Here is a 56,120-nt window from a genome sequence, read left to right on the forward strand (position 1 = left end):
GACATCAGCAGCGCCAGAATGCGCGCCGCTTCCTTCTTCGCCGGACCGCCTGCCTGCGATTTTTGCAGGGTGCTGGTGAAGGCGTAGAGCTTCGCGATTGCAGCGTTGAAACCGAACGAGTCGATGTTCGAGGTGATTTCCTGAATGGCCTTGTGAGCGGCCTTCAGCAGATCCTCGTCACCATTGCCTGCGGCATCGTCCATCTCTGCGATCTCTGCGCAGATGCGGTAAACGCGGGCGAGGTGCTTTGCAGCAGCCTCGGCACCCGAAGCGGTCCATTCGACGTCACGCTCCGGCGGGGAATCGGACAGGACGAACCAACGCGCGGTATCGGCACCGAACGAAGAGATGATGTTCAGCGGATCGACGACGTTGTTCTTCGACTTCGACATCTTGGCCGAGGGGATGATTTCAACTCTATAAGGAGTATCACCGTCTTCCCGATACTGGTCATAAATCTGATGGTAGTTGCTAACGCTGCGACCTGAGGCGAGCATGCGCTCTTTCAATACCGCAATATGCTGATCGGCTAAGCTTGAAATAGTGATAACTTCTTCGGGGTAGTGATAAACGGGACGACCGTTCTCGGGGTTGGTCGTCTGGTAAATCGCATGAGTCACCATGCCCTGCGTGAACAGCGCATTGAACGGCTCGCGTGCGGTGTCAGGCAGGTGGCCGGTCGCGTTCATCGCACGGGCGAAGAAACGCGAGTACAGCAGGTGCAGAATCGCGTGCTCAATGCCGCCGATGTATTGATCGACGTTCATCCAATAGTCAGCGTCTGCCTCAACGGTCGGCGTGTCGGCGCGCGGCGCGGTGAAGCGGGCGTAGTACCACGACGAGTCCACGAAAGTGTCCATCGTGTCGGTCTCGCGCTTCGCCGGAGCACCACAGGACGGGCAGGCGCAATCGCGCCACGTCGGGTGACGGTCGAGCGGGTTGCCGGGTACGTCGAAGGTAACATCGTCGGGCAAGCGGACCGGCAGGTTCTCTTTCTTTTCAGGAACGACACCACAGTCGGCGCAATGCACGACGGGGATCGGACAACCCCAATAGCGCTGACGCGACAGGCCCCAGTCGCGCAGGCGGAACTTGGTAACACCTTTGCCCCAGCCTTCGGCCTCGGCCTTGTCGATGGCGGTGTTCACGCCCTCGTCGCCGGTCTGCACTTCGGCACCCGCGAAGCCGCGAATATAGCGGACCTTTTCCGACTTCATCGGGACGAAAGCTTCGGTCAGAGTTTCCTCTTCGGTGCCCTCGGCGATGAAGACCGGCTTGATCGGCAGGTCGTATTTCGTCGCGAAATCGAAGTCGCGCTGGTCGTGGGCAGGGCAGCCGAAGATGGCGCCGGTGCCGTAGTCCATGAGGATGAAGTTCGCGATCCAGACGGGCAGTTCCCAGTTCGGATCAAGCGGGTGCTTCACGCGCAGGCCAGTGTCGAAGCCAAGCTTTTCAGCTTTTTCCAAAGCCTCTTCGGTGGTGCCACCCTTGCGGCACTGGGCAACGAACTCGGCGATTTCGGGGTTCGATGCTTCGAGGTCTTTGGCAATCGGGTGGTCGGGCGAAATGCCGACAAACGATGCGCCCATCAGCGTGTCGGGGCGGGTGGTGTAGACGGTGATCGGCTCGCCTTCGTCGGTGCGTTCGAAGCCGAACTCCAGACCACGCGATTTACCGATCCAGTTCGCCTGCATCAGTTTGACCTTGGCAGGCCAGTTATCCAGGCTGTCGATCGAATCCAGCAGATCTTCGGCCATATCGGAGATTTTGAAGAACCACTGCACCAGTTCCTTGCGCTCGACGAGCGCGCCGGAGCGCCAACCGCGGCCGTCTTCGACCTGCTCGTTGGCCAGCACGGTCATATCGACGGGGTCCCAGTTCACCACGGCGTTCTTGCGGTAGACCAGTTCCTTGTCGAGCATGTCGATGAACAGCGCCTGCTGTTGGGCATAGTATTCGGGATCGCAGGTCGCGAATTCACGGCTCCAGTCGATCGAAAGACCCAGCGGCTTCATCTGGCCGCGCATGTCGGCGATGTTCTTGTAGGTCCAGTCCTTGGGGTGACCGCCCGACGCCATTGCGGCGTTTTCCGCAGGCATACCGAAGGCGTCCCAGCCCATCGGGTGCAGCACGTTGTGGCCGGTCGACATTTTGTAACGCGCGACCACGTCGCCCATGGTGTAGTTACGGACGTGACCCATGTGGATACGGCCTGACGGATACGGGAACATCTCTAGTACGTAGTACTTCGGCTTCGATTCATCGCGCTTTGCGGTGAAGACGCCGGCCTCTTCCCAGGCGGCTTGCCATTTCTGTTCGATATCTGCGGCGGTGTAGCTGGACATAGTCTGGTCCTTTGGGACATGGAAACGCCGGGCATTGGGCCCGGCGCGGTACTTACTCGGTTTTATCGGCGGATTCTATAGGCCGCGGTCTTGAATGCGGATCTGGCGCGCACGGGCGAAAATCGCATCTTCAATGGTGCGTTGGGTCGCGGCGCTGACCGGGCCGGAAGTCGTTTGCAGCGAAAGGCTCAGCGAGCGGGCATCAAGCGCGGGATCGGACACATGGACCGTGGCGCGGTAGGCGCGGCTACCACCCGGAGGGGTGCCGTAGCCGAACACGATAACGCCCGTGAACGGATCGACGCTTTCAATAGGCAGGAACGACAGCACGTCGAGCGATGCGGCCCAGAGGTAGCGGTTGACTGCAACGCTTTCGGCACCGCGTGTGCGAGTGGCCTGAACCGTCGCGACTTCTGCCGAGCGTCCGCCAAAGAGGCCCGAAAACGGATTGCTGCCAATGCTCGAGCAAGCGGTGAGGCCAAGAGCCAGCGCGCTGAGTGTGCCGAAGCGGATCGTGCGAGAAATAACCGACAAAATTGCCCCCGTGACTTTGCCCATTCGGGTCGAGTTGCCTGAAATGTGTAACCAAGGGAAACACACCTCACAAGGCTTTTGGCGTCATGGGGGTATGCCAAAAAAGAAGAGCGGCCCCGAAGGACCGCTCCCTTTTAGTCTAGATCGCGTTCAGATTAGAACGAGAACGAAACTTCAACGGTGGTGCCGAGCTGGTAGTCGCCAGCGCCAACTTCGTCGTCTGCGTTGCCGGTGGTGCCAGCGTCAGCGTAGGAAACGAGCAGGGTAGCGTCGCCACCGAGGTCGTACTGGCCAGCGACGTAGTATTCGTCGTCCTGGTTGTCTTCCATGTACGCACCAGCGTAAACCATCAGACCGTTTGCGAGGTCGTACGAACCGTCGATCGAGGTCTTAGCAACGCCCTGGTCGTCCTGGTAGTCAACGGTGAGCGAAACCGGGCCGTTTGCGTAAGCAGCTTTGACACCGTAGTTGTCGTCGCCAACCGATTCCGAAACGTAGTAAGCGGTCAGCTTAACCGGGCCTACCGGGTAGGTGACTTTGAGACCGGTCGAGTCCGAGTTTTCGTCTTCTGCGTAAGCGAGAACGAAGTCAGCGCCAGCCATCGAGGTCGAAACCGACAGACCCATGATTTCGTCGTCGTTGAAGTCGCCAGCTTCGGCAACATCAGCAGCTTCTTCGTAAGCAGCTACAACGGTGAACTGGCCGAGAGCAGCTTTAGCAGCAACCGACAGCTGGTCCAGGTCTTGGGTAGCCGAAGCGATGGTGTACGAAACCGAAACGTCAACGTCGCCGAAGGTCATGTCGCCACGGAGAACAGCGTCGTTAGCACCGTCGAATGCATCCGAGGTGAAGCCGTCCGACTCCATGTCGCCAGCCGAAACCCAGAGGCTGTCAGCAGCGGTACCGGTGTCACCGTAGTACAGGCCAGCCATGTCCGAGGTCAGCGACAGAACGTAGCCGCCCGAGGTCAGGTCTTGGCCGGTGTTGTTGTCAGCAACGTCGTAGTCGAACGAAGCAGCAGCAGTCAGGCCGTTGTCCAGTTCCTGCGACAGGGTAACTGCAACGTTTGCGTCCCAGTAGAAACCGTCGTTGTCGTCGCCGCCAGCGGCAGCGTTGACTTCGTCGTTGTAGCCCAGAGTAGCCGAGCCGGTGTAGTTAACTTCTGCAGCAGCGACGCCAGCGAAGGCGACGATCGAAGCCGAAGCGAGAAGAATCTTTTTCATGGTTTTCCCTCGTGTTTGCATTCCCGAGAATGCCATTGATTAGGCATTGACGTTCTTCTGCTCTCAAAGCCCTTTTGGCTCAAGTAATTTGAAAGTCGTTAATTCGCCTTCGGATGAATTGATGCAAGGATGACACACACATTTCAGGCGCTATGGAGTGGATGACTTGTGCCCGCGCAGGCCCTAAATGTGATCAAAACCCAATGAAGATAGGCAAAATGGAGCATCCGATGGGGCTGGAAGATATCAAGTTGCGGATCGCGGCGTCGGAAAAGGAAAGTGGTCGCGCGGCGGGCGCCGTGACGCTGATTGCGGTCTCCAAGGTCCAGCCCAACGACCGCGTCGAGGCTGTTCTGAATCAAGGACAGCGCGTGTTCGGAGAGAACAAGGTGCAGGAAGCACAGGGAAAATGGCCCGACTTCCGTTCAAAGTTCGACGGCGTCGAGCTGCACCTCATCGGGCCGCTTCAGAGCAACAAGGTGCGTGCCGCAATGGGAATCGCCGATGCGATCCATTCGGTAGATCGTCCCAAGTTGGCCGAGGCCATTGCCCGTATTGCGGAAGAGGAAGGTCACTGTCCCAAACTCTTCGTGCAGGTTAATACGGGCGAGGAGCCGCAGAAAGCCGGCGTTCTGCCTGCCGAGGTCGACGGGTTTGTTGCGCGCTGTCGGGAGCTGTCGCTGCCCGTCGTCGGTCTGATGTGTATTCCGCCCGCTGACGAGGATCCGTCCACCCATTTCGCGATGCTTCGCGAGTTTGCCGAGCGCAACGGTCTTGAGGGGCTGTCGATGGGTATGAGCAGCGATTTCGAGAAAGCGATAGCGTTCGGGGCGACCCACGTTCGCGTCGGCTCGGCGATCTTTGGTGAGCGTGACTATAGTAAGTAGTGGGGGCTCTGCCCCCGCGGCTTCGCCGCTCCCCCGGGATATTTTTTGCACAAAGGCAGTCAGCGGACGATCAGTCGGGTGCCGGGGCTGATGCGAGAGCTGATGTCGTAGAGGTCTGCCCGTTTCAGGGCGACGCAGCCGGCTGTTGGAAAGACCGGACGGCGCCATTGGTGGATAAAGATGGCCGAGCCTTTGCCGGGTTGGGCATTTGGCCAGTTCCAATCAGTCAGTAGAATCAGATCGTATACTGGTGCCGAACGGCGGAGCGGTTCGTGGCTGTATTTGTATGGTGCTTTGACGAAGTGATTATAGTCGGGTGCGTCCGGATCGTCTGACCAGAGGTCACCGAGGCCGATAGGCTCCACCCAAGCGTTTGGTTTTGCGATGCGGTCGGGGCGATAGAGCATTCCTACGATACTGTGCGTCCCGCGGGGTGTGGCCATGTCGCCTTCGCGTTTGTCCGAGGTCAGGCCGCCGCGGCCGATCGTGCAGGGATATTTGCGCCCCTGAAACCAGAGGCCCGTCGGCGTGAGCGTGAGGTCGTTGTACTTCACAGTAGGTGGCCGGATTTGCTGGCTTTGGTGGCGAGGTAGTGGTGGTTGTGCCTGTTTTCGCCAACTTTGAGCGGCACGCGCTCGGTGACGGCGATGCCGTGGTCCTGCATCCGTGCGACCTTGTTCGGATTATTGGTCAGCAGGCGCACTGATCTGAAGCCCATCTTGCGCAGGATCTCGGCACCGATGCGGAAGTCGCGTTCGTCGTCTTCGAAACCGAGGCGGTGGTTGGCCTCGACCGTATCGAAGCCCTGATCCTGAAGCGAATAGGCGCGCATCTTGTTGGCGAGGCCGATGCCGCGGCCTTCTTGGTTAAGGTACAGTAGCACGCCAGCGCCGTTCGCGCCCATCTGGCCGAGCGCAGCGCGAAGTTGCGGGCCGCAGTCACACTTGAGGCTGCCGAGTACGTCGCCGGTAAAGCAGGCGGAATGGAGACGAGCCAGGACAGGCTCGTCGCGGGATGGATTGCCGATCTCAACGGCGTAGTGCTCTTCGCCGCCGTCTTCGGGGCGGAAGATATGCAGGCGGCCGGCCTCTGATGCCTCGATGGGTACGCGGGCAAAGATAACGGGGTCGATTGGCGACAGCTCGGTCGTCAATGCGGCGTATTCGGGGACGATGGTCAGACCGTTTTCCACCGCAAAGGATGAAGCGTCCGCGACGGGGGCGACCAGAACGGACGGCAGAAGTCGCGCGGACTTGGCAAGTGCAATACCCGCACGGTGGGGCAGGGCGTCGCCTTCGCGCAGACCGTAGAGCGGACCTTTCATCGGCATTGTCAGGTCATCGGCAGGGTCGGCAATCGCACGGACCCAGCGCACATCGGCATCGGCAGGTAGCGGGACGCGGGCCAGATCGCCGTCATAGGCGGCAATCTTTAATGTAGCAGCGCGGCGCGCGGTGATGGCGAGTGCCAGATCTCCCAGAGACCGGACGGCGGCCAGACGGTCCTGATCCAGTGTCTCGACGGCGAGGATCACGTAGCCGCCCTGCAATACCACGGGCACGCCCATCCGCAGATCTGCGCGGGCGCGGGCGATGCGTTCAGTGGTGTTGGGGCCGAAAGTCATGTCGCTCACCTTAGTATCGAGCCGCATAGGTAGGTCATTGTTGCAGGAATTGAAATATTCAGGATGGAACCGACACGTCCGCGTGAGAGTTTTGTAGCAAAGGTTGTCGATCACACGTGACTCTCACATCTCATCGACAAGAAGTGAAGGAGGCCGATAATGGCACAATTGAAACGCATTCTTCTGGTTGATGATGACGACGACCTGCGCGAAGCGCTGGGTGAACAGCTCGTCATGACCGAAGACTTTGACGTTTTCGAAGCCAGCTCCGGTGCCGATGCGATGGGCCGTGTCCGTGAAGGACTCTACGACCTCGTTATTCTTGATGTCGGTCTGCCCGACACGGACGGCCGCGAGCTGTGCAAACTGATGCGCAAGCAGGGCGTCAAATGCCCGATCCTGATGCTCACCGGCCATGATACCGATAGCGACACCATTCTTGGTCTGGACGCTGGTGCAAATGACTACATCACCAAGCCGTTCAAGTTCCCTGTCCTGCTGGCCCGTCTGCGTGCCCAGCTCCGCACCCACGAGCAGTCGGAAGACGCTGTATTCCAACTTGGGCCGTACACGTTCCAACCGGCACAGAAATTGCTCGTGACTACTGACGACAAGAAAGTCCGCCTGACCGAGAAAGAGACGAACATCCTCAAGTTCCTCTACCGCTCGTCGGATGGTGTGGTTCCGCGCGACGTGCTGCTGCACGAGGTTTGGGGCTACAATGCAGGAGTGACGACCCACACGCTGGAGACTCACATTTACCGCCTGCGCCAGAAGATCGAGCCCGATCCGTCAAATGCGCGCATTCTTGTCACAGAAAGTGGCGGATATCGACTCGTCGCCTAATAAGTGTAAACTTTATTAGTGATCTGTCGTAATATGCGAAAGAGTTCCCCTGGTGGCGGGGTTAAGCCACTCCTCCCTGTTGGACTTGCCCCCGCCCACTTGCGGGGGCTTTTTTTGTCAGAGCCCGAAAGTCATATCGGCGCAAACGGCCTCTGGCAGGTCCATCGTCTCATAAGTTTCCGCAATGTTTGCAAAGAGTTTCGCTGCTGCGGGCAGATCGTCGATAACCGGCGCCATGATGTCATCGAACGTCTGGAAGCTGCCGTCGAGAATGCGGTCTGCCATTTCGCTCGACTTGGCGAGCCCGTCTTCACCTTCCTCCGCTGTGGCGACGAAAGTGAGAGCAAGGCCCATTACACTGGCGGCTCTCGAGTAGGGTGCAGCCACTTCACGCGCAATTTTAAAGTCTTCTTCGCTCATCTCGAAGGTCGGACCATAGCGTCTTGAGAGGTTCAGCATGTCGGAAAGGGCGCGATAATAATCGAGGGCGCTGTAGAATTCATCGTTTCCTCCGGACCGCTCGATTTCCGACATTTGCGTCAGTTCGCATCCGTTGAGGCTACGCGAGGCAACATCCGCATTCAGGACCAGCGCGATGCTCCGCATGAGATTTTCGTAAGACAACGGAACGATATCGTCGGCGTTTCGGTCGATCGCTTTCATGAGCGGCGCGAAATAGAGCGCTTCGTCATAGTTCAGGTAGTTGTCGGCCATAGGAAAATCCGAAACCTTGTCTTCCCGCAGAACCTCATGGCTCACGATGCGGGTGCCGTTGGTTTGCATCACAAGCCCGTCCCACACCGGATCGCACATCCCCGTATCGGCGCACATCTGGGCATCGGGTTGGTAGAGCGCGATAAACGTGGCTTTGATCGTATTCCCGTCGACATCGAGGTGCACGTAGCGCGGCGTGGCGACCTCGGGATTGAAGATCTGTGGCCCCACCGCGTAGCTGCCGCCCTCAAGCGCCGATGCGGGCATGGCGAATGCTGAGAGCAGAGCGGCAGCAACGAGCGTCTTCATAACAGACAGGGCCTTTTGGAAGCGGGTTCATCTTGCTAGGACTGCCGGACCAAACCGGAGCAGCACCATGACTTTCAGCCTTGCCACTTGGAATATCAACTCGGTTCGTCTTCGCGAAGCGCTCGTCTCGCGTCTTATGACCGAAGAACTGCCGGACGTTCTTTGTCTGCAAGAATGCAAAAGTCCGGTCGAGAAAATTCCGTTCGATACCTTCAAGGCGCTTGGCTACGAGTACATGGTTGCGCGCGGGCAGAAGGGCTACAACGGCGTGGCGATCCTGTCGAAAATCCCGATGGAGGAAGCCGACAGTCAGGATTTTGCGACGCTCGGTCATGCCCGCCATATCGCAGGCAAGCTGGAAAACGGCGTGACGGTTCACAATTTCTACGTCCCTGCGGGCGGTGACGAACCGGACCGTGAAAAGAACGAGAAGTTTGGCCAGAAGCTCGATTACCTGACCGAGATGCGCGACCATTTCCACGCGCAAAAGCCCGAGAAGGCGATACTCGTCGGTGACCTCAACATCGCCCCGCGCGAGGATGACGTATGGGATCACAAGAAACTTCTGAAGATTGTCAGCCACACGCCGATCGAGGTCGAGCATCTCGCGCAGGTTCAGGATGCCGCGAACTGGGTCGATATCACCCGTCAGGACATCCCCGAAGGTCTGCTGTATTCGTGGTGGTCATATCGCGCGAAGGATTGGGATGCCGCTGACAAAGGCCGCCGTCTGGACCACATCTGGGCGACCCCCGATATTTCGAATGCCGCCCACAGCAGCCGCGTTCTTCGCGCGGCCCGCGGCTGGGAACAGCCGAGCGACCACGCGCCTGTCTTCGCGACGTTCGACCTTTAAAGGTCTGCCACGGCCTTCGCGACGGCCTTGCCCAAGGTGACATGGGCGTCCGCTTCGAAGTGGACGCCGTCTACCTCGCTCACCTCGATATGCTGGCCTGCATCCATAAACGCCGCGCCCCAGTGCGCTGACAGGTCGGCGTAGAGCGCGGGCAGTTCCGCACCCTTCTTATCCCCGCCATAGAACACGTCCTTGATCGCGCCCTGCACTTTGACAGGCGGCGGGCAGATGATGAGCACTTTGAAACCGCCGTGCTTCTCCTGCATTTCCAGCGACATCGCGATGCCAAGCAGTGCCGCGATACCGCCGGTGATCGCTTCGGGCGTTGCTCCGAACATCGCCTTGGTGTCGTTCGTACCAAGCATAATCGTCAGCACGTCGATGGGTTTGTGCGAATCCAGCGCGATCCGCAGGCCAAGCGTCCCGTCCATGTGCGCGCCCATCAGGGGGTCGGCGAAAATAGTTGTACGGCCGGGGAGCCCTTCTTCGATCAGCGTCCAGTCATCCCCCAACTTTTCCTGCATCACGGTCGGCCAGCGGGTGCCGGCGGGATGGCGCAAATGCTCGATGCGGTTGGTCATCGGCGGAGTGCCGTGCGTGTTGCTGTCGCCATAGGTCAGGATAACGGGCATGAATTTTTCCGATGCTCAAAAGGATTGTGTCAGCTTGACGCAAAGCCCTGTCCCTTGTCCATCGGCAGTCATCACCGCATATAAGGGGCAACACTTATTCAGGAGGGCAAAATGCTCGAACTTGGTGCAAACACCGCCCCGCAAGGTGATCTGATCAAAGAAGGTTCGGACGCCACCTTTATCGAAGACGTAGTCGAAGCGTCGAAAACCGTTCCCGTCATCGTCGATTTCTGGGCTCCGTGGTGCGGCCCGTGCAAGACGCTCGGTCCTGCGCTGGAAAAGGCCGTGAACGCTGCGAAGGGCGCGGTGAAGATGGTGAAGATCGACGTCGACCAGCATCAGGGCTATGCGGGCCAGCTGCGCGTCCAGTCGATCCCTACCGTTTACGCGTTCTGGCAGGGCCAACCGGTTGACGGTTTCCAAGGTGCCGTTCCCGGCAGCCAGATCGACGAGTTCGTGAAAAAGCTCGCCGCGATGGGCGGCGGTGCTGACGAGGGCCTCGAAGCGGCTGTCGAAGAAGCATACAGCGTGCTCGAAGAAGGCGATATCGAAAGCGCCACTGAAATCTTCCAAGCCGTACTGGGCGAGGAACCTGAAAATGCCAAAGCCTACGCGGGTCTGGTCAGCTGCTACATCGCCGCTGAAAAGCTGGACGAGGCCGAAGCCGTGCTGAACGGCGCGCCGGAGTCGATTTCACAGTCGGCTGAACTCGACGCGGTGCGTGCTCAGATCGCACTCGCCCGTCAGGCTGAAAACGCTGGCCCCGTGGCCGAATTGACCGCTGCTGTGGAGGCGAACCCTGCCGATCATCAAGCGCGTTTCGATCTGGCCAACGCACTTGCTGCGCATGGTCAGACCCAGGAGGCCGTCGACCAGCTTCTGGAGATTTTCCGCCGTGATCGCGAGTGGAATGAGGGTGCGGCCAAAACCCAGCTGTTCCAGATTTTCGACGCGCTCAAGCCGAATGATCCGGTCGTGCTGAGCGGTCGCCGGAAACTTTCGTCGATGATATTTGCCTGAGGGCAGGGCGGCGCTAACTCAATCCCATGCAACGACCTTCCGAACTCTCGCAGACAATTCCGGTCTTTCCGCTTCCGGGAGCTCTCCTGCTCCCGCGGGCGAAATTACCGCTGCACATCTTTGAACCGCGTTACCTCCAGATGGTCGATGACGTCCTGAAAACGCAGGACCGTCTGATCGGTATGGTTCAGCCCAACGGTGATCGCGGCCTTCACAGCATCGGCTGTGCAGGTCGTCTGACCGGATTTTCGGAAACGGAGGATGGTCGGTACATGATTACCCTGACCGGCATCTCCCGCTTCCGCATGAAGGACGAGGTCGAGGGCTTCACCCCCTACAAGCGGTTCAACGTGAGTTGGGATGGCTTTGAGGGCGATCTGGGACATCCAGAACATGACGCCGGCCTTGATCGCGAAAAGCTCATGGATCTGCTTGGCCGTTATCTGTCGGCCAATGATCTGTCGACCGATTGGGAAGGCATCCGCGAGGCGGAAGACGAGATGTTGATCAACTCGCTTTCCATGCTATGCCCGTTCGAGCCTGAGGACCGTCAGGCGCTTCTGGAAGCACCCGATCTGGTGACGCGTCGCGAAACGCTGGTCACCCTGATCGAATTCGCCCTGCGGGGCGGCGGAGACGAGAGACTACAATGACCGACGTCGCATTCGACCCCAAAATGCTTGAAGCACTAATGTGCCCTGTCACCCAGACCCGCCTGTCCTATGACGCGGCAAAGCAGGAACTGGTTTCGGAAGTCGGCAAGCTGGCGTTCCCCATCCGGAACGGCATTCCGGTCATGCTCGTGGACGAAGCACGCCAGCTTTGATCTTTATTCCGACGGTGGCCCTGCTTCGACCGGACCTTGCGGTTTACGGAGCAGGAACACGATCGGGATGACAGCGAGCGTCAGCAGCAACATCAGGAAGAAGTTGTCGAGGTAGGCGATCATCGCCGCCTGCTGCGTGACAAGGCCATCGGCAATCGTCATGAACGTCGGCTGGTGATTCAGCAGCAATGGCATCGCGTCGCGGACCTGCGGTGACTGCGCGGTGATCTGGGTCGCCAGCGACTCGTGGTTGACCACCATCATCCGCGACAGGACTGCCGTCACAATAGAGATGCCCGCACCCGAACCGACGTTGCGGATCAGGCTGAACATCGACGTCGCATCGCCTCGCAAATTCTGCGGCAAGGTGGCGAAGGCTAGCGTCGACAGCGGAACAAAGACGAACCCGAGGCCAAAGCCCTGAATGACGCCCGTCCAGATGATCGGATGCGAGTCCATCTGAAGGTCGAAACCCGTCATCAGATGCAGCGACCACGCGGTCAGCAGCACACCGAACATCACCAAGGCGCGCGGGTCGAATTTGGACACCAAACGCCCGACGACGATCATCGACAGCATGGTCCCGACGCCGCGAGGCGCCATCACGAGGCCCGTCTCGATCACCGGATACCCCATCAACCGCTGAAGCAGCGGCGGAAGCAGGGCGAGGCCGGAGAACATGGTCAGACCGACGACAAAGATAAACAGTGATCCCATCGCGAAGTTGCGGTCGTTAAAGATGCGCAGGTTCACGAACGGATCGTCAGAACCGAGGCTGTGGATCACGAACGCCCAGATGCCGGAGACGGTCAGTGCTGCGTAGATCCAGATCTCGGTCGACTCGAACCAGTCCACGCTCTCGCCACGGTCGAGCATCATCTGAAGCGCGCCGATACCAATCGCGAGCAGCGCAAAGCCCATGAAGTCAAAGCGCCGCTCGCGAGTCTCCTCTTGGGGTAGGAATGCAAGCACCCCGAAGAGAGCGATAATGCCGACGGGCAGGTTGATCAGGAACACGTAGCGCCAGTTGAAGACCTCGGTCAGATAGCCGCCAAGGGTCGGGCCGACGATGGGGCCGACCATGATGCCTGCGCCATAAATCGCCATTGCCTGCCCGATCCGCTCGCGCGGGTTGATGTCTAGCAGCAGCGACTGCGCCATCGGAATGAGCATCGCGCCGCAGACGCCCTGCATCATGCGGAAGACGACCATCTCGGGCAGGCTGCTCGCCAGACCGCACAGCAGCGAAAACAGGGTGAAGCCCGCAATCGCGCCGACCATCACGCGGCGGCGGCCAAGGCGGTCTGCCGTCCAGCCCGTGAGCGGAGTCGCGATAGCCGAGGCGACGATGTAGGAGGTCAGGACCCAAGTGATCTCGGACTGGGTTGCGCCGAGGCTCGCCGCCATGTGCGGCAAAGCCACGTTCGCAATCGTCGTGTCGAGCACCTGCATGATGGTCGCCACCATGATGGAAGCGGTCAGCCAACCAGGCGCCGGAACGACGAACGCCGGTTTGGAAAAGCTCATAGCATTTCGTCCAGACGCGATGCGCCGGTGTCGACCGAAACATGCGCGCTCATACCGTCACGCAGCAGGCCATCGGGGGCGTCGTCAAGCTTGATACGGACAGCGAGACGCTGCACGACCTTCACCCAGTTGCCCGTCGCGTTCTGTGCGGGGATCAGCGAGAACTGCGAGCCGGTGGCCGAGTTGAAGCTCTCGACCGTGCCGTGCAGTTTGAGGTCGGGATAGGCGTCGATTTCGACCTCGACCTCTTGGCCGATTTCGATGCCGTCGAGCTGTGTTTCCTTGAAGTTCGCCTGAATCCACGTGTCCGAGGAATTCACGAGCGTCGCGGCTTGCGTTCCCGCACCGAGGAACTGACCGACATTCAGGCTTTCGATCTGCGAAACTGTACCCGAGCTCGGAGCGACGACTTCGGTATGTGCGAGGTTGCGCTGCGCTGCATCACGGCTTGCCAGAGCTGCGCGGACCGAAGGCATATCATCGGTTTCGGTCTCGGGATTGCCGCTGAGAGCTGCTGCTGCGGCCTCAAGCTGGCGCTGGGCGACGTTGACGTTGTTGCGGGCCGAACGCTCTGCAACAGTCGTTTGGTCAAGCTGCGCCGCCGTGCCGACCCCGCGGTCGGTGAGCTGTTGCTGACGTTCCAGCTCACGTTCTTGGACGTTCAGAATGCCCTGCGCCGCCTCCAGTTGGGCTGCCGCAGTGGCGTGGCTGGCGCGAAGCTGCGCCACTTGCAGACGGGCGGCCGAGAGCGATGCTTCGGCCTGATCCAGCGCGATTTCATATGGGACCGGATCGATGCGGAACAGCACATCGCCCGCTTGGACGATCTGGTTCTCGTCGATGTCGACCTCGATCACACGGCCGCTCTGATCTGCGGACACAGAAATCATCGGCTGGTGGATATAGGCGTTGTCGGTAGTGATGTAGCGCCCGCCGGTCGCCCAGTAGTACCCTGCGCCCACGAGGATGAGGGCGGGGACGGCCATCATCAGTGCGCGGCGGCGACCTTTGCCGGCCTTTTTCGGGGTCGGTGTAGTAGCGTCCGCAGCTTCGATCTTGTTGGTTTCTGCGTTCATTTTCTGTCCTGTCGTTAGAGCTTGCCGCCCAGATTTTGAATAATGCGGGTCAATGCCCGCTCCATCACGGCAAGGTCTTCTGCGGAGACACCTTCGAATACTTCTTCGAAGACACCTTCGCTAATCGCTTTCATTAATTCTGATTTGGTTTTGCCTGCTTCGGTGAGTTCGAGCACCTTTGCGCGGCTGTCGTCGGGATCGTTGGTCCGGCTGATCAAACCCGCCGTTTCCATTCGGTCGGCCAGATCGCTGATGGTCATCGGCGAAGCTTGAAGTGCTGCACAGAGTTCCACCTGACGGATCGGGCCGAACCGTTTGAGCATCCCCAAAGCCCGCCACTGGTTCATGGTCAGATTCTGCGGACGCGCTTCTTTCTCGAAGCGGCGCTTCATGAGCGTGTAGGCCTCGTGGAGGATAATCGGGAGAGGTTTCATGAGATCTGCCAGTTAACTACGAACCCTGATAATATAGGTCCGTATAATTGCAACGGCGAAATATGTTTCTGCATGTGCATTGATGCAGAAAGAGGTGCAATTTTCGGCAGGGGAGGGGGCGCTGCCCCCGCGGCTTTGCCGCTCCCCCGGGATATTTTTATCAGAATGAAGGGTCAGTCGCGCATGAGGCTGGGGAGGTCGCCGGTGAGGCCGGCGGCTTCGCGGACGAAGTTGCGGCGCAGGCCGGGGACTGCGTTGACCATGCCCATGCCGAAGTCTCGGACCGAACGGAGAACCGGATTGTCGTTCGAGAACAACTTGTTGAAGGTGTCCGTCGCGAGGGCGAGAGTTGCTGTGTCGAAGCGGCGCCATTGCTGGTAGCGGGCGAGGACTTGGGGCGCGCCGATGTCCTGTCCGGTCTGGTGCGCCTCTTTGAGGACGTCGGCGAGTGCGGCGATATCGCGGAGGCCCGCGTTGAGGCCCTGACCGGCGATGGGGTGCATTCCGTGGGCGGCGTCTCCGACGAGGGCCACACGATCGGCGATGAACGAATTGGCGAGCGTGAGGTTCAGCGGGTAGCTGAAGCGCTTACCTTCAAGTTCGAGGTCGCCAAGGAAACTGCCGAAGGCGGGCTTGAGCGCTTCGAGGAAAGCGTCGTCGTCCATGGCCATGCATTCCTTGGCGCGGGAGTCGGTTTCACTCCAGACAATCGAGGAGCGGTTGCCGTTGAGCGGCAGGATCGCAAGCGGGCCGTGCGGCATGAAGAACTGGTGTGCGATGCCGCCGTTCGGTTTCTCGTGGGCGACAGCGCAGACGATGGCAGTCTGCCCGTAGGACCAGCCGGTGCGCTTGATCCCAGCGCGGGTAGCGGTGCCCGATTTACGGCCATCGCAGCCGACGATGAGCGATGCGGTCAGCGTTTTTCCGGACGCCAACGTGACGCTCGCGCCTCGCGGGTCGGTGGTCTGCGAAACCACGGTTTCGGGCGCATAGACCGTGATGTTCGGATCGTTCTCCAGCGCATTGACGAAGGCTGGGCGGAGGTGGCGGTCCTCGACCATGAAGCCCATCGGGCCTTCTTCGATTTCGGCGTGGTCGAAGTGCATCATCCACGGCGCGGGGCCTTGGCCTGCGACGCCGTCAGTGACTTTGATTTCCAACATCGGGCAGGCGTGCGCGGCGATACTGTTCCAGATACCGATCCCTTTGAGCAGGCGCTGCGACGCGAGAGCCAGCGCATAGGCGCGGCCGTCGAATGCAGGGTCCTTGTAGGTTTCGAGCCGAACGGTGTCGATTACTCCCACGCTGAAACCCGCGCGGGACGCAGCCAAAGCAAGTGCGGGGCCGTTCAGGGCGCCGCCGACGATCAGGATATCATGGTCGAGTGTCATGGCTCTGAATATGGCTGCTTGAACGGGATTGTCCATGCGACATCGGCTCGCTAGCTTTGCGCCGAACAAGGAGACCTGCATGGATAACTTACGCAAGCTGCCCGCAACTGAACTGGGACGCCTGATCGGTGCAGGGGAAGTCGATCCTGTCGAACTTACGCAAGCCTATCTGGATGCGATCGCGGCGAGCGAATTCGGGACGCGTATCTATGCTCGCCTCGCGCCGGAACGTGCGCTGAGCGAGGCGAAGGCGGCAGCGAAGCGTGCGAAAGTCGGCCAGCGGTTGTCGGCGCTCGACGGTGTGCCGGTTAGTTGGAAGGACCTTTTTGACACGGCTGGTACTGCGACTGAAGCAGGCACGCTCTACATGGAGGGCCGCGTGCCGGACGAGGATGCGGCGGTGCTCAAGCGCGCCACGGCGTTGGGGCTGGTCTGTCTGGGCAAGACGCATATGACCGAGATTGCGTTCAGTGGATTGGGCCTGAACCCGAAGACCGAGACGCCGCCCTGCGTCAATGACCATGACGCGGTTGCGGGCGGGTCGTCGTCGGGTGCGGCCACGTCGGTCGCGTTTGGCCTTGCCGCTGCGGCGGTCGGGTCGGACACGGGCGGGTCGGTGCGTACGCCGAGCGTCTGGAACGATCTGGTGGGGCTGAAAACGACGCATGGGCTTTTGTCGCTGGACGGCGTCGTGCCGCTTTGCAAGACATTCGACACCGTGGGGCCGCTTTGCCGGACGGTGGAGGACACCGCCGCGATGCTTCATGCGCTCGGTGGCCCGCAGGCGGATCTGGGCGGCGCTGATCTACGGGGTGCGCGGTTTGCTGTTCTCGATACAATTGTCATGGACGATCTGGAGGCCTCCGTTGCAGGGGCTTTCGATGCTGCGGTGAAAGCGCTAGAGGCTGCCGGTGCGACAGTTGAGCGTATAAGCTTCCCCCGCTTGACCGAAGCCTATGATATGGCGGGCATTCTCTACACCTCTGACGCCTATTCCTACTGGGGTAAGACTATCGAGGCTGCGCCAGAGAAGATGTTCCATCAGATCCTCAAGCGTATCCGTCCCGGTGGCGATTTCCTCGCTGCCGATTACATCGCCGCGTGGGAGCGCTTGGGTGAAATCCGCAATGCCTATCACGCCGCAATGGCTGGCTATGATGCGGTGATCATGCCGACCGTGCCGATGCTGCCGCCCAACGCTAAGCGGCTGGAGGACGACAGCGATTATTTCGTTGCCGAAAACTTGCGTGCGCTGCGCAATACCCGTGTTGCAAACCTGATGGGCGGATGTGCGCTGACGATCCCGACGGGCGCGCCGTCGACGGGTATCATGCTCAATCTGCCTCCGATGCAGGAAGGAAAATTGCTGCGCGTGGGGGCGGCGGTCGAAAAGGCGCTTGGCTGAAAAGACACAATCAGAAGGATAGGCCCGCCCGAGAAAGGCCGTTTTTCTGGACACCGCCCATTATCTTTGGCTAAATCAGGACCAAACGGGACGACAATGATCCCGTAACCTTGAGGCAGCCAATGGAATATCCCGAGCGGTTTTCGAACCTGTCGGACTACGCGTTTCCGCGTTTGCGGAAGCTTCTCGACGTCCATGAACCGGGTGGAGACCCGATCCCGCTGACTATCGGCGAGCCTCAACACGCCTTCCCCGAATGGGTCGGAGACGTGATTGCCGAGAGTATCTCGGGCTTCAATAAATACCCTCCGAACGATGGATCGCCCGCTCTGCTCGAAGCGATTTCGCGCTGGATCGGCCAGCGTTTCAATGTCTCCGTGGATGAAGACTGCATCATGGCGCTGAACGGCACCCGCGAGGGGCTCTACAACGCGGCTATGGCGCTTTGTCCCGAAACGAAGCGGGGCAAGACGCCGGTCGTTCTGATCCCGAACCCGTTCTATCAGGTCTATATGATCGCCGCGATTTCGGTCGGGGCGGAGCGTGTGTTTGTCCCCGCCGATGCCGAAAACGGCTTCCTGCCTGACTACACCAGCGTGCCTGCGGACATTCTGGACCGCACCGCGATTGCCTATATCTGCACGCCGTCGAACCCGCAGGGTGCCGTGGCGAGCCACGAATATTGGCGTCAGCTTATCGCGCTGGCCGAAAAGCACGATTTCCGCATTTTCGCGGACGAATGCTATTCGGAAATTTACCGTGAAGACGCGCCTGTCGGTGCCCTTGAAGTTGCTGCGGAAATGGGCGCGGACCCCGAGCGCGTCACGATTTTGCATTCGCTGTCCAAGCGGTCGAACCTTCCGGGTCTGCGCTCCGGCTTCGTGGCTGGCGGCCCCGAGTCGATCCGCCGTATCCGCCAGCTGCGTGCCTACTCCGGCGCGCCGCTGCCGCTGCCGATCCAGAAGGTGTCGACCCGTGTTTGGTCCGACGAGGCGCACGTCATTGAAAACCGCGCGCTCTACAACGAGAAATTCAAGCTTGCCGAAACCATTCTGGGCGACGTGCCTGGCTACCAGACACCCCAAGGCGGTTTCTTCCTCTGGCTACCAGTCGAGGATGGCGAAACAGCAACGCTGAAGCTCTGGCAGGAAACAGGCGTTCGCGTCCTGCCGGGCGGCTATCTGAGCCGCGAAGTGAACAATCAAAACCCCGGAAAGGGGTACATCAGGGTCGCAATGGTCGCCCCGACACAAGAGATGCAGCGCGGGCTCACCCTGATCCGCGACTGCCTCTATGACTGAGGAAACGAGCAGGTATGGCATTGTATTCGACACGACAGCGCGACCCGTTACTCGATAGCACGACACAGGCTGCGTTGGAAAAACGCAGTAAAGAATTGTTCGGCATCGGGCTGGTCATTCTCGGCACGTTGGCGGCTATGATGCTGTGGTCCTATTCGCCGGACGATCCGAACTGGATGCTGGCGACGGATGCGCCTGTCCAGAACTGGTTGGGCCGCACCGGTGCGTCGATCGCCGCGCCGCTGATCATGGTGATCGGCAAGGCCGCATGGTGGATTCCGGTGCTGCTGTTCGCATGGGGTGTGCGGATGGGCCTGCATCAGGGCGGCGAGCGTGCGATGACGCGCCTTGTCTATTTCCCGCTGCCTATCGTTGTCGGCACCATCTGGGCCGCCACGCTGACACCTGGCGATGAATGGAGCCATGCTTTCGGTCTGGGCGGTATGCTCGGCAACACCGCGCTTGGCGTCATCCTGTCCGTGATCCCTTCGAGCGATGTCGTTGCACTGGCCGGTGTGGGCATCGTTTCGGGCATTATCATGCTGGTGCTCGGTCTGTTCGTGGCCGGTTTCACCCGTCCTGAACTCGCGATGATCCGCCACAACGTCTTTATTGGCCTCGTGATGGGCTACAGCCTGCTGCTCCGTATCGCTGGTCGCGGTGCCGAAGCATCGGTCCGCGCCGCGCAGAGCGGTTACGCAAACGTCCAGTCGCGCCGTGAAATGCGCGTGCAGCGTCCGGATGCGCATATGGAAGTGTTCGAGGACGACGATCCCTACGATGTGCCGGTGGCCGCTCCGCGCGCCAGCCGGACTGCGTCGGTCGTCCGCCCCGTTGCCGCGCCGACCTATCAGATGCCGACCGTGGAGCCGCAGTACGACACCTATGTCGAGCCTGAGCAGCAGAGCCTGTTCGGCAAGCTGATGCCAGGTAAACTGCGCCGCAACCAAGCCAAGATCGAACCCGAACTGATCGAGAACGAACCGCCGATGGCGGCGTTCACCGAAGAGCCGAGTGACGACCGCGTTCGCGCACGCATCGCCGATGCGATCCGCGCTCGTAAAGCTCCGGTCGAACAGGCCCCGCTGCCGCCGATCACCCGTGGCGCCGAAGGTGACGTGCGTATCGAGCCGACCCTCACCGCGGGTCGCGGCCCCCGTGCGCTCGTGGTCGAACCGCCGATGAGCCGCGCCCAGCAGCCCGCTGCACCGAGTGTCGCCGCGCCGATGCCGACAATCTCGGCTACGCGTGGTGCCGAGCCTGCACCCTTCGAAGAGCCGCTCTCGACCGTTGATTTCACCAGCGGCTGGGACGAGGTTCCGCCGATCGACGAGGCGGACGCCGACAATATCTTCACCGAAGTTCCGCTCGATATGGAGCCGGAAGGCTACCAGCAGGCTTATGAGGCTGAGCCGGCCGTTGAGGAAACCCACGTCGAGCCGCGCCGCGTTGTTCCTGCAAAGACCATGAAGCGCTCGGTTCTACCGTCGAAGCCTGCAAAGCCCGAGCCGGCTTCGTCGCTTCACGCCGACTACGAAACTCCGCCGGTCGATCTGCTGCTCGATCCGGCACAGATCGAGCGTCATCACCTTGCTGATGAAGAGCTCGAAGACAACGCGCGTATGCTGGAGTCGGTGCTGGAAGACTATGGTATCAAGGGCGAAATCGTCAGCGTGCGTCCGGGTCCGGTCGTCACCATGTACGAACTCGAACCCGCGCCGGGTCTGAAGGCGAGCCGTGTCATCGGCCTTGCCGACGATATCGCGCGTTCGATGTCCGCTCTGTCCGCGCGTGTTTCGACCGTTCCGGGGCGTTCGGTCATCGGTATCGAACTGCCGAACGACAAGCGCGAAAAGGTTGTCCTGCGCGAGATCCTGAACAGCCGCGATTACAGCGACCCGAATTGCCGCCTGCCGCTCGCGCTGGGTAAAGACATCGGCGGCGAGTCCATCGTCGCCAACCTTGCCAAGATGCCCCACCTGCTGATCGCGGGTACGACGGGTTCGGGTAAATCGGTTGCGATCAACACCATGATCCTGTCGCTCCTCTACCGCCTCACGCCGGAAGAGTGCCGCCTGATCATGATCGACCCGAAAATGCTCGAACTCTCCGTCTATGACGGCATTCCGCATCTGCTCTCCCCCGTTGTGACCGACCCGAAGAAAGCGGTCGTCGCGCTGAAATGGGTCGTGGGCGAGATGGAAGAGCGTTACCGCAAGATGTCCAAGATGGGCGTGCGGAACATAGAAGGCTACAACGGCCGCGTCCGTGACGCGCTTGGCCGCGGCGAGATGTTCGAACGCACCGTCCAGACCGGCTTTGACGAGGAAACCGGCGATCCAATCTTCGAGACCGAAGAGCTGACCCCCGAAGCGATGCCGTACATCGTCGTTATCGTCGACGAAATGGCCGACCTGATGATGGTCGCGGGCAAGGAAATCGAAGCCTGTATTCAGCGGCTCGCGCAGATGGCCCGTGCGTCGGGTATCCACCTGATCATGGCCACGCAGCGCCCGTCGGTCGACGTCATCACCGGTACGATCAAGGCGAACTTCCCGACCCGTATCTCGTTCCAGGTCACCTCGAAAATCGACTCGCGCACCATTCTGGGCGAGCAGGGCGCTGAACAGCTGCTGGGTATGGGCGACATGCTCTACATGGCTGGCGGTGGTCGCGTGACCCGTATCCACGGTCCGTTCGTTTCGGACGAGGAGGTGGAAGAGATCGTGAACTACCTCAAGGCATTCGGTCCGCCGGAGTACATGTCGGGCGTTGTCGATGGTCCGGATGATGACCGTGCGAACGACATTGACGCGGTGCTCGGCCTCGGCGCTTCGGGTGGCAACACCGATACCGAAGATGCGCTCTATGACACCGCCGTTGCGATCGTCATCAAGGACCGCAAATGCTCGACCTCGTACATCCAGCGCAAACTGGCGATCGGCTACAACAAGGCCGCGCGTCTGGTGGAGCAGATGGAAGACGAAGGCGTCGTGTCCGCCGCGAACCACGTCGGCAAACGAGAGATTCTGGTACCAGAACAACACTGACGTACCGTCATACAACCTAAAGGCCCCCTCGTGGGGCCTTTATATTGAATAACAATCTGCCGTTAAGCATATGGAAGCTTCATCCTAGAATGCGCACGGTGGAAAAATGCCCCAATACGTCAGCGATTTCACAGCCATCCTCCCGTACTTCGATCAGAACGATTACTGGGGGCCGAACACACGCCTGAATACGGGCATGGATACCGGTACGCCGGTCGCGATTACGTATAAATTTCAAGACTCTGCCCACCTGACCAGCAAGTGGGACATGCCGTACGACTACAACGTCGACGAAGTTGTCGTGCTCAACGGCGCGCAGAAAAACGTCATCCGCGATTCGCTCGATTACTTCGAAACCCAGACAGGCGTGATCTTTATCGAGGTCGATGCCAATCAGGACGCCATGTTCGAGTTCAACGGCGCATATGGCCCGCTTGATGTGGGTATCGCGGCCTTTGCCGACCTCGCCTATTCGACCGAAACCTCGGTGAGCCTCAGTACGCTGACATTCGATATCGACGCGCTCGCGCCGTTCTCGGCGGGCTTTTCCATTGAGACAATCAACCACGAGATCGCCCACTCGCTCGGTCTGTCGCATCCGCACGAAGGATCGATCCGCCTGAAGTCGTCATACGATAACAACCAGCAGACCGTGATGACCTACAACTGGGGTTCGTCACCGAACACCGGCATCGGTGTGCTGGACAATCAGGCGCTCGATTTTCTGTATGGCGACAAGCTGGGGAAAAGCGCGCCGTCGGTCACCTATCGCGGTGGCGACGATATCCGGTTCCGCTTTGGCGGCGGGGATGACGTGCTTGTCGGGACGAACCTGAACAACAAGATGCTCGGCCGTGGCGGCAACGACAGCTTCCTTGGCCGTCAGGGCGACGACATCCTGCTGGGCCACGGTGGCAACGACACGCTCGAAGGTGGAGCCGGAAGCGACCTCCTTAAGGGTGGCAAGAATAACGATACGCTCACCGACTTTGCCGGCTCGGATAACGTCCTCAAAGGGCAGGCGGGCAACGATTACCTCGAAAGCTCGGGTAGCTACGATACGCTCGATGGTGGCGGCGGTCGTGACTACATCGAAGCCAGCGGTTCCTATGTCGATATGATCGGCGGAAACGGTGCCGACGAGTTCGTCTATACCGGATATACCAGCGCCTCGGTCAGCGGCGGCAAGGGCGCGGACACGTTCGTCGTCGATAGCTACTACGCTTACAATCTCTACGTCGATATGGGCGACGGCAACGACACCAGCTACCTCGATGGTGCGACGACGACTTATTACATCGCCGCCAACGCCAAGGGTGACCACGATGTTATCGACGGGTGGGCGAGCTACTCCAGCGAGTTCGAATTCGAAAGCAGCACCGGCTGGTCGCTGGCCAACAGTTCGCGCACGGCTATCGACACGGACGGTGACAACTACACGGACTCCGTCCGTTTGCATTGGGGGGCGGGCAGCGATCTCTATACGCTCGACCTCTACGATGTGACGCTCTACGAATTCGAGAGCGCCTATTACTACTACATCTGACGCGATCAGGCGGCGCGGAGGACATCGGTCAACTTATCGTCGATATTGAATAACGTCTGGTTTTTCGCTGGGGTCGACCCATCTGGTAACGCAACAGACGGAAATATCAGGATTGACCATGAACCCTCTTCGCCGCCTCTTCCTCGCCGCGCCGTTCGCACTGGCAGCCTTTGCCGGTCAGGCGCAGGCTCAGGAATTGTCGCTTTCCGAGATTTCGAGCTACCTGAACCAGCTTCAGACCGCTCAGGGTGACTTCACCCAGATCAACTCGGACGGCACCATCTCGACCGGTACCATCTACATCAAACGCCCCGGTCGTATCCGCTTCGAATACGATGCTCCCGAAAAGTCGCTGGTGATCGCCGGCGGTGGCTCGGTCGCAATTTTCGATGCGCGTTCCACTGACAACCCGCAGCGTTACCCGCTGAGCGAAACGCCTCTCAGCATCATCCTTCAGGACAACGTTGATCTGACCCGCGCAAGCATGGTCACCGGCCACAGCTCTGACGGCACCTCGACGACCGTCACGGCGCAGGATCCTGCGCACCCCGAGTACGGTAATATCCAGCTGAAGTTCACCAACCCCACGCAGCTGCGTCAGTGGGTGATTACGGATAACACCGGCACGCAGACGACGATGGTGCTTGGTGACATGACCATCGGCGGAGGCATCTCGGACCGGATGTTCAACATCATCGCCGAAACCGATAACTGGAACTGAAAAAGGCGCCCTCGGGCGCCTTTTATTTTAGAACCGTGCCTGTCGGCAATATGCCAACTGCTGCTGGTACATGATTGAACGGGCAGCAACCTCGTCCGCGATACGCACCAGCCAGCTTTTGCTGCGGTAGGTGCCGCGCAAATAGCCCGAACGCCCCTCATGATAGGCAAGGTACTGGTTGCGCGTGTCATACAGCGCGACGCCCGTCTCTTCGGTGGTCTGGGCCATGTACCAGCCCATGAAGTCCGTCGCGTCTTGAATATCATCCCGACGCGAGCCGTAGCCGCCATGGTCACGCTGGTATTCTTCCCACGTGCCGTCGAGCGCCTGCGAATAGCCAAAGGCCGAAGACTGGCGACCGATCGGGATCACACCCAACGCGAACTGGTGTGGTGTCCGGTTGTTCGAGATGAATTTACTTTCCTGATAGATCATCGCCATCAGGACGTAAGGTTCCACGCCCCAGCGGCGTTTGGCGTTGCGGAACGCCCGAACGTAATGCGGACGCTCTGTCAGGATCGAACAGGCGTCATCAAGCTCACGCGGTGCGGAGCCTTGTCGTTCTCCGCAGCTGCCGAGAACGAGCGCAATCATCAGGGCGAGGAAGAATCTGCTCATCTGCCTCTCGCTTTCTTGTTTTTTCCAAGCCTAGCGCATTCGCCCGTTCATTGAAACGGTTTAACAAGAGGCGTCAGACCAGAAACGCGAGGATGAGCGGTAATCCGACTACCGACATCACGGTCGACACCACGACGAGGCCCGCGACCGCCTGAGAGTCCGCGCCGTACTTCTCGGCCAGCATGTAGGAGGTTACAGCGACCGGCGTCGCTAGTTGCACGATCAGCACGCTCATCGCGACAGGTTCAAGCTCGAACCACCGACCTGCGATGACGCCCGCGCCGACACAGACCGCGATCTTGATGACGGCCATAACGGCTGCTTTGCCGATCGCGCGGGTCTCCAGTCGCGCAACTGCCACGCCGAGGGTGATCAGCATGATCGGGATCGCCATCTGGCCGATGAGTTCGAGCGAGTTGGTCAGGAACTTCGGCGTGTGCCAACCTTGCCAGAGGAACAGCGCGCCAAGCATGGTGGCGGCGACGATGGGTTCTTTGATGATCTTCGTCAGGGAGCCGCTGCCGGATACCAGCCAGATGCCGACCGTAAAGGACAGGATCGCCATCACGGCAAACACCACGACGGCGTAGCCGAGCCCGGTCTCACCAAAAGCGAACAACGCAAGCGGCAGGCCGAGGTTGCCCGTGTTCCCGAAGATCAGCGGCGCGAGGTATGTCTGCCTGTCGGCGCGCATGACGGTCACTAGCAGCAGCGACGCTGCGGAGATGATGCCGTAGCCCACGAAAGCCGCCAGCGATAATGCTGCGAGGGCCTCGGGATTGATCTCTGTTCGCATGAGCGCGGTGAAAATCAGGCAAGGCACGGAAAGCGTCATAGCAAGCCGCGTGACGAACTCGACGCGGTATTCAAACCCGAGGCGAACCCAGCCGAAACCGATGGACGCAAGGATGAAAACCGGAGCCGTGATCTCCAGTACTGTTAGTGCAAGGTTCACAGACTGTTTCCACCCCTTTTCGCGCCGTCCGATGGACAAGCAACTCCCCAAAGGATTAGTAATGGTTAAGGGGGCTTTGTGCCATGCTGAAAACGCGCGCCAAATACCAGTTGGGACAGATCGTCCGCCATCGCAAACATCCGTTTCGCGGGGTGGTTTTCGATGTCGACGCGATGTTCAGCAATTCCGAAGAATGGTACGAAGCCATTCCCGAAGATGCCCGCCCCAGCAAGGACCAGCCCTTCTATCATCTGCTCGCCGAAAACAGCGAAAGCTTCTACGTGGCTTACGTGTCCGAGCAGAACCTGATCGCCGATTATTCGGGCGAGCCTGTGTCGCATCCTGATGTGGAAGAATTCTTCGATACGTTCGAAGACGGGCAATACCACCTCGACGTCCAGCTTAACTAAGCTGGGTCCCCGACGCCGCGTAACTGGGTGGGGGCAAATGCACGCGACATCGGGGTGAAGCTTTTTGCAGCTACCTGATCATTATGAAGACTCGCGAAGGCTCAAGCATGATCAAATAAGGGCAGTTTGGCGGCGCGAATGGATATGAAATCACCAATGTTTGTTGATGGCGCGGATTGTCCTGCATCTGGAAACATGCCGCGACAGGTGGCGGAGCGCGTCGTCATCCGTTAAATCTCGGTGAAACCGATTAGGATTTTGCCATGCGCGCCGACTACCCCACGCTTGCCAAACAGATTGGCGCTTTGACCGAAGGCGAGACAGACGAGGTTGCACTGATGGCGACCTTGGCGTGCGAGCTGCACCACGCGGATGATCGCTTCGACTGGACCGGTTTTTACCGAGTGACCGAACCCGAAGTGCTAAAGATCGGACCGTACCAAGGCGGCCACGGCTGCCTCGTCATCCCGTTCGCGCGCGGTGTGTGCGGCGCGGCGGCCCGCTTGCAGGAAACGCAACTGGTGCCGGACGTCGAAGCGTTCCCCGGTCACATCGCCTGTTCGTCCTCGACACGTTCCGAGATTGTTTTGCCCGTGTTCAACGCGGCTGGTGAGGTGATCGGCGTGCTCGACATCGACAGCAATCAGCCGGACGCCTTCACTGTGGACGACCAAGCCGCGCTCGAAGCCATCCTGCGCGATACGTTCGCTCGCGCATGAACGGCAGCGAATATAACCCGCCGCAGGATCCGCTGGTCATCTTGCACGAAGACCACGAGATTGTCGTTGTGGACAAACCCACGGGCCTTTTGTCCGTGCCAGGAAAGGGCGAGCACCTTGCGGACTGCCTGATCACCCGCGTGCAGGCAGCGTACCCCACTGCGCTGCTGGTGCACCGGCTTGATCGCGATACGTCGGGTGTGATGATCTTTGGCTTAACGCCGAACGCGCAAAGGCACCTCGGCAAACAGTTCGAGGCGCGGGCGACGAAGAAGACCTACGTTGCGCGGGTTTATGGTCGGGTTCAGGAGAAGACCGGAACCGTCGATCTACCGCTCATCGTCGACTGGCCAAACCGTCCGCTGCAAAAGGTCGATCACGAAGAAGGGCGGCAAGCCGTCACAGACTGGCGCGTGGTTCGTGCGAGCGACGACGAGAGCCGCGTCCGTCTTTATCCGAAGACAGGACGGTCACATCAGCTCCGTGTGCATATGAGAGAGATCGGCCATCCGATCCTTGGCGATCCGTTTTATGCAACGGGGCCTGCGCTCGATTACCCGCGTCTCATGCTGCATTCGGAAACCCTGCAATTCCGCCACCCCGATGGTGGCCGCGGAATGCGTATTACGGCCAAAGCGCCGTTTTGAGGTAGGAGGAGGGGGCGCCGCCCCCTCGGCCTTGCGGCCTCACCCCCGAGGTATTTTCGTCAGAATGAAGATCACTCGTCCCAGCCGGAGATGGCTTTGACTTCGAGGAATTCTTCGATGCCCCAGACGCCGCCTTCGCGGGCGCGGCCGGAGGCTTTGACGCCGCCGAAGGGTGCGCCTGCTGCGCGGCTACGGCCGTTCATTTCCACCATGCCCGATTTGAGCTGACGCGCGAGGCGACGTTTGCGGTCGGTGTCGGTGGTCTGGACGTAGTTGGTCAGGCCGTAAGGTGTGTCGTTGGCAATGCGGACCGCATCCTCTTCGGTGTCGAAGGGGATGATCGACAGGACGGGGCCAAAGATTTCTTCGCGTTCGATCGTCATGCCGGGATCGACGTCGGCGAAGACGGTCGGGCGGACATAGAAGCCTTTGTTCATGCCTTCGGGCAGGCCGAGCCCGCCAGCAACGAGGCGAGCGCCTTCATCGATGCCCTTCTGGATGTAGCCCTGAATCTGGTCCCATTGGCGTTTGTTTACGACGGGGCCGATATGGTTGCCGTTCTGGTGGCCGGAGGCAACGGGGGTGCTTTCCGCGACCGATTTGGCGATCTCGACGGCTTCGTCGTAGAAATCACGCTCGACCAGCATACGGGTCGGGGCGTTGCAGGACTGGCCCGAGTTGTAGAAGCAGTGCTTCGCGCCGCGGCGGACGGCCTTTTCGCCTGCGTCGGCAAACACAACGTTTGCGCCCTTGCCGCCGAGTTCGAGAGTCACGCGCTTCATCGTTTCGGCGGCGGTTTTCGAAATCGCACGACCGGCGCGGGTGGAGCCGGTGAAGCTGATCATCTGAACATCTTCGTGCGCCGAAAGCTGCGTGCCGACGCCCTGACCGTCGCCATTTACGAGGTTGAAAACGCCTGCAGGAATGCCCGCGTCATGGACAAATTCTGCGAACAGCATCGAGGAAAGCGGGGCTTCCTCGGACGGTTTCAGGACAATGGTGCAACCGGCGAGGAGGGCAGGGATCACCTTTAGCGTCACCTGGTTCATCGGCCAGTTCCATGGCGTGATGAGGCCGACGACGCCGATGGGCTCGAGCGCGATTTGGGTGTCGGTGACATCGTCGCTGAGCGGCTTGATCCATTCGATTTTCTCGAATGCATCAAGGAAGTTGCCGAGGTGCCACGGCAGGCATTCGGCCTGATCTTCGTAGCTCATGTCGATCGGGGCGCCCATCTCGCGCGAGATCGCTTCGGCCATTTCCTGACGGCGCAGGTTGTACTGGTCGAGAATTTTGCGGACGTAATCGGCGCGGGTTGCGGGCGCAGTCGCAGCCCACGACGGGAAGGCGGCAGAGGCCGCGTCGACGGCAGCGTTGGTGTCCGCTTCGCTGCCGAGCGAGATGACAGCGGTGACTTCTTCGGTCGACGGGTCGATGACGTCGCAGTCACGTGCCACTGCAGGAGCGACCCATTTGCCGTTGATGTAGAATTCGCGCTTTTCGAGCATGATTGGCTCCTGAAATTTGATCAAAAATCAGCCTGCCATTGCTGCGACAAAATCACAAGTGGAGGTAGCGGTAACACTTCCGCAATCCTATATCGGGGCAAGAACATATCATTACGGAGGATATTATGGCTCTGCGAATTAACGACACGATCCCGAACCTGACCGTTGAAACCGATCAGGGTACCCTCAACCTTCATGACTGGATCGGCGATAGCTGGGCTATCCTGTTCTCCCACCCGAAGGACTTTACCCCCGTCTGCACCACCGAATTCGGCGCTGTTGCCCAGCTGGCCGACGAGTGGGCCAAGCGTGGCACTAAGGTCATGGGTATCTCGGTAGACGGCGTTGAAGAGCACAAACAGTGGAAGGGCGACATCGAGAAGTTTGCCGGTGCCGAAGCCAGCTTCCCGATCATCGCTGACAGTGATTTGGCCGTTGCCAAAGCCTTCGACATGCTTCCCGCCGAAGCCTACCTGCCCGATGGTCGTACTCCGGCCCACACCGCGACCGTGCGTTCGGTGTTCATTGTTTCGCCGGACAAGAAGCTTCAGCTGTCGATGACCTACCCGATGTCGGTTGGCCGTAACTTCGCTGAGGTTCTGCGCGCTCTGGACGGTCTTCAGGCTACCTTCGGCAACCCGATTGCGACCCCTGCGAACTGGCAGGTCGGTCAGGACGTCATCGTTGCGCTGTCGCTTAACGACGATCAAGCCCGCGAGAAGTTCGGTGATCTGGACATCAAGCTGCCGTACCTGCGCACTGCAAAATACACCGGCTGATCCGCTCAGTTGGACAGCAAAAAGCCCCGCACGCTTGTGCGGGGCTTTTTTGTTGCGCGGTCCGGCTTACGCCATGTTGCGCGGATAGAGGAAGACTTTGGTGCCGGTCGGAACGCGGTCATAGAGGTCTTTAACGTGATCGTTGATCAGGCGGACACAGCCGTTCGACACCTCGCGACCAATGGTCAGCGGGTCGGGCGTACCGTGAATACGCAGATACGTATCGCGGTTACCTTCGTAGAGGTACAGCGCACGGGCACCCAGCGGGTTGTCGACGCCCCCCGGCATACCGTCGGCGTACTTGGCATAGACCTCCGGCTCGCGTGCGATCATGTCGGGCGTCGGGGTCCAAGTCGGCCACTCCTGCTTGCGCTTGATGGTGTAGATGCCATCCTCGTAGAGGTTCGCACGGGCCACACCGACGCGGTACATGATGGCTTGATTCTCGGGCAGTACCCAGAACAGGTTGAACGACGTCGGATCGACGTGGATCGTGTATGGTTCGTAGCCAGCACCGATCGTCACCATCTGCGGTGCGAACTGCTGGGCTTCTTTGGCAAGCTGATCTTGAGCAGCTTCGGTTTGAGCAAATGCCGGGATAGCGCCACATACGGCTGCACCGGCGAGAAAATTACGGCGATTAAAAATCATAATGCGTTTCCCTTATTACGGGCCGCCTCAGTGGCGGGTTCGTGAGCTAACGCGCGATTTTCTGAGAAAGTTTCCTGTTCCCATCCTCACATAATAGAGAAACCCCGACGTCAACGCCGGGGTTTCCAAGAGAAGTCAGTGACTTACGGAGATAAGAAAAATCTTATTCTGCCTCTTCTTCTTTCACGATTTCTTCGCCGGTCTCCTGATCGACGATCTTCATCGACAGGCGAACCTTGCCGCGATCATCGAAGCCGAGCAGCTTGACCCAAACTTCCTGACCTTCTTTGAGGACGTCGGACGGGTGGTTCAGGCGACGGTTTTCGATCTGGCTGACGTGGACGAGACCGTCACGCTTGCCGAAGAAGTTCACGAAAGCACCGAAGTCGACGAGCTTGACGACTTTGCCTTTGTAGACTTTGCCTTCTTCCGGCTCTGCGACGATCGAGTAGATCATGTCGTATGCCTTCTGGATGGCTTCACCGTTCGACGAAGCGATCTTGATGACGCCGTCGTCGTTGATGTCGACCTTGGCACCCGAAGTTTCAACGATCTCGCGGATAACCTTACCGCCCGAACCGATGACTTCACGGATCTTGTCGGTCGGGATCTGCATGGTCTCGATGCGCGGAGCGTGAACCGAGAAGTTGTTCGCAGTGGTCAGCGCCTTCGACATTTCGCCGAGGATGTGCAGACGACCCTGACGTGCCTGCTCCAGAGCTTTCTTCATGATTTCCGGCGTGATGCCAGCAACCTTGATGTCCATCTGTAGCGAGGTGATGCCGTCTTCGGTACCTGCGACTTTGAAGTCCATGTCGCCGAGGTGGTCTTCGTCACCGAGGATGTCGGTCAGAACGGCGTAGGAGCCGTCGTCTTCGAGAACCAGACCCATGGCAACACCGGCAACCGGTGCCTTCAGCGGAACGCCTGCATCCATCATCGACAGCGAGCCACCACAGACCGAAGCCATGGAGGACGAACCGTTCGATTCAGTGATCTCGGACACTACGCGGATGGTGTACGGGAAGTCGGTTGCAGCCGGAAGAACAGCCTGAAGCGCGCGCCATGCGAGCTTGCCGTGACCGATTTCGCGGCGACCCGGCGAACCAACGCGGCCAACTTCACCAACCGAGTACGGAGGGAAGTTATAGTGCAGCAGGAAGTTCGAGCGGAAGTTGCCGTGCAGGGCGTCGATGATCTGCTCGTCGTCGCCGGTGCCGAGGGTGGTCACGACCAGCGCCTGGGTTTCACCGCGGGTGAAGAGAGCCGAACCGTGGGTACGCGGCAGCATGCTGGTTTCCGAAACGATCGAACGGACCTGATCGAGTGCACGACCGTCGATGCGCTTGCCTTCTTTGACAACCGAACCTCGCAGGACCGACGACTCGAGCTTCTTCAGAGCCGAACCGAGGTTCGCGTCTTCGAGTTGCTCTTCGGTCAGGGTCGCTTTGACAGCTTCCTTGGCAGCCGAAACGGCAGCAACGCGCTCTTGCTTGTTGGTGATGGCATATGCAGCGCGCATCTGCTCTTCACCGGCAGCTTTCACGGTCTCGTAAAGGTCCGAGTAGTCCGGTGCGTTGAACTCGAACGGCTCTTTCGCAGCTTCTTCAGCCAGCGAGATGATGCAGTCGATAACCGGCTGGAGCTGCTCGTGAGCGAAGGTAACCGCGCCCAGCATCTCTTCTTCGGTCAGCTCGTATGCTTCCGATTCCACCATCATCACGGCGTCTTTGGTACCTGCAACAACGAGGTCCAGACGCTGCTCGGGGTTCGAACGCAGGTTGGTCATATCGTCGACCTGCGGGTTCAGCACGTATTCGCCATCGACGAAACCGACGCGAGCCGCACCGATCGGACCCATGAACGGAGCGCCCGAGATGGTCAGGGCTGCCGAAGCGGCGATCATTGCAACGATGTCGGGGTCGTTTACGAGGTCGTGCGAAAGAACGGTGCACATGACGAGCACTTCGTTCTTGAAGCCCGGGACGAACAGCGGACGGATCGGACGGTCGATCAGGCGCGCAGTGAGCGTCTCTTTCTCGGTCGGACGAGCTTCGCGCTTGAAGAAGCCGCCCGGTACTTTACCGGCGGCGTAGTATTTCTCTTGGTAGTGAACCGTAAGCGGGAAGAAATCCTGACCCGGCTTCGCTTCTTTGGCGAAGGTCACGTTTGCCATGACGGAGGTTTCGCCCAGAGTGGCGATAACGGTGCCGTCGGCCTGGCGAGCAACCTTGCCGGTTTCCAGCGTGAGCGTTTCTTCGCCCCACTGGATCGATTTTTTCACTTCATTGAACATCAGCGTATCCTAAAAGGGAGCGCTCCCGGCCCTCCGGGTCTCCCGTTTGATTGGCGGCCCCATTGCCGCCGACCCCATCCATCCATTTCGAGTGCCGGGGTCATAGCACAACGTCTCAGATGGCGCGCACATACATGAAAACAAGGTATTTGGAAAGCATTGCTTTCATGCGGCAAACTCGCCTGCCCATGGCGGCGGTGCGGCACAAATAAAAACGCCCGCTCGAATGAGCGGGCGTCTTATATCCGAACCGGATAAGCGATTAGCGGCGGATGCCGAGGCGCTTGATCAGGTCCTGGTAACGGGCCTCTTCCTTGCCCTTGAGGTAGTCCAGCAGCTTACGACGCTGAGCAACCATCTTGAGCAGGCCGCGGCGGCCGTGGTTGTCTTTTTTGTGGGTCTTGAAGTGCTCGGTCAGAGTGGTGATGCGCGAGGTCAGGATCGCGATCTGAACTTCCGGCGAACCGGTGTCACCTTCTTTGGTGCCGAATTCTTTGATGACGCGTGCTTTTTCTTCAACGGTGATCGACATCGGGATCTCCTTAGTATCAGAGGGTTATGGCGCAGGCCGGGATGTCGTCCAGCAAGGCCCTTGGAGTAATATCCCTGTCCATGACAGCGGATCAGCGGCGCATAGATGAGAATCGTCAGGAAATAAAGAGAAAACTCACAGTTTCACCAGCTGCACGCGGCTCATGTCGAATTCGGAAAGGTGCCGGAGTTCCGCAAGATCGGTGCCGTCGGCCTGTAACATCAGTCCGTCGTCGGTTTGGTTGGAACTCAGGGTAGGCGGCTCGCCGGAGTAATTCACGACCAGAACGTCTTCGTCAGTCAGGTCGTCGATTGTGACAGGGCCGGCGATACCGGATGAGATCATGAACACATCCTGACCAGTGCCGCCGTTCAGGTTGTCATCCGCAGCACCATGCAAGATATCTTCACCCGCACCGCCATTCAGGAAATCCTGTTCGGTGTCTTCGCCGCCATAGAGCTCATCTGAACCACTACCGCCGTTCAGAACGTCCGCGCCCGATCCGCCGTCCATGACATCATCGCCGAGCGAGCCGAGAAGCGCGTCGTTGCCTTCGCCGCCGTACATTTCATCGTTTCCGGATCCGCCAATAAGGTTGTCGTCGCCACTGCCGCCGTTCATCAGGTCGTCGCCGATATGTCCCGCAAGATAGTCGGCATCGGATTCGCCCGAGAGTTGGTCATCGCCTTCGCCGCCATGCAGCTCATCCTCGCCGTCCTCTCCCGACAGCAAGTCGTTCCCCATCGCGCCATCGAGAAAGTCGGCACCATTCCCGCCGCTGAGCGTATCGTCGCCATCTCCGCCGATGATGATATCGTCGTCATCCGTCCCATCCTCTGAAATTCCGGGAATAAGAACAGCTCCGGCCAAGGCCATCGTAACCAATCCGACAAGATACAGCATCACGCCCTCACCATTTGCAGATGAAACAGCGCTAGCCCGAGTGTGGTACGAAACGCGAACGAATTATGTGGTTATGGTTAACGCCAGCCACGGCTGCGGTTGCTGGCTGTAAGCGATATACAGCGGGTGTTTTGGGTGGCCCGCAGCTGTAAGTCCTAGCGTAAACAGCGGCTTGCCGGTTTCGCGCAGCAACGCCTCGACCTGTGGTCCACGATTAAGGAATTCGCCGTGCGTTCCCCAAGCGCAGATGATCTGATCGCCGTCGCGGATCCATTCCACAGCAGAATCGCGAATCGCGGCGTCATTGGCGGGCCCGACCGGATCGGCGGCAGCGCGCATCTTCTTCGGGTCGGTATCACGCCATGCGAAAATGTTGGTCACGCGGAACGAACCGAAACCCAGCGCGCGGGCACGGCGTTCGCAGCGTTCGACGGTCGGGTCATTCTGCACCTCGGTCGCAGTTGACGGATTGAGCATGACAAACAGGGCGCGGCGGCCTTCGGGGTTCCACACGCGGGTCAGCAGGTAGCGATATTTCTCGCATGGCGAGTAGACGGCGACCGATTCAGCATCGCCTTTGAGATGACATTTTTCGATCATTGCCTGCCCTAAAATCCGCAAAATTCTAATCAATTATCTCTGTCAGGGACGCAAAGTTAAACCCTCAAGAAGAATCATAAATGAAGAGGTTGGTATGGATTGGACCAGCTTGTTGTTGATTGGTTCCATGGGCCTAGGACTTGTCTTCGAATTCAACATTGACGGCGGAGTAGAGACCGACGTCAATGATGAGGCGGACATGATGGAAACCGACGAGCACGCGGCATCAATGATGTCGTTTGAAGAGGATATCGATGCTGAGATCGATATCTGGGATACGCCGATTATCGACTACGGGCCGATTGATCCCGAAGTCGCGGTGCTGCCTTGGGGTGACCCCGAGGTCGACACGGAGGTATTCGGCGAAATGGCTGCGTGATCAGCTGACGAACACGCGTGAAGGGTGAAGTTCACCGCTGCGGAAATGTCCGACAGCAATGGCTTGCCCTTCATAGCTTGCCCAACATTCCTCATTGAATTCAACGTCATGAGCAATGACGGTCGCAGCGTTGCCGTTGCGCAGGCGCGTGACGCTTTCGGGCGGGCAACGGACTTCGGTAATATCGCAAAGGCCGTCTTCAAGCGGGCGGAGATAGTTATCGAGCTCCGGAGTTTTGGCCAGTTCCTCGATCTGCTCCATCGTCATGGCGCCTTCGGTCTCGAACGGGCCGGACCAGATGCGGCGCAGGCGCAGGACGTGGCCGTAGCAGCCCAGTTTCGCACCGAGATCGCGAGCGATCGAGCGGACGTAGCCGCCTTTGCCGCAAGTCATCTCCAGCACGACATGATCTGCGTCGGGACGGTCAACCATGACCAGTTCCTCGACCCAGAGCGGACGTGCCGCAATCTCGAACTCTTCGTCATCGCGAGCGAGCTTGTAAGCGCGCTGGCCGTCGATTTTCACGGCAGAGAACTTGGGCGGCACCTGCATGATGTCGCCGAGGAAACCGTTCAGGGCTTCCTTGATCTCGTCATCCGTCGGGCGCTGGTCGCTGGAGGCGATGATTTCGCCCTCGGCGTCGTCGGTATTCGTCGCAGCGCCGAGCGTCACGGTGAACTCGTAGGCTTTTAGCGCGTCGGTGATGTAGGGGATGGTCTTAGTCGCTTCGCCGATGGCGACGGCCAGAAGGCCAGTGGCTTCGGGATCGAGCGTACCTGCGTGGCCCGCTTTCTTTGCCCCAAGCGCCCAGCGGACCTTGTTGACCACAGCGGTGGAGGTGATGCCGGCAGGCTTGTCCACGATGATCCAGCCAGAAATATCGCGACCTTTGCGCTTGCCCATCGTCATCTCCTTGGTATCGGGGCGGGTCTGCTAGCGGCCCGCCGCCGGTCCGTCAACCGCGTGCTTATTCGTCAGCGTCGTCGATATCGTCTTCGTCGAGGTCCTGACGCACGTGTTCGTCAGAAAACATGCGGCGCGTATCGTCCATCCGGTCGAAGGTCTCGTCGATTTCGAAACGCAGGTCGGGCGCGTATTTCAGCGTCACACCTTTGGTGACGAGGTGACGCAGCTCTGCCTTGTTGCGGCGAAGGGCGGCGAGGCACTCGTCCTTGTTCTGACCGCCGAGCGGCAGGACGAATGCGGTTGCGTATTTGAGGTCAGGGGAGCACTGCACTTCGCCCACGGTGATCGACATGCGACCCAGATCGGGGTCATGTACATCGCCGCGCGCAAGAACGTCCGAGAGTGACCTGCGGACGAGTTCGCTCACACGGAGCTGACGCTGGGAGGGGCCGGAGCCCGAATTGAAACGGTTCTTTGCCATATCGCCCATGTAAGCGTGATCAGCGCACTTGCCAAGCAAGGCGTTGCAGGGCTAGCACCGATACGCAATTCAAAGCCAAGAGGATGACGACATGACCGACCTGCCGGGTATCGTGATTACCGGAGCTTCGGGCCGTATGGGCCAGATGCTGATCAAGACTGTTCTGGGGTCGGACAAAGCCAAACTCGTCGGCGCTATCGAGCGTGATGGCCACGATTGGATCGGGCAGGATGTTGGTGTCGTGATGGGCGGTCAGCCGATCGGTGTGATCGTGACCTCGGACGCGGCTGCTGCCTTTGTCCAAGCGAACGCTGTCATTGATTTTACTGCACCTTCCGCAACTGTGGCCTTCGCGCAGGCCGCTGCCGAGGCTGGCATTGTTCACGTCATCGGTACGACTGGCATGGAAGACGAACACCTCAGCCAGATCGCTACGTCGGCGGCGAAGGCGACTGTGATCCGTGCGGGCAACATGTCGCTGGGCGTGAACCTTCTGACTGGTCTGACCAAGAAGGTCGCGGCCGCGCTGGGCGAGGAATTCGACATTGAAGTCATCGAGGCGCACCACAACAAAAAGGTCGATGCGCCGTCCGGTACGGCTCTGATGCTGGGTGAAGCTGCTGCCGAAGGGCGCGGTGTGAAGCTGTCCGACGTCCGCGATTCGGGCCGCGATGGCATCACCGGCGCTCGCAAGACGGGCGATATCGGCTTCGCCGTGATTCGCGGTGGCGACATCGTGGGTGAGCACGACGTTCTGTTCGCTGGCGAAGGTGAGCGGATTATCCTGCGCCACGTTGCCACCGATCGCGGTATATTTGCCCGCGGCGCTTTGCGCGCTGCGATCTGGGGACAGGATCAGGCACCGGGTGAGTACGATATGATGGACGTGCTGGGGCTCTGAGCCCCGCCGCGATCAGAAATCGATCGCAATGCCCTTCTTTTCCCAATCGCCGAAACGAACGGGCTCCGGCCCGTCGCGGCCACCAAGCTCGGTCGGAAGATCGAGCTTTTCTGCATTCTTGCGGCGCTCTTCTGCTTCGGCGAGAGCACGCTGTGCGGCGGGGGGCAGGTCAGGCTTCTGGGTCATGTTTTCTTGTTCCTCGGCTCTCTCTGATATAGGGCAGGGCATCTTTCAGGCCAAGGACCCATGGAGTTTCCTATGTCGACGACCGGTCTTGCGCCGCGCCTCGCTGCGTACCACCTGCTCAACGCTGTGACCATCGACGGTCGGCTGCTGTCCGAGGAAATCGGCGGCGGTGCCCTGTCGCGCCTGTCGCCCGAGGATCGCGCACGCGCCCAGCGCCTTGCGATTTCGACCCTCCGCGCCGCTGACCGCGCAGACCGTATGCTGAAGCCGTTCCTGCAAAAGCGCCCGCCGCTGTCGGTGCGCAACGCCATGCGCCTCGGCACGGTAGAGATATGGTCTGGCGAGGCTGCGCATGGTGTGGTCAACGCCTGCGTCGAGATCGTGGGTCGCGATAAGAAAACCCAGTCGATGAAGGGCCTCGTGAACGCGGTGCTGCGCAAGGTCGCCGCCGAACGCGAAGGCGCATGGGACCGTCTTCCGATCCCGCGTCTGCCCGACTGGCTGCGCCTCCCGATGATCGAAGCATGGGGTAAGCCCGCTGTCACCGGCATGGAGGCTGCGCATTATGCAGGCGCGCCGCTCGATATCACGGTGAAGTCCGACGCCGCCGGATGGGCTGAAAAGCTCGGCGGTCAGGTGCTGCCGACCGGCACTGTCCGCATTCCCGTCGGCGTCCAGGTCTCCGGCCTTCCCGGTTTTGAGGATGGCGAATGGTGGGTGCAGGATGCTGCGGCTGCTCTGCCTGTCAAAGCGCTGGGCAATATCGAAGGGCTGAACATCCTCGACCTTTGCGCTGCACCGGGTGGTAAGACGATGCAGCTTGCGGCGGCGGGTGCCAAAGTGACTGCCGTCGACATTTCACCGTCGCGCCTTGATCGCGTTCAGGAGAACCTCGAACGGACCAAAATGAAGGCCGATCTGATCGACGCGGACGCGCTGGTCTATGATGTCGAAGGGTTTGACGTAGTGCTGCTTGATGCGCCGTGTTCTGCCACGGGCACCATCCGCCGTCACCCCGATCTGCCGCACGCCAAGGACGGTAGCGAATTCGGCGACCTGATCGCGCTGCAAACGGAACTGATCGATCACGCACTGACCCTGCTGAAGCCGGGCGGTCGTCTGGTCTTCTGCACCTGTAGCCTGCTGCCTGATGAGGGCGAAGTGCAGGTTGAGGAGGCGCTCGAACGTCACGAGGGACTCACGGTCGAAAAGCCGGAGTTCGAGGGGCTCGATCCAGCGTGGCTGACCGAAGAGGGCGGCGTTCGCCTGCGTCCCGACTACTGGGCGGAATTTGGCGGAATGGACGGGTTCTACCTCGCCGTCCTGACAAAGGCTGCGTGACACCAAGGGTATTCCTACGTATCATTCTGCCTTAACAATGCGGCAAACGCAGTATCGAGGCAGCACCAGTGGTCAAGGCTCAGACAAGGCGTGGGAAATACACGCAGTGGATGAACCGCGCGCATGCGCGGCTTGCGGCCTATACTGCCAAGCAGCCATCTTTTGCACATCGGCCAGAGCCGCAATCCATTGGTTTATTTGCAAAAGGTCGCCAGCTTGTCGCTGGTAACTTCCTCTTTTCCGGCGATCTGATCGAAGCCCCCGGTGCCAGTATTTGGGATATCGCGCCCGTGGATTCGGAAGTCGCGCTGATGCTCCAGAACTGTAGTTGGCTGGACGATCTGGCCGCGGTCGGGGACGCTGCCGCGCGGGAACGGGCGCAGACTTGGGTCTTCGAATGGATCGAACGCTACGGGCGCGGTCACGGCCCAGGTTGGACGCCGGAACTGACCGGTCGCCGTCTGATCCGCTGGATAAACCACGCGTATTTCCTTCTCCGTGCGAGGGAGAAGGACGACATTGACCGCTTCATGCAGAGCCTCGGTGCGCAGACGAAATACCTATCCAAGCGCTGGAAAGGCACTAAGCCAGGGTTGGAGCGGTTCGAAGCGCTTTGCGGCCTTGTCTATGCAAGCCTTGCGCTCGACGGGTCCATGCTCGTTCTCGATGACGCGCTCTCGGCGCTCGCCAAGGAATGTAAGTCCCGCATCACCGAAGAGGGCGGGATCGACACCCGCAATCCCGAAGAGCTGCTGGAGGTCTTCACGCTCCTCGGCTGGGCAGTTACCGCGCTTGAGGAAACAGGCCGTCCCGCGCCGCAGGATGTCAGTGATGCCATGGGTCGCATCGCGCCGACGCTCCGTGCGCTGCGCCATTCCGACGGCGGTCTCGCTCGTTTCCACGGCGGTGGTCGTGGGATTGACGGGCGCTTGGACCATGCGCTGGCGCTGCTGCCGGATCGCACTGTGCCCAAGGGTTCACTCTATATGGGCTACGGGCGTATCACCGGTGGTCGCACCAGCGTTATCATCGACGCGGATTCTCCGCCGACAGGATCTGCAAGCCACGATGCCCATGCCTCGACCTGTTCGATGGAGGTCACGTCTGGCCGCCGCCCGCTGATTGTCAATTGCGGATCGGGGAGCCGTTTCGGCCTCGACTGGCGGCGTTTCGGCCGTGCAACCGCGAGCCATTCGACGCTCGCGATCGAAGGCTACTCTTCCGCACGCCTCGGCAAGCCGAGCAAATTCGGCGGGGTCGGTCACGAGCCGCTGGTCGACATCCCCGATCATGTGCCGACCGATCAGTCGAGCAGTCGCAAGGGCGAGAAATTCGAAGTCGCCCACAACGGCTATCAGGCAACGCACGGCCTCATGCACGCCCGCATACTCGACCTCAGCCATGACGGGCGGACGCTGGAGGGCGAAGAGCTCCTCGCTACGCTGTCGGATGCCGACAAGAAACGGTTCGACGTCTGTATAAAGCGCGAGCCGCTGGGGATTGCCTATTCGGTGCGCTTCCATCTGCACCCCGATGTCGAGGCGTCTCTCGACATGGGCGGAACGGCGGTGTCTCTCACACTCAAAAGTGGTGAGATCTGGGTGTTCCGGCACGACGGGCGGGCAGAAATGAACATCGAGCCGTCTGTTTACCTCGAAAATGGACGTTTACGCCCCAGAACATCGCAACAAGTGGTTTTAACCGGACGCGCAATGGCCTATGCGACGCGCATCCGCTGGTCCTTAGCCAAGGCGCATGAAACCCCAAGCGCTGTACGCGACTACGTTCAGGATGACCTTGCGGAACTGGATCAAGATTGACAGCCCGGAGAGCCCGCCCGATGACCGACCTCTATCCCCTGCGCCGCGCCCTATTGTCCGTGTCCGATAAAACCGGACTTCTCGAACTTGGAAAGGCGCTCGCAGATCGTGGTGTCGAACTGCTGTCGACCGGCGGCTCCGCCAAGGCGCTGCGCGATGCCGGCCTGACCGTTCGCGACGTGTCCGACGTCACCGGCTTCCCCGAAATGATGGATGGCCGTGTTAAGACCCTGCACCCCAAGGTGCACGGCGGTCTGCTGGCCCTGCGCGACAACGATGCGCACGTCGCTGCGATGGAAGAGCACGAAATCGGCGGCATCGACCTGCTGGTTGTGAACCTCTACCCGTTCGAGGCCGCTCTGGCCCGCGGTGCCGAGTATGACGAGATGATCGAGAACATCGACATCGGTGGCCCCGCGATGATCCGCGCCGCGGCCAAGAACCACGGTTTCGTCACCACCATCGTCGACGTCGAAGACTACGACGCGCTGCTGGCCGAACTGGACGCCAACGACGGTCAGACCTCGTTCGGTTTCCGTCAGCTTATGGCTCAGGTCGCTTACGCCCGCACCGGCGCTTACGACGCTGCGGTCAGCAACTGGATGGCTGATGCGATCGGTGAGGCCGCTCCGCGCCGCCGTTCGTTCGCCGGTCAGATCAAGCAGACCCTGCGCTACGGTGAAAACCCGCACCAGTCGGCCGCGTTCTACACCGACGGCACTAACCGTCCGGGCGTTGCGACCGCTGTCCAGCATCAGGGCAAGGAGCTGTCCTACAACAACATCAACGACACCGACGCTGCATTCGAACTGGTGGCAGAATTCGATCCGGCTGCTTCGGCTGCCGTTGCGATCATCAAGCACGCCAACCCGTGTGGCGTCGCCAAAGGCGCGACCCTGCTCGAAGCCTACGAGAAGGCTTTCGATTGCGACCGCACTTCGGCCTTCGGCGGTATCGTTGCGCTGAATCAGCCGCTCGACGCTGAAACCGCCAAGGCCATTGTCGAGATCTTCACCGAGGTCGTGATTGCTCCGGGTGCTTCGGACGAAGCCAAGGAAATCTTTGCAGCCAAGAAGAACCTGCGCCTTCTGACTACCGAAGGTCTGCCGAACGTCCTCGACAAGTCGAACACCGTTCGTCAGGTCGCTGGCGGCTTCCTCGTGCAAGACAAGGACGCGGGCTTCATCGGTATGGATGATCTGAAGGTCGTCACCAAGAAAGCCCCGACCCAAGAGCAGATGGAAGACCTTCTGTTCGCTTGGAAAGTTGGCAAGCACGTCAAGTCGAACGCCATCGTCTACGTCAAGGACGGCGCGACCGTTGGCGTTGGTGCTGGCCAGATGAGCCGTGTCGACTCCGCTCTGATCGCCGCGAAAAAGGCAGAACGTATGGCCGAGACCATTGGTCTGGAACAGCCGCTGACCATCGGTTCGGCTGTTGCGTCTGATGCGTTCTTCCCGTTCCCCGACGGTCTGATGGAAGCCGCTGCCGCTGGCGCGACCTGCGTCATCCAGCCGGGTGGTTCGATGCGCGACAACGAAGTCATCGCTGCTGCTGACGAAGCAGGCCTCGCGATGGTCTTCACCGGCATGCGCCACTTCCGTCACTAAATGAAAACGATCGCGACAGCCCGTGGAATGCGCCTTCTCTTCTGGGCAGGCTTCTGGACATTCCTGATCGACCAGATCTCCAAGTATCTGGTCGTGCACCTTCTTGGCCTCCGCACGCTGGAGGTCATTAAGGTCTTCCCGCCGTACCTCGAATTCCGCATGGCATGGAATCGCGGTGTGAACTTTGGCCTGTTCTCGGGCTTCGACATGCGCTGGGTGCTTGTCTGCGTGGCTGTCGTGATCTCTGCCTTTGTCCTCTATTGGCTGCGCCGCGAAGGCGGGAGCCGATGGGCGTTCATCGCGGGCGGTCTTCTCGTCGGCGGAGCGATGGGAAACGTCATCGACCGCGTTCTTTACGGCGCGGTAGCCGACTTCCTGAATATGTCCTGCTGCGGGATCGCGAATCCCTACGCATTCAACGTGGCTGACGTGGCAATTTTCATTGGTGCGATTGGGCTTGCGCTTTTCACCGGCACCAAGTCGAAGAACAAAGCTACGTGACGGACTGCTAAAGCTGCGCTAACTATAGGGCCGTTGAACCGGAGGGGATTTTATGCGCGCAATTTCGTTGGCTGTCGTAGCGATGCTGGCGCTCTCTGCATGTGGAGGCGGCGACAAGTCCCTTCACAACACGAGCTCGCTGCAAAGCGGCCCCGATGAATTCAGCGTTCTGCCTTACAAGCCGCTCGAAATGCCGCAGTCGATGGCGCTGCTGCCGCCGCCGAACCCGAACGGCATCAACCTTGCCGATCCGACACCGATTGCCGATGCGATGATTGCGCTGGGCGGCAATCCTAATGGCGGTATTGCTGGCGATGCCGCGCTGATCGCGCAGGCGACCCGTTACGGCACCGATGGCACTGTACGCCAGACACTCGCGTCCGAGGATGAGCGCTATCGCTGGACCCGCCGTAACCTTGGCCTCTTCAACATCTTTGCCAAGGATCGCTATTTCTCGGCTTACAACGGCATGGCGCTCGATCCATACGCGGAATTGGAGCGTTTCGGTGCCGCAGGCGTTACGGTCCCGTCAGCACCTCCGCAACAGTAGTCACAACTCCGTTGCCAGTATTGCACGTCCGGCGGGAGGCAGTAGGCTCACCCCATCGTTCGGAGGTGAATAATGCTGCGATCTCTTGCATTTTCTGCCGCTCTAGCCGCATCGCCGGCAGTGGCTCAGGATGTTTCTACCTTTCAGCTAGATAACGGTATGGACGTTGTGGTGATCGAAGATCACCGCGCGCCGGTCGTTGTCCATATGGTCTGGTACCGGCGCGGGTCGGCTGATGAACCCGTCGGAGAATCCGGCGTAGCGCACTTCCTTGAACACCTGCTGTTCAAGGGCACCGAGAACATGGCGCCGGGCGAGTTGTCCGAAACCGTGGCCGCGAATGGAGGGTCGGACAACGCTTTCACCAGCTACGATTACACCGCGTATTTCCAGCGCGTTGCGGCTGACCGTCTGCCGTTGATGATGCAGATGGAAGCCGACCGCATGGTGAACCTCAAGCTGTCCGAAGGTGACATCGCGACCGAGCGGGACGTGATCCTCGAAGAACGCAACATGCGGACCGAGAATAACCCGAGCGCGCTGGCCCGCGAACAGATGATGGCCGCGCAGTATCTGAACCACCGCTACGGCGTGCCGGTCATCGGTTGGAAGCACGAGATGGAGACGCTCTCGCTCGAAGACGCGACCTCGTTCTATGACCTCTACTACAGTCCGAATAACGCGACGCTGGTCGTGGCGGGTGATGTGGACCCGACCGAAGTCGGTAAGCTGGCTCAGGAATATTACGGCGCGATCCCGCGTCAGGAAAATCTGCCCGAGCGTATCCGCTCGCAAGAGCCGCCGCAGACCGCCGCGCGGCGTTTGACCTTCTACGATCCGCGTGTGTCCCAGCCCTATGTCGCCCGCAGCTACCTTGCGCCCGAGCGTGACAGCGGTGCACAGGAAAAAGCTGCTGCGCTGGTCTATCTGGCCGAACTGCTGGGCGGCTCGCCGTTCACCTCGGTCCTCGGCATGAAGCTGCAATTCGACACGAACACGGCCGTTTTCACGAACGCGAGTTACAGCGGCACGTCGCTCGACGACACGACGTTCAACCTGTCCGTCGCTCCGGCTGAAGGCGTGACGCTTCAGGAAGCCGAAGATGCGATGGATGATGCGATCCAGAGCTTTATGGACACCGAGATCGACCCCGACCGTATGGAGGCGATCCGCACCCAGCTTCGTGCGAGCGAGGTTTATGCGCTCGATGACGTGCAGGGTCTTGCGAACCGCTACGGCGCTGCGCTGTCGATCGGCCTGACGGTCGACGATGTCCAACAGTGGCCCGCAATCCTCGAAGCCGTCACGGCTGAAGATGTCAAAGCCATCGCGGCAGAGGTGCTCGACCCGCGCCGCTCCGTCACCATGTGGGTCAGCGCCGAAGAGGAGAGCGCAGAATGAAACGTCTGATTCTGGCTACCGTCCTGTCCGTCCTCGGCGTTACTGCCCGCGCAGAGGTGCAGATCCAGCAGGTCACTTCGCCTGCAGGCATTAACGCTTGGCTCGTCGAAGAGCACGAGATTCCATTTGTCGCGCTGGAGATCTACTTCAAAGGCGGTACATCGCTGGATGAACCGGGCAAGCGCGGCGCAACCAATCTGATGATGGGTCTTCTCGAAGAAGGCTCGGGCGAGATGACCGCGCAGGATTTCCAGCGCGAGCGTGAATCGTTGGCTGCGTCCTATGGCTTTGACGCCTACGACGACGGCGTGAGCGTGTCCGCCAAATTCCTGACCGAAAACCGTGATGATGCCGTGGCGCTGCTGCGTCAGGCGCTCGTCGCACCGCGTTTCGATCAGGACGCCATCGACCGCGTGAAGGGGCAGGTGCTCGCGGGCATCGCGTCGCGCAAGACAGACCCTAACCGCATTGCGGGCGACAGTTTCTATAGCGAAGCCTACGGCGATCATCCCTACGGCACCGATGACAGCGGAACCGAAGAAACCATCCGCGCGCTCACGCAGGACGATATCTTCAAAGCCTATCGCAATGCACTTGTCGAAGGCCGCGCCTATGTGTCCGCTGTGGGTGACATCAATGCCGAGGAGCTCGGTCAGGTTATCGACAACCTTCTCAGCGGTCTGCCCGAAGACGGCCCCGCCGTTCCCGGTGCGGTCGATTTCGGTCTCACGGGCGGCGCGACCATTGTCGACTTTGCCACTCCGCAGTCGGTGATCCTTTTCGGGCACGCGGGTATCGAACGTGACGATCCCGACTTCTTTGCTGCCTACGTGTTGAACACGATCCTCGGTGGTGACGGTCCGCAGTCGATCCTGATGAACGAAGTCCGTGAAAAGCGCGGTCTGACCTACGGCATCTACACCTATCTAGTGGACAAGGATTACTCGAACATGTGGCTCGGCTCGGTCGCCACGGCGAACGAGAAAGTCGGCGAGACCATCGACGTGATCCTCGATAACTGGGCCCGTGTTGCGACTGTCGGCGTCAGCCAGGAAGAGCTCGACAACGCCAAAACCTACCTCACCGGCGCTTACCCGCTGCGGTTCGACGGCAACGAAGAGATCGCGGGTATCATGGTCGGGATGCAGGTTCAGGGACTGCCGCCCGAATATGTGGTCGAGCGCAATGACTATATCGAGGCCGTGACGCTCGAGGACATCAACCGCGTTGCGCAGCGCCTGCTCAATCCCGATGCGCTACATTTCACCATCGTGGGTCAGCCCGAAGGCGTCGATGAAGCCATGCTGACCGACGTCGGCGAAGAGTGAGTGTTCACGAAATATCCCCTCGTGAATCAGTGAGGGCCATGCTACGTTTTGTGGCATGGCTCTAGCGAACCCCAAGATAACCCCCAACCGTCCCGTAATCAGACAATTGGACGAAACCGCTATCAACCGCATCGCTGCGGGTGAGGTGGTTGAACGTCCGTCTGCTGCGGTCAAGGAACTGGTCGAGAACTCCATCGACGCTGGCGCGACCCGTATCGAGGTCGTGATCGCCGATGGTGGCAAGACGTTAATCCGCGTGACCGACAACGGCTGCGGCATCACCGCCGACCAATTGCCGCTCGCGCTGTCGCGCCATGCGACGTCCAAGATCGACGGTTCGGACCTTCTGAACATCCATTCCTTCGGCTTCCGCGGTGAGGCTCTGCCGTCGCTTGGCGCTGTTGGCCGTCTGACCATCACCAGCCGCTGCGGCGGTGAGGAAGCCTCGGTCATCGCTGTCGCCGGTGGCCGGATGGAGGCGGTGAAGCCCGCCGCGCTGTCCGAAGGCACCGTCGTCGAACTGAAGGACCTTTTCTACGCCACACCCGCCCGCCTGAAGTTCCTGCGCACCGACCGCGCAGAGGCGCAAGCGGTGACGGACACGGTAAAACGCCTCGCCATGGCGGAGCCGTTCATCAGCTTCAGCCTTGTGGATGCCTCTGGCGGCAACCGCCGCGAGGTCTTCCGTGCCGATGCGGAGCAGGGCGAGATGTTCGATGCGCTGAACGGACGTCTGGCCACCGTTCTGGGCCGCGATTTCGCCGAGAACTCTATCGCCATTGATGCCGAACGCGATGGTTTCCACCTGACCGGCTACGCCGCGCTCCCGACCTACTCGCGCGGCTCGTCCGCTGCGCAATTCCTGTTCGTGAATGGCCGTCCGGTAAAGGACAAGCTGCTCATCGGTGCGCTGCGCGGCGCCTACATGGATTTCCTCAGCCGCGACCGTCATCCGGCTGCCGCGCTGTTCGTCGACTGCAATCCGCAACTCGTCGATGTAAACGTGCATCCCGCAAAGTCCGAGGTCCGTTTCCGTGAGCCTGGTCTGGTGCGCGGCCTGATCGTTTCTGGCCTTCGTCATGCGCTCGCCGGTGCCGGTCACCGCGCGTCGTCCACAGTCGCTGCCGATACGCTGGGCGCGATGCGGCCCGAGCAGCCCGCCGCGCCGGTCTATCAGGCGCCGTACCGCGTCGAACGTCCGACCTATACAGCCCGCAGCGCCAGCTACGACATGCAGGCGCCCGCGCCGGAGTATTCGGGTTTTGCCGAGATGTCGGCGCCGTCCGCCCGCGTCGAGCCTGTGATCGAAGACACCAAACCGCTGGAGGCGCTGCCGCTCGGTGCTGCCCGCGCGCAGGTCCACGAGAACTACATCATTGCGCAGACGGAAACGGGGATGGTGATCGTCGATCAACACGCTGCGCATGAACGCCTCGTCTATGAGAAACTGAAAAAGCAGATGGCCGAGAATGGCGTCGCAGCTCAGGCTCTGTTGATCCCCGAGATCGTCGAACTGTCGTCGGGCGATGCGCAAATGCTGCTCGATCTGGCGGACGATCTGACCAAGCTCGGCCTGACGATCGAGCCATTTGGCGGCGGCGCGATCTGTGTCCGCGAAACGCCCGCTATTCTGGGAGAGGTGAACGCGGACGCGATGCTGCGCGATATCCTCGACGAGCTTGCAGACCTTGGCGACAGCACCACGGTCCAAGTACGGATCGAAGCGATCCTGTCGCGCGTCGCGTGCCACGGTTCCATCCGCTCCGGTCGCCGGATGCGCGGTGAGGAGATGAACGCGCTCCTGCGCGAGATGGAGGCGACACCGCATTCGGGCCAGTGCAATCACGGACGCCCGACCTATGTGGAGCTCCGCCTGTCGGACATCGAACGCCTGTTCGGTCGCACCTGATGACGCTCGATCTGAATGACCCGCAGACGTTGATCTTGCTGGCAGCGGGGGCTTTGGGCCTCTTTGTCATCATCCTGCTGCTGATGGTCGTGAAACGGGCAGGGCAGTCGGCGCACATGGCGCAGATGGTGGCAAGCCAGATGGGCCACGTGAACCAGCGTGTACAAATGCTTTCAGACGGGCAGCAGCAGCTCGTGGGCGGCCTGTCGTCGGTGTCGGAGGCGCAGGCTAAATCGCAGGCGCATATGCTCAAGCTGATGGAGGCGCGCCTTCAGCAGGTCAACGAGGTTGTGAACCGGAACCTGACGCTCAGCACTAAAGCTACGGCGCAGAGCCTTGGCGAGCTTCAGCAGCGCCTCAAGACCATCGATAAGGCGCAGGAAAATATCACCAAGCTGTCGGGCGATGTGCTCGGTCTACAAGACATCCTGTCGAACAAACAGACCCGCGGCGCGTTCGGTGAAATCCAATTGCAGGACATCGTGTCCAAAGCGCTGCCAAGCGACAGTTATCGCCTCCAGCACACGCTTTCCAATGGCAAGCGCGCCGACTGTCTGATCCACCTGCCCAACCCGCCGGGGCCGATTGTGATCGACAGTAAATTCCCGCTCGAACCTTACGAGCGGATGCGCAAAGCGGAGACCGAGCAGGAGAAGCTGGAAGGCGTTCGTCAGATGCGGATCGCGGTGCGCAACCATATCCGCGCCATCAGCGAGAAATACATCATAGAGGGTGAGACGGCCGACGGTGCGATCCTCTTCCTGCCGTCCGAAGCTGTCTACGCAGAGATCCACGCGAACTTCTCTGAACTGGTTCGCGAGGGGTTCGCCGCGCGGGTTTATATCGTTTCGCCGACGACATGCATGGCCACGCTGAATACAATGCGCGCGATCCTGAAGGACGCCCGTATGCGCGAACAGGCGGGTGCCATTCGTCAAGAATTGTCGAAGCTTTATGGGGACGTTGATCGCCTTGGCTCTCGCGTGGAAAACCTCGACCGCCACTTCAACATGGCGGCCAAGGATATCGCGGAGATCAAAATCAGTGCCGAGAAGGCTGGGAAGCGTGCGCAGCGGCTCGACAACTTCGATTTCGAAGAGCTTGCCCCCGAAACCAACCCGTCAGTCGTGCCGCTGGTGCAGGATTAAATCTTCACGAACGGCTGCGCGAGGCGCGGCAGGAACGAGTTGAACTTGAGCGGCGCATCGGTCGCGGCAAGGCAGATGCAATCCAGCCCGTCCTCGGCGACCGGCGTGTGATCCAACTCTTCGTTCGCGACTTCAATGTCACCGGTGCCGAAGCGGTCGGTTTCATCCTTGAACGCGCCTTGCAGAACCAGCGTCAGTTCCAGCCCGCGATGACCGTGATCGGGCACCGACGCGCCAGCCGGAATATGCAGCAGACGCACAGTCGCACCGCTGTCGGTGGGCAGGATCATCTGCTTCACACCGCCGCCAACGCGGCGCCAACGCACGGCTTCGACGTCGCCGCCAACATAGTCAGCCAGCGGGGTCGGGAAGATGCCCGCACGCTCGGCTTTAATCTGCACTTCCTCTGGCGAGTCCGTCAGAGCGGCGAGCGCAATGTCCAGCGCATCGGCATTCATCGCCATTGCGTCAGTGCGCATCATGACTTCACCGCCAACGGCCTCGAACTCGGCCAGTTGGGCGCGGCATTCGTCACACAGCGAAATGTGCGTTGCCACAACGAGGTTGAACGCTTCGGGCAGGGTGCCTGCGGCGTAACCCATCAGCAGAGAATTGGTGAGGTGGTGTTTGATATCTTTCATCGGCTTCATCTCATCTCATCGCATGACGCAAGCGGTCCAGCGCCAACCTTATCCGTGATTTGATCGTGCCCAGCGGCAGGCCGGTTTCTTCGGCAATCTGCGCATGGGTCAATTCGCCAAAGTAGGCTTTTTCGACCAGCTCTCTTTGTTTGTCTGGCAGTTCGGCTATCGCCTTGCCCAGTCGTTCGGTATCTTGCTGGAGCGCGACCTGTTCTTCCTGGTCCGGCTCCGCTTCGGGTCCCCAAGGCAGATCCTCGGGTTCGGGTCGTCTTGCGCGGCGGATGATGTCGATCTGCCTATTGCGCGCGATCGTAAAAATCCAAGTGGACACACTCGCACGGGCGGGATCGAACAAGTGTGCCTTGCGCCACATCGTGGCCATCACATCCTGAGCAATCTCTTCTGCCTGATCCGGAGCCGCGCCGCCCCGCACCAGGAAACCTTTCACACGCGGCGCGAAATGGCTGAACAAACGGGCAAAAGCCTGCTTGTCCTGATGTTCACGGATCGCGTTAACCTCTGCGACCCATGCCATTCGACCGTTGTTTTCGTTTACCACCCGTTTTTCCTTGCTCTTCCGATTGGCCAACGGCTGCCGCATTGCGCGGACGTGCATTGGTATGGCCACATTATCGGCACGGGTATCGACGAGGTTCAACATACTTCTTCTACGGAAGTCGCGCCAAAGTGGATCACCGCGATTTTTATTTTCATCCAAGCTGCATGAACTCACGTAAGTCTTCAAAAATACGGAGAACTTTGATGAACGTGCACGTCCCCCGCCGCATCCCGAGCAAAGTCGCCATCATTGGCGGCGGTATTTCGGGCATGGGCGCCGCCTACAAACTGGCGGAGACGCATAACGTCACGCTCTTCGAAGCGGAAAAAGACCTCGGCGGCCATGCCCGCACCCGCATGGGCGGACGCGATGGCGATCAGGCGGTCGATACCGGCTTTATCGTATTCAACCATGTGAACTATCCGCATCTGGTGGAGCTGTTCCGCGAGCTAGAAGTGCCGACGGTCAAATCGGACATGAGCTTTGGTGCATCGCTTGGTGACGGCCGCTACGAATATGCGCTGAAAAGCCTTCGCGCGATTTTTGCCCAGCCGATGAACGCGCTGAACCCAAAGCACCTGCGGATGGTGCGCGATATCATGCACTTCAACGCGAACGCGCTGGAAGTTGCGCGGTCCGACCGCACGATGACGGTCGAGGGTATGCTGCAAAAACTCGGCACCGGAGAGTGGTTCCGCAACCGCTACCTGCTCCCGCTGTCGGGCGCGATCTGGTCGACGCCGGTCGAAAAAATCGCTGACTTCCCCGCCTATGCGATGATGCAGTTCTTTGAAAACCACGCGCTGCTGCACCACACCGGACAGCACCAGTGGTACACGGTGGCGAGCGGCTCGCGCAGCTACGTTTCGCGTTTGGAAAACCGTCTGAACCTGAACAACGTCGATTTGCGTCTGGGCGCTTGGGTCGAGGGCGTGCGCCGGACAGGTGCGGGCGCTGAGGTTCGTGTCCACGGGGGCGAGTGGGAACACTTCGACGAGGTGATCTTTGCCACCCATTCCGATGACACGCTGCGCCTGCTGGCTGACCCGACCGCCGCCGAACAGGAAGCGCTCGGCGCGATCAAGTATCAGCCAAACCGCGTTGTTCTTCACTCGGACGTGGACATCATGCCCAAGCGGCGCGTTGTCTGGTCATCGTGGAACTACACTGAAATGCACGGCAAGCAGACCGATCAGATCGACCTGACCTATTGGATGAACAACCTTCAGCCTTGGTTGAAAAAGGACGAGCTGTTTGTGACCCTCAACAGCACCCGCACCATCCGCGAGGAACTGATCTGGGATGAAGTCACCCTGCGCCATCCGGTCTATGACCTTGCGGCGCTAGAAGGACAAAAACATGTTGCCGCGATCAACGGTGAGAACCGCACGTGGTTCTGCGGCGCTTGGATGAAGAACGGTTTTCACGAAGATGGTCTGTCGAGCGCGATTGACGTGGTCAACGCGCTGCAATCGGCTCAGGAATTCAGTGTGGCGGCGGAATGAACGGTATCCAACATATCGAAGGAAAGACCTTCCACGGCAGGCGCGGCGACATCAAGAACGCCTTCTCCTACCACGTGGATTACGTCTTGCTTGATCCCGAGCTAGAGGTCGATGCGCCGTCGCTATTCGGACGCAACAAAAGCGCGATGGTTGCCGTCCATGACCGCGACTACGGCGGTGAGCCGAAGAACGGCACAGGCGTTGCTTGGGCGCGCCAGGCGCTGGCCGAAGCGGGTATCCAGCTTGGTGGTCGCATTCTGCTACTCGCGCAGCCGCGGGTGCTGGGGCATGTGTTCAATCCGGTCAGCTTCTGGCTCTGCCATGATGAAAGCGGAGTGCTAAGGGTCGCGATTGCAGAGGTCACCAACACCTTTGGCGACCGCCACAGCTACCTCTGTCATCACGATAACTTTGCACCGCTGGGAAGTGGCGGCTGGGTGGAAGCGCAAAAGATTTTCCACGTCTCGCCGTTCCAACCGATCAACGGGACCTACCGGTTCCGCTTTGGTGTGGAGGATGACAAGGTCAACATCGTGATCGACTACCGCCATGCTGAGGGCGGGGTGGTCGCGACTCTGGTTGGTGAGCGCAAGCGGCTCACCAATTCCGGCATCGTCCGCACGGCCATCAAACGCCCGCTGGGGTCGATCCGCGTGCTCGCGCTGATTTACTGGCAGGCGCTCAAACTCAAGTTCAAGGGCGCTCTGTATCGCAGCAGACCGGAGCCGCCCGCTCAAGAAGTCAGTCGTTAAGGTGTCATGATGATTATCGGTATTCTGGTCGGCCTCATCATCGCGGTCGTAGTCGCCTTGCTGTGGCAACGATACGCGAGCTTCGTCTCGCAAAAGCTGGACCATTATCAGTCCGGCCGGCCGTTCGACATCCGCCGCGACCTCAATGGTCCGATCCTGAGCGAGGGGCTGATTTATGGCCCGCTCGGCAAAGTGTCGTCGCGCTTCGTCGGTGACTTCTCGGTCAATTGGGACGGTGATCGCGCCATTATGATCGAGCGGTTCCGCTATGACAGCGGCAATACTCAGGACCGCCGCTGGGATCTCGTTCTGCACCCCGATGGTCGGATTTCCGCCGAAGCGGAGGACCTCGTGGGCACAGGACATGGCCGCGTCGCTGGATCGGCGCTCGTGCTGCACTATCGTATTAGGCTGACCGAGGATGCGGGTGGGCATGTGCTGTCCGTCACGGACTGGATCTACACGACCCCCGACGGTGTCCTCATGAATAGATCGCAATTTAGAAAGTTCGGGCTGAAAGTTGCTGAACTCGTCGCGACGATGAGGCCCGCCGGAGAGTATTGAGATGGATGATTGGGCAGGCAAGCGGTACTGGATTATCGGAGCCAGCGAAGGTTTGGGGCGCGCTCTTGCGCAAAAGCTGAGCAAGAGCGGCGTGAAGCTCGTTCTGTCGGCGCGGAGCGAGGATCGGCTGAAAGAACTGGCCGCTGAACTGCCCGCGCACGCCGATGTCGTCACCATTGACGTGACCGATATCAAGAGCGTCGAGAAGGCCGCCAAAGAGGCCGGCTCCATTGACGGCATGGTCTATCTTGCCGGTGCCTATTGGCCGATGGCCGCGACTGAGTGGGACAACGAAAAAGCCGAACTGATGGGCGACACCAACTTCCTCGGCGCGATGCGGTGTGTGGGCGCGGTGCTGCCGACGATGGTCCAAAAGAACAAAGGTCACATCATCCTGACCTCGTCGCTGACCGCCTATCGCGGCCTTCCTGGGTCGATCGGCTACGGCGCATCCAAAGCCGCGCTTCTGTCGCTGGCCGAGGGAATGCGCGCCGACCTCAAGGAAACCAACGTCAACGTTCAGATCGTCAATCCGGGGTTCATCAAGACCCGCCTCACGGACAAGAACGACTTCAACATGCCGATGATGATGGAGCCGGAAGACGCGGCTGCCGAAATTTTCGAGCACATGAACTCCGACGATTTCAAGAAGTCCTTCCCCGCGCCGATGGGCATCATGCTCCGTGCGTCGCAATTCCTGCCGGACTGGCTCTATTACAAGCTCGTCTGACTTGCTCTGGATCAAAGCCTGAGCGCTCAACATGGGCCATCCTGTTCTGCAAAGGAACAGGAGGCCCTTATGCATATCAGCGCTGACAAAGTTGCCGAAGTCATCATCCTCGCCCGCGATGCACGTCGCGGCGCAGCCGAACTGGATCAGTTCATCGACACTCTGACCGAAGACGAACAGGCGGGGCTCGTTGCGGTTTTCTGGATCGGGCGCGGAAGTTTTGACGCCGCCGAGTATGATGAAGCCTACGCAACTGCGGTGAACGAGGCTTCGACGCCGACGAACACCTATCTCGGGGGCTCCCCGCATCTGGCCGATCACCTTGAGGCAGGTATGGACGCCCTCGGGATCGATGTGAATGCGGAGGAAGACGATCTCTACCGTTCGGTATGACGCCGCGTTGCAGGTGACGGACGCGTCAACAAGGGGCATGGTCACCCACAAAGGGAGGCAACCATGACCGATTATCCGCATCTTCTCGCGCCGCTCGACCTCGGCTTTGTCACGCTGCCCAACCGCGTGCTGATGGGCTCCATGCATACCGGCCTCGAAGAGACCCGCGACTGGAACCGTGTTGCCGAATTCTATGCGGCTCGTGCGCGCGGCGGCGTGGGTCTGATCGTCACGGGCGGCATGGCCCCGAACCGCGAGGGCGGCGTGTTTCCCGGCGCTGCGGGTCTGTTCACGGATCAGGACATTGCCAACCACCGCGTTGTCACGGACCGCGTTCATGATGCGGGCGGACGCATCGCGATGCAGATCCTCCATGCGGGGCGCTATGCCTACGGCAAAGAATGCGTCGCGCCGTCCCCGATCAAATCCCCGATCTCTCCGTTCGTGCCGAACGAGCTGGATGAGGACGGCATCGAAAAGCAGATTGCTGACATCGTCACCGCCGCGATTCGTGCCCGTGAGGCGGGGTATGACGGTGTAGAGATCATGGGGTCCGAAGGGTACTTCCTGAACCAGTTCCTCGTCACCCACACCAACCGCCGCGAAGACCGCTGGGGGGGGACGTACGAAAACCGTATGCGCCTGCCGGTCGAAGTTGTCCGCCGTGTGCGCGAGGCGGTCGGCACAGACTTCATCGTCATCTACCGCCTGTCGATGATCGACCTGATCCCGAACGGTTCGACCTTTGAAGAGGTCGTTGCGCTCGCCAAAGCGGTCGAGGAAGCAGGCGCCACCATCATCAACACGGGCATCGGTTGGCACGAGGCCCGCATTCCGACCATCGCCACCAGCGTCCCGCGCCGCGCGTTTTCGTGGGTGACGAAAAAGCTGATGGGGCATGTGTCGATTCCCGTCATTACCTCCAACCGCATCAACGATCCTGCCGTTGCGGAAAGCGTTTTGCAGGACGGCTGCGCGGACATGGTTTCGATGGCGCGTCCGTTCCTCGCCGATCCGGATTTCGTGCGGAAGGCAGCTGACGGTCGCGCCGATCAGATCGCGCCGTGCATTGCCTGTAACCAAGCCTGCCTTGATCACACGTTCAGCGGCAAACTGACCTCGTGCCTCGTGAACCCGCGTGCTTGCCACGAAACCGAACTGGTCATCGAGGCGGCTGCAAAGCCCAAGAAGATCGCCGTTGTCGGTGCCGGACCGGCTGGCCTGTCCGCCGCGCTGACCGCTGCCGAGCGTGGTCACCAAGTTGCGCTCTTCGACAAATCTGACCGTATCGGCGGACAGCTTAACCTCGCGCGCCAAGTGCCGGGGAAGGAAGAATTCCACGGTCTGGTCCACTGGTTCACCACGATGGTGCAGAGCCGTGATATCGACCTGAAGCTCGGCAATATGGCGACCGTCGAGGCTCTGGAAGGTTACGACGAGGTCATCATCGCCACAGGCGTCAATCCGCGTGATCCGGAGATTGAGGGGCAGGACCAGCCGCATGTGCTGAACTACATTCAGGTGCTCAAGGGCGCCGATGTCGGGAAGTCGGTCGTGGTCATCGGGGCAGGCGGCATCGGTTTTGATGTGTCCGAATTCCTCGTCACTGGCGAAAACAGCCCGACCGAAG

Annotated in this window: 56 protein-coding genes (2 of these 56 cut by a window edge); 32 read left to right on the top strand and 24 right to left on the bottom strand. The window is 60.0% G+C overall.

From position 1 onward, the window contains the following. The 3 genes from leuS to HCZ30_RS04000 form a co-directional block, all read right to left on the bottom strand. Positions 1–2,345: the 5' portion of a leucine--tRNA ligase gene (gene leuS / locus HCZ30_RS03990; RefSeq protein WP_167636539.1), read on the bottom strand. 295 nt of this gene lie to the left of the window's left edge; only the first 2,345 of its 2,640 coding nucleotides appear in the window; the start codon lies at positions 2,343–2,345; its stop codon lies beyond the left edge, outside the window. A gap of 75 nt (positions 2,346–2,420) precedes the next feature. Further along, positions 2,421–2,879: a DUF3576 domain-containing protein gene (locus HCZ30_RS03995; protein WP_246212585.1), complete on the bottom strand. Its 459-nt coding sequence runs from the start codon at positions 2,877–2,879 to the stop codon at positions 2,421–2,423. A 155-nt stretch (positions 2,880–3,034) separates the two neighbouring features. Then, complete coding sequence (locus HCZ30_RS04000; RefSeq protein ID WP_167636543.1) at positions 3,035–4,102, bottom strand: porin; 1,068 nt, start codon at positions 4,100–4,102, stop codon at positions 3,035–3,037. Between the two features lie 230 nt (positions 4,103–4,332). Between HCZ30_RS04000 and HCZ30_RS04005 the strand changes: the two genes are divergently transcribed. Beyond that, complete coding sequence (locus tag HCZ30_RS04005) at positions 4,333–4,989, top strand: YggS family pyridoxal phosphate-dependent enzyme (RefSeq protein WP_167636545.1); 657 nt, start codon at positions 4,333–4,335, stop codon at positions 4,987–4,989. A gap of 59 nt (positions 4,990–5,048) precedes the next feature. On the opposite strand, the gene HCZ30_RS04010 is transcribed toward HCZ30_RS04005, so the two are convergent. Both HCZ30_RS04010 and ribA read right to left on the bottom strand, forming a co-directional pair. Continuing rightward, positions 5,049–5,543, bottom strand: a complete 495-nt coding sequence (locus HCZ30_RS04010) for a L,D-transpeptidase family protein (protein ID WP_167636547.1) — start codon at positions 5,541–5,543, stop codon at positions 5,049–5,051. After that, positions 5,540–6,613, bottom strand: coding sequence for a GTP cyclohydrolase II (gene ribA, locus HCZ30_RS04015; RefSeq protein WP_167636549.1), 1,074 nt, complete (start codon positions 6,611–6,613; stop codon positions 5,540–5,542). The genes HCZ30_RS04010 and ribA overlap by 4 nt, the downstream gene beginning before the upstream one ends. Before the next feature lie 159 nt (positions 6,614–6,772). Between ribA and HCZ30_RS04020 the strand changes: the two genes are divergently transcribed. Further along, on the top strand, positions 6,773–7,459 hold the full coding sequence (locus HCZ30_RS04020; RefSeq protein WP_167636551.1) for a response regulator transcription factor: 687 nt from the start codon (positions 6,773–6,775) through the stop codon (positions 7,457–7,459). A gap of 117 nt (positions 7,460–7,576) precedes the next feature. Here HCZ30_RS04020 and HCZ30_RS04025 read toward each other — a convergent pair whose 3' ends face one another. Beyond that, entirely contained in the window at positions 7,577–8,482 is a 906-nt protein-coding gene (locus HCZ30_RS04025; protein ID WP_167636553.1) for a hypothetical protein, read from the bottom strand. Positions 8,483–8,549: 67 nt separating this feature from the next. On the opposite strand from HCZ30_RS04025, the gene HCZ30_RS04030 reads away from it, so the two are divergent. Then, positions 8,550–9,338 (top strand): exodeoxyribonuclease III, encoded by a 789-nt coding sequence (locus HCZ30_RS04030; RefSeq protein WP_167636555.1) that lies wholly within the window; start codon positions 8,550–8,552, stop codon positions 9,336–9,338. Here HCZ30_RS04030 and HCZ30_RS04035 read toward each other — a convergent pair. Continuing rightward, a complete protein-coding gene (locus HCZ30_RS04035) occupies positions 9,335–9,970 on the bottom strand; it encodes an SGNH/GDSL hydrolase family protein (protein WP_167636557.1) in 636 nt (211 codons plus the stop codon). The genes HCZ30_RS04030 and HCZ30_RS04035 overlap by 4 nt on opposite strands. 111 nt (positions 9,971–10,081) lie before the next feature. Between HCZ30_RS04035 and HCZ30_RS04040 the strand changes: the two genes are divergently transcribed. From HCZ30_RS04040 to HCZ30_RS04050, 3 genes are read left to right on the top strand one after another with little or no spacing between them, the layout of a single operon-like run. After that, positions 10,082–10,990 (top strand): thioredoxin family protein, encoded by a 909-nt coding sequence (locus HCZ30_RS04040; RefSeq protein WP_167636559.1) that lies wholly within the window; start codon positions 10,082–10,084, stop codon positions 10,988–10,990. Positions 10,991–11,016: 26 nt separating this feature from the next. Next, positions 11,017–11,643: an LON peptidase substrate-binding domain-containing protein gene (locus HCZ30_RS04045; protein ID WP_167636561.1), complete on the top strand. Its 627-nt coding sequence runs from the start codon at positions 11,017–11,019 to the stop codon at positions 11,641–11,643. Then, positions 11,640–11,816: a Trm112 family protein gene (locus HCZ30_RS04050; protein ID WP_167636563.1), complete on the top strand. Its 177-nt coding sequence runs from the start codon at positions 11,640–11,642 to the stop codon at positions 11,814–11,816. The genes HCZ30_RS04045 and HCZ30_RS04050 overlap by 4 nt, the downstream gene beginning before the upstream one ends. Before the next feature lie 3 nt (positions 11,817–11,819). Here the strand turns inward: HCZ30_RS04050 and HCZ30_RS04055 are convergent, their stop codons facing one another. From HCZ30_RS04055 to HCZ30_RS04070, 4 genes are all read right to left on the bottom strand, one after another. Further along, the gene (locus HCZ30_RS04055) at positions 11,820–13,343 is read right to left on the bottom strand and encodes a DHA2 family efflux MFS transporter permease subunit (RefSeq protein ID WP_167636565.1); all 1,524 of its coding nucleotides are present in this window, start codon (positions 13,341–13,343) and stop codon (positions 11,820–11,822) included. Beyond that, a complete protein-coding gene (locus HCZ30_RS04060; RefSeq protein ID WP_167636567.1) occupies positions 13,340–14,419 on the bottom strand; it encodes an HlyD family secretion protein in 1,080 nt (359 codons plus the stop codon). The genes HCZ30_RS04055 and HCZ30_RS04060 overlap by 4 nt, the downstream gene beginning before the upstream one ends. 14 nt (positions 14,420–14,433) lie before the next feature. After that, entirely contained in the window at positions 14,434–14,853 is a 420-nt protein-coding gene (locus HCZ30_RS04065; RefSeq protein WP_167636569.1) for a MarR family winged helix-turn-helix transcriptional regulator, read from the bottom strand. Between the two features lie 173 nt (positions 14,854–15,026). Next, positions 15,027–16,280 (bottom strand): UbiH/UbiF/VisC/COQ6 family ubiquinone biosynthesis hydroxylase, encoded by a 1,254-nt coding sequence (locus tag HCZ30_RS04070; RefSeq protein WP_167636571.1) that lies wholly within the window; start codon positions 16,278–16,280, stop codon positions 15,027–15,029. 43 nt (positions 16,281–16,323) lie between these two features. Here HCZ30_RS04070 and HCZ30_RS04075 point away from each other — a divergent pair, with 43 nt between their 5' ends. The 5 genes from HCZ30_RS04075 (at position 16,324) to HCZ30_RS04095 (ending at position 24,267) form a co-directional block, all read left to right on the top strand. After that, entirely contained in the window at positions 16,324–17,649 is a 1,326-nt protein-coding gene (locus HCZ30_RS04075) for an amidase (protein ID WP_246212587.1), read from the top strand. A gap of 122 nt (positions 17,650–17,771) precedes the next feature. Further along, the gene (locus tag HCZ30_RS04080) at positions 17,772–18,950 is read left to right on the top strand and encodes an aminotransferase class I/II-fold pyridoxal phosphate-dependent enzyme (protein WP_167636575.1); all 1,179 of its coding nucleotides are present in this window, start codon (positions 17,772–17,774) and stop codon (positions 18,948–18,950) included. A 14-nt stretch (positions 18,951–18,964) separates the two neighbouring features. Beyond that, a complete protein-coding gene (locus HCZ30_RS04085; protein WP_167636577.1) occupies positions 18,965–22,000 on the top strand; it encodes a DNA translocase FtsK in 3,036 nt (1,011 codons plus the stop codon). A 106-nt stretch (positions 22,001–22,106) separates the two neighbouring features. Beyond that, positions 22,107–23,546, top strand: a complete 1,440-nt coding sequence (locus HCZ30_RS04090) for a hypothetical protein (RefSeq protein ID WP_167636579.1) — start codon at positions 22,107–22,109, stop codon at positions 23,544–23,546. 118 nt (positions 23,547–23,664) lie between these two features. Further along, positions 23,665–24,267: a LolA family protein gene (locus HCZ30_RS04095; RefSeq protein ID WP_167636581.1), complete on the top strand. Its 603-nt coding sequence runs from the start codon at positions 23,665–23,667 to the stop codon at positions 24,265–24,267. A 27-nt stretch (positions 24,268–24,294) separates the two neighbouring features. Here the strand turns inward: HCZ30_RS04095 and HCZ30_RS04100 are convergent, their stop codons facing one another. Both HCZ30_RS04100 and HCZ30_RS04105 read right to left on the bottom strand, forming a co-directional pair. Further along, positions 24,295–24,885: a transglycosylase SLT domain-containing protein gene (locus HCZ30_RS04100; RefSeq protein WP_167636583.1), complete on the bottom strand. Its 591-nt coding sequence runs from the start codon at positions 24,883–24,885 to the stop codon at positions 24,295–24,297. Between the two features lie 73 nt (positions 24,886–24,958). Continuing rightward, positions 24,959–25,840 carry an AEC family transporter gene (locus HCZ30_RS04105; RefSeq protein ID WP_167636585.1) on the bottom strand — a complete coding sequence of 294 codons (882 nt, stop codon included), beginning with the start codon at positions 25,838–25,840 and terminating at the stop codon, positions 24,959–24,961. Positions 25,841–25,923: 83 nt separating this feature from the next. Here HCZ30_RS04105 and hspQ point away from each other — a divergent pair, with 83 nt between their 5' ends. From hspQ to HCZ30_RS04120, 3 genes are all read left to right on the top strand, one after another. Next, positions 25,924–26,250, top strand: a complete 327-nt coding sequence (hspQ, locus tag HCZ30_RS04110) for a heat shock protein HspQ (protein WP_167636587.1) — start codon at positions 25,924–25,926, stop codon at positions 26,248–26,250. A 263-nt stretch (positions 26,251–26,513) separates the two neighbouring features. Beyond that, positions 26,514–26,969 carry a GAF domain-containing protein gene (locus HCZ30_RS04115; protein ID WP_167636589.1) on the top strand — a complete coding sequence of 152 codons (456 nt, stop codon included), beginning with the start codon at positions 26,514–26,516 and terminating at the stop codon, positions 26,967–26,969. Beyond that, the gene (locus tag HCZ30_RS04120) at positions 26,966–27,616 is read left to right on the top strand and encodes an RluA family pseudouridine synthase (protein WP_167636590.1); all 651 of its coding nucleotides are present in this window, start codon (positions 26,966–26,968) and stop codon (positions 27,614–27,616) included. Before HCZ30_RS04115 ends, HCZ30_RS04120 begins: the two co-directional genes overlap by 4 nt. A 71-nt stretch (positions 27,617–27,687) precedes the next feature. Here HCZ30_RS04120 and HCZ30_RS04125 read toward each other — a convergent pair whose 3' ends face one another. After that, positions 27,688–29,124, bottom strand: a complete 1,437-nt coding sequence (locus HCZ30_RS04125) for an aldehyde dehydrogenase family protein (RefSeq protein ID WP_167636592.1) — start codon at positions 29,122–29,124, stop codon at positions 27,688–27,690. 125 nt (positions 29,125–29,249) lie between these two features. Here HCZ30_RS04125 and HCZ30_RS04130 point away from each other — a divergent pair, with 125 nt between their 5' ends. Further along, a complete protein-coding gene (locus HCZ30_RS04130; protein WP_167636594.1) occupies positions 29,250–29,903 on the top strand; it encodes a peroxiredoxin in 654 nt (217 codons plus the stop codon). 66 nt (positions 29,904–29,969) lie between these two features. Here HCZ30_RS04130 and HCZ30_RS04135 read toward each other — a convergent pair whose 3' ends face one another. The 5 genes from HCZ30_RS04135 to HCZ30_RS04155 all read right to left on the bottom strand — a co-directional run bounded on the left by HCZ30_RS04135 (position 29,970) and on the right by HCZ30_RS04155 (position 34,885). Further along, positions 29,970–30,554: a L,D-transpeptidase gene (locus tag HCZ30_RS04135; RefSeq protein ID WP_246212589.1), complete on the bottom strand. Its 585-nt coding sequence runs from the start codon at positions 30,552–30,554 to the stop codon at positions 29,970–29,972. A gap of 163 nt (positions 30,555–30,717) precedes the next feature. After that, positions 30,718–32,850 carry a polyribonucleotide nucleotidyltransferase gene (pnp, locus tag HCZ30_RS04140; RefSeq protein ID WP_167636596.1) on the bottom strand — a complete coding sequence of 711 codons (2,133 nt, stop codon included), beginning with the start codon at positions 32,848–32,850 and terminating at the stop codon, positions 30,718–30,720. 262 nt (positions 32,851–33,112) lie between these two features. Further along, positions 33,113–33,382, bottom strand: coding sequence for a 30S ribosomal protein S15 (rpsO, locus tag HCZ30_RS04145; protein WP_167636598.1), 270 nt, complete (start codon positions 33,380–33,382; stop codon positions 33,113–33,115). Between the two features lie 135 nt (positions 33,383–33,517). Continuing rightward, complete coding sequence (locus HCZ30_RS04150) at positions 33,518–34,285, bottom strand: calcium-binding protein (protein WP_167636600.1); 768 nt, start codon at positions 34,283–34,285, stop codon at positions 33,518–33,520. A gap of 63 nt (positions 34,286–34,348) precedes the next feature. Beyond that, on the bottom strand, positions 34,349–34,885 hold the full coding sequence (locus tag HCZ30_RS04155; RefSeq protein ID WP_167636602.1) for a DUF1643 domain-containing protein: 537 nt from the start codon (positions 34,883–34,885) through the stop codon (positions 34,349–34,351). A 94-nt stretch (positions 34,886–34,979) separates the two neighbouring features. On the opposite strand from HCZ30_RS04155, the gene HCZ30_RS04160 reads away from it, so the two are divergent. Then, on the top strand, positions 34,980–35,264 hold the full coding sequence (locus HCZ30_RS04160) for a hypothetical protein (RefSeq protein ID WP_167636604.1): 285 nt from the start codon (positions 34,980–34,982) through the stop codon (positions 35,262–35,264). On the opposite strand, the gene truB is transcribed toward HCZ30_RS04160, so the two are convergent. Both truB and rbfA read right to left on the bottom strand, forming a co-directional pair. Then, on the bottom strand, positions 35,265–36,167 hold the full coding sequence (truB, locus tag HCZ30_RS04165; RefSeq protein ID WP_167636606.1) for a tRNA pseudouridine(55) synthase TruB: 903 nt from the start codon (positions 36,165–36,167) through the stop codon (positions 35,265–35,267). Between the two features lie 64 nt (positions 36,168–36,231). Continuing rightward, positions 36,232–36,651, bottom strand: a complete 420-nt coding sequence (gene rbfA / locus HCZ30_RS04170; RefSeq protein ID WP_167637068.1) for a 30S ribosome-binding factor RbfA — start codon at positions 36,649–36,651, stop codon at positions 36,232–36,234. A 91-nt stretch (positions 36,652–36,742) separates the two neighbouring features. Between rbfA and dapB the strand changes: the two genes are divergently transcribed. Further along, positions 36,743–37,552, top strand: a complete 810-nt coding sequence (dapB, locus tag HCZ30_RS04175) for a 4-hydroxy-tetrahydrodipicolinate reductase (RefSeq protein WP_167636608.1) — start codon at positions 36,743–36,745, stop codon at positions 37,550–37,552. 12 nt (positions 37,553–37,564) lie between these two features. Here dapB and HCZ30_RS04180 read toward each other — a convergent pair whose 3' ends face one another. Next, the gene (locus tag HCZ30_RS04180) at positions 37,565–37,738 is read right to left on the bottom strand and encodes a DUF1674 domain-containing protein (protein WP_167636610.1); all 174 of its coding nucleotides are present in this window, start codon (positions 37,736–37,738) and stop codon (positions 37,565–37,567) included. Positions 37,739–37,810: 72 nt separating this feature from the next. On the opposite strand from HCZ30_RS04180, the gene HCZ30_RS04185 reads away from it, so the two are divergent. The 9 genes from HCZ30_RS04185 to HCZ30_RS04225 all read left to right on the top strand — a co-directional run bounded on the left by HCZ30_RS04185 (position 37,811) and on the right by HCZ30_RS04225 (position 49,346). Then, the gene (locus HCZ30_RS04185; protein ID WP_167636612.1) at positions 37,811–39,079 is read left to right on the top strand and encodes an RsmB/NOP family class I SAM-dependent RNA methyltransferase; all 1,269 of its coding nucleotides are present in this window, start codon (positions 37,811–37,813) and stop codon (positions 39,077–39,079) included. Between the two features lie 110 nt (positions 39,080–39,189). Then, on the top strand, positions 39,190–40,899 hold the full coding sequence (locus tag HCZ30_RS04190) for a heparinase II/III family protein (protein WP_167636613.1): 1,710 nt from the start codon (positions 39,190–39,192) through the stop codon (positions 40,897–40,899). A 20-nt stretch (positions 40,900–40,919) separates the two neighbouring features. Continuing rightward, positions 40,920–42,509, top strand: a complete 1,590-nt coding sequence (purH, locus tag HCZ30_RS04195; protein ID WP_167636615.1) for a bifunctional phosphoribosylaminoimidazolecarboxamide formyltransferase/IMP cyclohydrolase — start codon at positions 40,920–40,922, stop codon at positions 42,507–42,509. 27 nt (positions 42,510–42,536) lie between these two features. Beyond that, on the top strand, positions 42,537–43,010 hold the full coding sequence (gene lspA / locus HCZ30_RS04200; RefSeq protein ID WP_167637071.1) for a signal peptidase II: 474 nt from the start codon (positions 42,537–42,539) through the stop codon (positions 43,008–43,010). Between the two features lie 52 nt (positions 43,011–43,062). After that, positions 43,063–43,560 (top strand): DUF3035 domain-containing protein, encoded by a 498-nt coding sequence (locus tag HCZ30_RS04205; protein ID WP_167636617.1) that lies wholly within the window; start codon positions 43,063–43,065, stop codon positions 43,558–43,560. Between the two features lie 72 nt (positions 43,561–43,632). Continuing rightward, positions 43,633–44,961 (top strand): M16 family metallopeptidase, encoded by a 1,329-nt coding sequence (locus tag HCZ30_RS04210; protein WP_167636619.1) that lies wholly within the window; start codon positions 43,633–43,635, stop codon positions 44,959–44,961. Next, positions 44,958–46,289 (top strand): M16 family metallopeptidase, encoded by a 1,332-nt coding sequence (locus tag HCZ30_RS04215; protein ID WP_167636622.1) that lies wholly within the window; start codon positions 44,958–44,960, stop codon positions 46,287–46,289. Before HCZ30_RS04210 ends, HCZ30_RS04215 begins: the two co-directional genes overlap by 4 nt. Positions 46,290–46,344: 55 nt before the next feature. Next, positions 46,345–48,198, top strand: coding sequence for a DNA mismatch repair endonuclease MutL (gene mutL, locus HCZ30_RS04220; protein WP_167636624.1), 1,854 nt, complete (start codon positions 46,345–46,347; stop codon positions 48,196–48,198). Then, positions 48,198–49,346 (top strand): DNA recombination protein RmuC, encoded by a 1,149-nt coding sequence (locus HCZ30_RS04225; RefSeq protein WP_167636626.1) that lies wholly within the window; start codon positions 48,198–48,200, stop codon positions 49,344–49,346. Before mutL ends, HCZ30_RS04225 begins: the two co-directional genes overlap by 1 nt. Here HCZ30_RS04225 and HCZ30_RS04230 read toward each other — a convergent pair. Both HCZ30_RS04230 and HCZ30_RS04235 read right to left on the bottom strand, forming a co-directional pair. After that, positions 49,343–49,987 (bottom strand): ChrR family anti-sigma-E factor, encoded by a 645-nt coding sequence (locus HCZ30_RS04230; RefSeq protein WP_167636628.1) that lies wholly within the window; start codon positions 49,985–49,987, stop codon positions 49,343–49,345. The two genes, HCZ30_RS04225 and HCZ30_RS04230, sit on opposite strands and share 4 nt — an antisense overlap. A gap of 10 nt (positions 49,988–49,997) precedes the next feature. Next, positions 49,998–50,648: a sigma-70 family RNA polymerase sigma factor gene (locus HCZ30_RS04235; RefSeq protein ID WP_167636630.1), complete on the bottom strand. Its 651-nt coding sequence runs from the start codon at positions 50,646–50,648 to the stop codon at positions 49,998–50,000. A gap of 101 nt (positions 50,649–50,749) precedes the next feature. Here HCZ30_RS04235 and HCZ30_RS04240 point away from each other — a divergent pair, with 101 nt between their 5' ends. From HCZ30_RS04240 to HCZ30_RS04265, 6 genes are all read left to right on the top strand, one after another. Beyond that, a complete protein-coding gene (locus HCZ30_RS04240) occupies positions 50,750–52,051 on the top strand; it encodes an NAD(P)/FAD-dependent oxidoreductase (RefSeq protein WP_167636632.1) in 1,302 nt (433 codons plus the stop codon). Next, positions 52,048–52,803, top strand: a complete 756-nt coding sequence (locus HCZ30_RS04245) for a DUF1365 domain-containing protein (RefSeq protein ID WP_167636634.1) — start codon at positions 52,048–52,050, stop codon at positions 52,801–52,803. The genes HCZ30_RS04240 and HCZ30_RS04245 overlap by 4 nt, the downstream gene beginning before the upstream one ends. Positions 52,804–52,812: 9 nt before the next feature. Continuing rightward, positions 52,813–53,367, top strand: coding sequence for a DUF3833 family protein (locus HCZ30_RS04250; RefSeq protein ID WP_246212591.1), 555 nt, complete (start codon positions 52,813–52,815; stop codon positions 53,365–53,367). Position 53,368: 1 nt separating this feature from the next. Next, a complete protein-coding gene (locus HCZ30_RS04255; protein WP_167636654.1) occupies positions 53,369–54,097 on the top strand; it encodes an SDR family NAD(P)-dependent oxidoreductase in 729 nt (242 codons plus the stop codon). 69 nt (positions 54,098–54,166) lie between these two features. After that, on the top strand, positions 54,167–54,490 hold the full coding sequence (locus HCZ30_RS04260; protein ID WP_167636656.1) for a DUF3775 domain-containing protein: 324 nt from the start codon (positions 54,167–54,169) through the stop codon (positions 54,488–54,490). 63 nt (positions 54,491–54,553) lie between these two features. Continuing rightward, positions 54,554–56,120, top strand: partial view of an NADPH-dependent 2,4-dienoyl-CoA reductase gene (locus HCZ30_RS04265; RefSeq protein ID WP_167636658.1) — the 5' portion only. The gene runs 458 nt beyond the window's last position; the window shows 1,567 of its 2,025 coding nt (coding positions 1–1,567); the start codon lies at positions 54,554–54,556; the stop codon falls past the right edge of the window.

The organism is Marivivens donghaensis, from assembly GCF_011806565.1.
Classification (GTDB): domain Bacteria; phylum Pseudomonadota; class Alphaproteobacteria; order Rhodobacterales; family Rhodobacteraceae; genus Marivivens; species Marivivens donghaensis_A.

Coding starts and splice junctions, on each gene's coding strand:
- HCZ30_RS04000 (WP_167636543.1), bottom strand. CDS start 4,102: ATGAAAAAGATTCTTCTCGCTTCGGCTTCGATCGTCGCCTTCGCTGGC.
- HCZ30_RS04005 (WP_167636545.1), top strand. CDS start 4,333: ATGGGGCTGGAAGATATCAAGTTGCGGATCGCGGCGTCGGAAAAGGAA.
- ribA (WP_167636549.1), bottom strand. CDS start 6,613: ATGACTTTCGGCCCCAACACCACTGAACGCATCGCCCGCGCCCGCGCA.
- HCZ30_RS04020 (WP_167636551.1), top strand. CDS start 6,773: ATGGCACAATTGAAACGCATTCTTCTGGTTGATGATGACGACGACCTG.
- HCZ30_RS04025 (WP_167636553.1), bottom strand. CDS start 8,482: ATGAAGACGCTCGTTGCTGCCGCTCTGCTCTCAGCATTCGCCATGCCC.
- HCZ30_RS04030 (WP_167636555.1), top strand. CDS start 8,550: ATGACTTTCAGCCTTGCCACTTGGAATATCAACTCGGTTCGTCTTCGC.
- HCZ30_RS04035 (WP_167636557.1), bottom strand. CDS start 9,970: ATGCCCGTTATCCTGACCTATGGCGACAGCAACACGCACGGCACTCCG.
- HCZ30_RS04040 (WP_167636559.1), top strand. CDS start 10,082: ATGCTCGAACTTGGTGCAAACACCGCCCCGCAAGGTGATCTGATCAAA.
- HCZ30_RS04045 (WP_167636561.1), top strand. CDS start 11,017: ATGCAACGACCTTCCGAACTCTCGCAGACAATTCCGGTCTTTCCGCTT.
- HCZ30_RS04050 (WP_167636563.1), top strand. CDS start 11,640: ATGACCGACGTCGCATTCGACCCCAAAATGCTTGAAGCACTAATGTGC.
- HCZ30_RS04055 (WP_167636565.1), bottom strand. CDS start 13,343: ATGAGCTTTTCCAAACCGGCGTTCGTCGTTCCGGCGCCTGGTTGGCTG.
- HCZ30_RS04060 (WP_167636567.1), bottom strand. CDS start 14,419: ATGAACGCAGAAACCAACAAGATCGAAGCTGCGGACGCTACTACACCG.
- HCZ30_RS04065 (WP_167636569.1), bottom strand. CDS start 14,853: ATGAAACCTCTCCCGATTATCCTCCACGAGGCCTACACGCTCATGAAG.
- HCZ30_RS04070 (WP_167636571.1), bottom strand. CDS start 16,280: ATGGACAATCCCGTTCAAGCAGCCATATTCAGAGCCATGACACTCGAC.
- HCZ30_RS04075 (WP_246212587.1), top strand. CDS start 16,324: ATGGATAACTTACGCAAGCTGCCCGCAACTGAACTGGGACGCCTGATC.
- HCZ30_RS04080 (WP_167636575.1), top strand. CDS start 17,772: ATGGAATATCCCGAGCGGTTTTCGAACCTGTCGGACTACGCGTTTCCG.
- HCZ30_RS04085 (WP_167636577.1), top strand. CDS start 18,965: ATGGCATTGTATTCGACACGACAGCGCGACCCGTTACTCGATAGCACG.
- HCZ30_RS04090 (WP_167636579.1), top strand. CDS start 22,107: ATGCCCCAATACGTCAGCGATTTCACAGCCATCCTCCCGTACTTCGAT.
- HCZ30_RS04095 (WP_167636581.1), top strand. CDS start 23,665: ATGAACCCTCTTCGCCGCCTCTTCCTCGCCGCGCCGTTCGCACTGGCA.
- HCZ30_RS04100 (WP_167636583.1), bottom strand. CDS start 24,885: ATGAGCAGATTCTTCCTCGCCCTGATGATTGCGCTCGTTCTCGGCAGC.
- hspQ (WP_167636587.1), top strand. CDS start 25,924: ATGCTGAAAACGCGCGCCAAATACCAGTTGGGACAGATCGTCCGCCAT.
- HCZ30_RS04115 (WP_167636589.1), top strand. CDS start 26,514: ATGCGCGCCGACTACCCCACGCTTGCCAAACAGATTGGCGCTTTGACC.
- HCZ30_RS04120 (WP_167636590.1), top strand. CDS start 26,966: ATGAACGGCAGCGAATATAACCCGCCGCAGGATCCGCTGGTCATCTTG.
- HCZ30_RS04125 (WP_167636592.1), bottom strand. CDS start 29,124: ATGCTCGAAAAGCGCGAATTCTACATCAACGGCAAATGGGTCGCTCCT.
- HCZ30_RS04130 (WP_167636594.1), top strand. CDS start 29,250: ATGGCTCTGCGAATTAACGACACGATCCCGAACCTGACCGTTGAAACC.
- HCZ30_RS04135 (WP_246212589.1), bottom strand. CDS start 30,554: ATGATTTTTAATCGCCGTAATTTTCTCGCCGGTGCAGCCGTATGTGGC.
- pnp (WP_167636596.1), bottom strand. CDS start 32,850: ATGTTCAATGAAGTGAAAAAATCGATCCAGTGGGGCGAAGAAACGCTC.
- rpsO (WP_167636598.1), bottom strand. CDS start 33,382: ATGTCGATCACCGTTGAAGAAAAAGCACGCGTCATCAAAGAATTCGGC.
- HCZ30_RS04150 (WP_167636600.1), bottom strand. CDS start 34,285: ATGCTGTATCTTGTCGGATTGGTTACGATGGCCTTGGCCGGAGCTGTT.
- HCZ30_RS04155 (WP_167636602.1), bottom strand. CDS start 34,885: ATGATCGAAAAATGTCATCTCAAAGGCGATGCTGAATCGGTCGCCGTC.
- HCZ30_RS04160 (WP_167636604.1), top strand. CDS start 34,980: ATGGATTGGACCAGCTTGTTGTTGATTGGTTCCATGGGCCTAGGACTT.
- truB (WP_167636606.1), bottom strand. CDS start 36,167: ATGGGCAAGCGCAAAGGTCGCGATATTTCTGGCTGGATCATCGTGGAC.
- rbfA (WP_167637068.1), bottom strand. CDS start 36,651: ATGGCAAAGAACCGTTTCAATTCGGGCTCCGGCCCCTCCCAGCGTCAG.
- dapB (WP_167636608.1), top strand. CDS start 36,743: ATGACCGACCTGCCGGGTATCGTGATTACCGGAGCTTCGGGCCGTATG.
- HCZ30_RS04180 (WP_167636610.1), bottom strand. CDS start 37,738: ATGACCCAGAAGCCTGACCTGCCCCCCGCCGCACAGCGTGCTCTCGCC.
- HCZ30_RS04185 (WP_167636612.1), top strand. CDS start 37,811: ATGTCGACGACCGGTCTTGCGCCGCGCCTCGCTGCGTACCACCTGCTC.
- HCZ30_RS04190 (WP_167636613.1), top strand. CDS start 39,190: ATGAACCGCGCGCATGCGCGGCTTGCGGCCTATACTGCCAAGCAGCCA.
- purH (WP_167636615.1), top strand. CDS start 40,920: ATGACCGACCTCTATCCCCTGCGCCGCGCCCTATTGTCCGTGTCCGAT.
- lspA (WP_167637071.1), top strand. CDS start 42,537: ATGCGCCTTCTCTTCTGGGCAGGCTTCTGGACATTCCTGATCGACCAG.
- HCZ30_RS04205 (WP_167636617.1), top strand. CDS start 43,063: ATGCGCGCAATTTCGTTGGCTGTCGTAGCGATGCTGGCGCTCTCTGCA.
- HCZ30_RS04210 (WP_167636619.1), top strand. CDS start 43,633: ATGCTGCGATCTCTTGCATTTTCTGCCGCTCTAGCCGCATCGCCGGCA.
- HCZ30_RS04215 (WP_167636622.1), top strand. CDS start 44,958: ATGAAACGTCTGATTCTGGCTACCGTCCTGTCCGTCCTCGGCGTTACT.
- mutL (WP_167636624.1), top strand. CDS start 46,345: ATGGCTCTAGCGAACCCCAAGATAACCCCCAACCGTCCCGTAATCAGA.
- HCZ30_RS04225 (WP_167636626.1), top strand. CDS start 48,198: ATGACGCTCGATCTGAATGACCCGCAGACGTTGATCTTGCTGGCAGCG.
- HCZ30_RS04230 (WP_167636628.1), bottom strand. CDS start 49,987: ATGAAAGATATCAAACACCACCTCACCAATTCTCTGCTGATGGGTTAC.
- HCZ30_RS04235 (WP_167636630.1), bottom strand. CDS start 50,648: ATGTTGAACCTCGTCGATACCCGTGCCGATAATGTGGCCATACCAATG.
- HCZ30_RS04240 (WP_167636632.1), top strand. CDS start 50,750: ATGAACGTGCACGTCCCCCGCCGCATCCCGAGCAAAGTCGCCATCATT.
- HCZ30_RS04245 (WP_167636634.1), top strand. CDS start 52,048: ATGAACGGTATCCAACATATCGAAGGAAAGACCTTCCACGGCAGGCGC.
- HCZ30_RS04250 (WP_246212591.1), top strand. CDS start 52,813: ATGATTATCGGTATTCTGGTCGGCCTCATCATCGCGGTCGTAGTCGCC.
- HCZ30_RS04255 (WP_167636654.1), top strand. CDS start 53,369: ATGGATGATTGGGCAGGCAAGCGGTACTGGATTATCGGAGCCAGCGAA.
- HCZ30_RS04260 (WP_167636656.1), top strand. CDS start 54,167: ATGCATATCAGCGCTGACAAAGTTGCCGAAGTCATCATCCTCGCCCGC.